This is a genomic window from Mycobacterium sp. IDUB_39 (assembly GCF_055419205.1).
Genome location: NZ_JBVAXF010000010.1, coordinates 55,834 through 112,430, shown reverse-complemented (window position 1 = coordinate 112,430; position 56,597 = coordinate 55,834). Strand labels below are relative to the sequence as shown.

Here is a 56,597-nt window from a genome sequence, read left to right as displayed (position 1 = left end):
GCAGCTTCGGATCTCCTCGCCGATGGTCGACCTGCGGACCACCGTGAAGCGGCCGGTGCTGGCGACCAACGTCGCCTCGGTGGCGGTGGCCTTCGGCATGTTCGGGCTGACGCTGGTGGCGCCCCAGATTCTGGAGATGTCGACCGAGACGGGCTACGGACTGGGCCAGTCGATGCTGGCGACGGGCCTCTGGTTGGCGCCCGGTGGCCTGGCCATGATGGTGACGTCGCCGATCGCGGCGCGAATCGCCGGGGTGCGTGGGCCGCGTTTCACCTTGGTGACCGGAGCGGTGATCATCGCCGTGTCGTACTCCGCCGGGCTGGTGCTTCTTGCGGCACCGTGGCAGATCATGCTGCTCAACATCGCGGTGTCCGTGGGCGTGGGGTTCGCGTACGCGTCCATGCCCGCCCTCATCAACGCGGCGGTGCCGGTGTCGGAGACGGCGGCGGCCAACGGCATCAATGCGCTGGCCCGCTCCCTTGGCACGGCGGTGTCCAGCGCGGTGATCGGCGCGATCCTCGCCGGCATGGTGGTGTCACACGCCGGCACTCAGGTCCCGACCATGGCCGGGTTCCGGACGGCGCTGGTGGTGGCGGCGTGCGTCGCGGCGTTGGCCGCGGTGCTGGCGCTGTTGATCCCGGTGGTGCAACCGCCCGGGGCCACCGCGGACTTCGTCGATGACGACGGTCTCGGTGAACCCGTCGCCGACCCCGTTCCGCCGCATCGGCTGGAGTCCTCACTGTCGCTGTTGAGCAGACATTCGGAGAACGGCCCGTACGCCGACGAGTCGGTGGGCATGGATCGCGATTCGCATCAGGTGATGAGCCACATCGACGCGGCGGGCTCGATGTCACTGGCCGACCTCGCGGCCGCCATCGGAGGGGACGTACCGACGGCGAGCCGACACGTCGCCGCGCTGCTGCGGGATGGGCTGGCCTCGGGCACGGGTCGCGTCGAGAGCGGCCGGTCACCGGTGTTCTACCTGACACCGCGGGGGTGCGAGCGGCTGTACCGACAGCGCGACGTTCGGGAGTCGTACTCGACGGAGCACGCCTGGTCCTCGGCACACGTCGAGGCGCTATCCGAGTACGTCGACCGGCTGGCGCTGAGCATCGTCGTTGACGACGCCGCCGCCGATGTGACCGCGCCGCTCCTGGTGCAGCGCGACTGATGTCCCGTCGCGCTTAGGCCGTCGCGTTTAGAGGCCCGTCGCGTTTAGAGGCCCGTCGCGTCAGAGGCCGAACTGCGCCTTGATCTTCTTGGTCTGAAAGTGCTCGACGATGATGCCGAGCAGCGGGATGGTGCCCGCGAGCAGCACGCCGATGGTCTTGCCGATGGGCCAGCGCACCTTGACCGCGAGGTTCGCGGCGAACAGCAGGTACACGAAGTACACCCAGCCGTGGACGACGGCGATCCAGCTCAACGAGTCGTCGTTGAAGCCGTACTTCATCACCATCTCGTAGCAGAGCGCGATGAGCCAGATACCCGTCGCCCATGCCAGGACGCGGTAGCCGAGCAGCGGCTTGCGGATCGCGTCGGCAGGCGGCGTCGCGGGTGCCGGGTCGGCGGCCTCGGGGCGATCGGCGGGAGCCTCGGGGTCAGGGCTGCTCATGGTGTGGTCCTGTCATCGGTTTCGGACTTCGCGAGTTCGGCAAGGTAGGCGTTGTACTCGCGCAGGGTGGGATCGTCGTCGTCGCGGGGTGTGGCGGCGCTGGGGCGCTCGGGCAACAGCCCGTCCGGGATCGCGGTCAGCTCGCCATGGCTCGCCGCAGGAGGCGGGGCCTCCTCGTAGCGGACGAACTTGTAGTACGCGTAGAAGCAGAAGCCGGCGAACATGGGCCACTGCAGTGCGTAGCCGAGATTCACGAAGCTGCCCGAGTTGGACTCGTAGCGTGTCCACTGCCACCACGCCAGTGCCATGCAGCCGGCGGCGCCGAGGCACACCAGCGCGATGAGCGCCGGTCTCCTACGCCGTGTAGTGGACATGCCCTAACGGTACCGCGCTAGGATTGGCCCGTTCGCGGGCGTGGCGCAATTGGCTGACGCGCCGGCTTTAGGTGCCGGTGTTCGAAAGAACTTGTGGGTTCGAGTCCCACCGCCCGCACAATTGGTAGGAGCATCCCGCCGACTGTGAATCTGGCGACGCAGACCCCTGGTCAGGCGTCGCCAGATTCACAATTGGCGGTCGTCGACCCAATCGCCACGCCGCAATCGCTACGACCTAATCGTCGGACGCGGCCACCAGCGAGTGCAGATGCACGTCGGGGTTGTCGCGTTGGAAGCCCTCAAGCCGCCACTTGGTCGAGAACAGCGCGAGCATGACGCCGTCGGTGCGCGTCAGAACCTCGGCCGACGGCTGGCGCTGGACGAAGTCGGCATCCTCGGGATCCACGATCCGCGCCACCGTGTAGGGCAGCGACTCCAGCGAGATCGGCGCACTCAGTTCGGTCGCCATCCGGTGGGTGGCCACCTCGAACTGCATGGGTCCGACGGCGGCGAGTACCGGCGCCTGCTCACCGCGGCGGTCGGAGCGCAGCACCTGCACCACGCCCTCCTGCTCCAACTGCTCGATGCCGCGGCGGAACTGCTTGTGCTTGCTCGGGTCGGTGCCCCGGGCCACCGAGAAGTACTCAGGGGAGAAGCTCGGGATCGGCGGGTACTGCACGGGGACATCGCGGAAGAGCGTGTCGCCCGGTCGCAGGGCGTTGGCGTTGGCCAACCCGATGACGTCACCCGGCCACGCGGTGTCCAGAGTGGAGCGCTGCTGGCCGAACACCGACTGTGCGTACTTGGTGACGAACGGCTTGCCCGTCGTCGCATGGGTGAGGACATCGCCCCGCTCGAACGTGCCCGAGCAGACCCGCGCGTAGGCGATGCGGTCGCGGTGGGACGAGTCCATACCGGCCTGCACCTTGAAGACGAAGGCGCTGAACGGCGCCACGGTGGCGCGCCGGTTGCCGTCGACATCGACCTGTCCGTCGGGCGCCGGAGCGAGTTGGACCAGCACGTCGAGCAGCTGGTTGACGCCGAAGTTCAACGCCGCGGAGGTGAACAGCACGGGTGTGGACTCGCAGCCCAGGAAGGTCTCCTGGTCGTAGTCGGCACCGTCGGCCTCGAGAAGTTCGGACTCCTCGACCGAGCGGTCCCAGTCGATGCCCGCCGAGGCGTGGGCGTTGTCCGGGGTGATGTGCTCCTCGGGCGCGGCCTTCGCCCCACCGGCCGTGCGGGTGAACCGGATGAAGTTCCCGGTCCGCCGGTCCAGCACGCCCTTGAAGTCACCGGCGATACCGACCGGCCACGTCAATGGCGTTGGGCGCAGGCCGATCCGGGCCGCGATCTCGTCCATCAGCTCGAGTGGGTCACGACCGGGGCGGTCCCACTTGTTGATCACCGTGATGATCGGGATCCGGCGGTGACGGCACACCTGAAACAGCTTGAGGGTCTGCGGCTCGAGGCCCTTGGCGGCGTCGATCAGCATCACCGCGCAGTCGACGGCGGTCAGGACGCGGTAGGTGTCCTCGGAGAAGTCGGCGTGGCCCGGGGTGTCGAGCAGGTTGATGACGCAGTCGCGTCCCGCGGTGGAATAGGGGAACTGCAGTGCCGTCGACGTGATGGAGATGCCTCGGGCCTTCTCCATGTCCATCCAGTCCGACACGGTGGCGCGACGCCCGGCCTTGCCGTGGATGGCACCGGCCTCGGTGATGGCGTTGGCGTGCAGGACGAGCGCTTCGGTGAGCGTCGACTTGCCTGCGTCGGGGTGGCTGATGACGGCGAACGTCCTGCGCCGACGGGCTTCGGTGGCTATGCGTTCTGCCGCGCGTCCCTCGGCGGCTGCCGGGACGACCGGGGCGTTTTCGATCATTGAGTAACGATGATATTGGCGGCGCCCATCAAACCCGTAATCGTGTCGGTCAGGTCACCGCGGTACACGCTGGTCACCGCCGGTGAGTGGCTACCTCCGCAGCCGCGCCAGCACCTGGCGCGCCACCGAGGTCGACGCGATGGGCGGGTGCCGGTCCACATAGGGCCACGGCGTGTTGCGCTCGGGAACCGACGTCGCCCGCGCCTGCTTGAGCTGCATGCGCAGGTGAGCCCGCAGGTCGTGCAGGTCGGGGTCGGGCCACCGGTTGTCGGTCTCGACTGGATCGGACGTCAGGTCGTAGAGCTCCCACTGATCGTCGAGGGGATCGGTCCGGTACGCCTCGCCGCCGATCCCGTTCGCCGCCAGGTGACGCACACCGGGCTGCGTCCACGTGGCCGGGTCGTCGAACGTGCGCACCAGCTTCCACAGGTGCCCGGCGCCGCCGCGGGCGTCGACGTCATCGACTCGGACCACCAGTCCCTCGAAGTTCGCGCCGACGTGCGCGGGCAGCGTGATGCGCAGCGGTGCTGGCGGGTTCTCGGTGACGCCCAGTTGCCTGGCGCCCCCGGACGCCCCGGTGTCTCCCTCGAGCACGTTGTCGCGTGTCATCAGGTACACCGCCCGGCCCTCGTCGGCCGGTGCGCCGTCGACCACCGGCATCAAGTCCGTGCCGGGCAGCGGATGCACCTCGGTGAACGTCTCGGTGAGCGCTGTGGCCGTCGCGTCGATGTCGACACCCGCCGCCGAGAGCAGTGTCGGCACCAGGTCGACATGCGATGTCGGCGCGGAGACGGTGCGTGGCTGCGTCGCGTGCGCGCCGGTGCGGACGATGACGAACGGCACCCGGGTGGCCTCGTCGTACATGTTGAACCACTTCTGGTGCAGCCCGCCGTGCGCACCGAGCAGCTCACCGTGATCGGACGTGCGGACCAGGACCGCATCCTCGGAACCGCCGTCAGTGACGGCGCGTCGCACCCGATCGAGTGGGCCGTCGACCTCGGCGTGGAGGCGGTAGTAGAGGTCGCGGTAGCGCTGCGCGTTGCGCTTGTATGTGCGCCCGACGACGGGTGCCGGTCCGTATCCGGAGTAGTAGGTCTCGCGGAAGGCGATCTGCGCGGCCGGTTTGGTCGACAGGTCCTCCCTCGCGGTCGGCGGTGCGGGCACGCTCGGCGGATCCAGGGGCGAGGGCTCGATCGGGCTGCGGCGCACCCAGGCCGGGAACAGCACGATGTCGTGCGGGTTGACGAAGCTAGCCACCAGTAGGAAGGGGCGTAGCGCCTCCTCGTCACCGGCGCGGCGACGCTCATAGCGATCGCTCAGCCACGCGACGATCCGGTCGGCGAACAGGTTGTCGCGCCGAAAACCGCTGTTGGCCATGGCCGCACCGTGTGGCTCCGGGCCCACCCACCCCGAGAAGCCGTAGGGCCCGAGGGGATCGGCCTCGAGATAGCGGGTGACGGCGACGGGGTCGATCACGCCGTCGTCGTCGTTGGTGGCCAACGGCTCACCGGTCGCCGGATCCTCGAGATCGGCGTGGCTGATGTGCCACTTGCCGTCGTAGTGGGTGTCATATCCCGCGGCGCGGAACCAGTTGCCCAGCGTGGGCACCTCGCCGCGGCGCAACCAGCGCAGTCGCGAATCGTCGTAGCGCTTGCCGATGCCATCGGTTTGGGTGACCCCGTGCAGATCCGGGTACTGGCCGGTGAAGATCGTCGGGCGGCTCGGCACGCAGGCCAGCGACCCGGTGTAGTGCCTGGTGAAGTTCACGCCGTGCTCGTCGAACCAGCGTCGGCCGGTCAGCGTGCGCTGGCGCCAGGACAGCACGTCATCGGACTCATACGGCGGTGTGGCGCGCTCCTCGTCGGTCATGAGGATGACGATGTCGGGCCTATGAGCCATGCGTTTTCTCCAGATGTCGAGCCAGTCCGGCGAGCATCGAGTCGGATTGCTTGGCCATGACGCGGCACACGATTCGCTCGGCTGCGCGTGCCAGCGGGTTGGCTCCCACCTCGACGGTGCTGGTGAGAGTCACCACGGTCGCCGTGCCGGCGGGCCGCAGCGTCCAGCGGTTGGCGACATGGCGCAGTCGGCGTGGCAGTCCCTCGATGTCGTAGGCGAGGGTTTCCGGTGCAGCCGCCTCGGTGATGCGCTCGACCAGGACGTTGCGGCCAACCTGGACGCGGCGGGTCGTGCCCGGTGACACCCCGTCCGCACCGTGGTTCAAGATGCACGAGTGGTCGACGCCGTCCGCCCATGAACTGAGCGCACCGAAATCGGCGAGAACGTCCCAGATCGCCTGAGGCGGGGCAGAAATCGTGGCATCGCGGGTGATGACCGACACGGCACCCATCAAACACCATCGCGGGTGGCAGTGCGTCCGACTCGCGAATGCCCGGCCCGCTTCAGATCATGTCGTTGCGCGTCAACCACCGCATCACCGGCCATCCGATGAACACCGGCAGCCAACAGGTCAGCACGCGGTACAGCAGCACCGACGGAACGGCCACCGCCGCCGGGACCCCGAACGCGGCAAGACCACCGATTAGCGCGGCCTCCACGGCGCCGACGCCGCCCGGGGTGGGCGCGGCGGAGGCCAGCGTCCCGCCGATCATCGTCACCACGGTGACGGTGACGAACGAGACGTCACCGCCGAACGCCTCGACGCTGGCCCACAGTGCCAGTGCCGCACCCAGAGTGGTTGCGCCACAACCCAGCACGATCAACGCCAGGCGTTTGGGCTCACGAACCAGGTCGGCAAGATCCTGGCCGACCTCCTTGAGCCTCGGCCCCACCTCGGTGCCCAGCCAGCGCCGTGCCTTCGGCACCAGCATGAACGTGCCCACCACACCCAACGCCGCGCCGGCGATCAGGTACAGCACCGTGGCCGATGGCACGAAGTGAGACAGGTTCGCCGACGCCCCCGCCACGGCGCTGAAGAAGATCAGCAGCGCCACATGGGTGATCACCTGCACCGACTGCTGCAGCGCCACGGCCGCCGTGGCGCGCACCGCGCCGAGGCCGGACTTCTGCAGGAAGCGGGTGCTGAGCGCAAGGCCGCCAACCCCGGCGGGTGTCGTGGTGGCCGCGAACGTGTTGGCCACCTGCATGATTGTGAGGTTCTTGAAGTTCACCTGTTCCGAGGCGCAGGCCCACAGTGCGGCCGCCGCGCCGACGTAGGTCAACGCGGACACCGCGAGGCCGAGCAGCGCCCACCACCAGTTCGCGGTCCGGAGTTCGGCGAAGAACGCGGGCACTGTGCTGATGAACGGATACGCGACGTAGACCAGGGCCACCAGCAGCACCATCTGGATCAACTGGTTTCGGGTGAACCGGGTGATGGTCTCGGTCTGGATCTGGTCGGCGCCGGTCTGGCGCTTCACCTCGTCTCGCGCGCTCGTGACCGATGTCTTGATATCGATCACGGACTTCCTGATCCGTTGTGGCATAGCCGATTTGGTCAACCGCCGTGATGCGGTCAAAACGGTGTCACGGCCGAAGGAGGTGATCGCAGCGGTCACCGCCGGCTTCGCGCCGTGCAGCGCCGTTGTCGTCACCAACAACTGGGCGATATCGGATTGCAGCTGGGTGTCGGATGCGCCGTACTCGGAGTTGTCGAACCCGCCGAACCGCGCTTTGTCTTCATCGAGGGTGATCTTCGCCGGACGCAGGTCACCGTGGGAGATCTGGTGTTCATGCAACTGCCGCAATGACTCCCACGCCGTCTCCACCGGATCATCGGCCGACAGTGCGTCGCCGCGGGGCCAGGTGTGCGCGTACAGCGTCCAGCCGCGATCCAGGGCCGCCACCGACATCGTGGTGGTGTTCGACAGGCCGAGGTCGTCGATGGCGATCGTCATCAGCGCCCGGTGCTCGACGGCGCGGCGCATCGACGTCTGCAGCGGCCCGGTCTCGCTCTTGCGCAGGCGTAGGTAGCGCCAGATCTGCCGCAACGCGCCGCCGCTGCGCTGATTGGGGCCGTACAACTCGACGATGGCGGGCTCGTCGGAGCCCTCACACGTCGCGGACAGCACCAGGGGTCCCGGCCCGGCCGGGTGTAGTACCTGCAATGCCGTGACGATGAATCGGCGCCGTCCCAACGCCCGGACCGCGTCCACGAGTGGCACTTCCAGCGCCGGAGTGCCGACCAACAGAACCGTCAACGCGCCGACGAACCAACCGACCGAGAGGCCCAACACCGACCTGGCAGGCACGACGGCGCTGACCACCAGGTGGATCGGCACGAATGCCAGCAGCAGAGTCCACCACCAGCGGCGCCAGCGGGCGGGCACCCAGGGACCCGAGACAGTGAGCATCGCGGCCAGCATGGCGATCCACCGCGGATCGTCGAGGAACTGCGACAGCGTGGTGTTGAGCCGGTCGAACAGATCGAAGTGCCAACGAGGTGCTGCGATGCCGTTCGCCGTGATGGACAGCGCGAGGATCGAGACCATCCCGGCCGCCGCGTAGGCCCCGAGCAGTTTGAACTGCCGCGAGATGATCAGCCCGATCAGGATCACGAACGGCAGGGCCAGGATGGTGATGCCGTACGCCAGGTACACCAGGTTGGACTGCGTGGGCGTCAGCACTCCCACGATGTTGGAGATCGACTTCTCCAGCCCGACCCAGTCGTTGCGGGTGATCAGGGAGCTGGTGATCACGACGGCCAGCAGCACCGTCGCGACGACGAGTCGCAGGATGTCGTTGGTTCGCCGGGTCAGCGGTTGCAGCAGCCTGCCTGCAACTGTGATCTCCCGGCCGTCGACTCGCACGCCCTCAGCATCCCTGGCCGGGCGGTGCTATTGGGTGCGAAACGCCGGTCAGGGGGTGAGTGCTGGACGCAGGAAGGCGCCGGAGACCGCGATCGCCGGTGCCGATGAGTCTCCGCCGACCACCAGCGTCGCGAAGGCGATATCACCCGCGATACCGGCGAACCAGCCGTGCGAATGGGTGTTGTCACCGAATTCGGCGGTGCCCGTCTTGCCGCCCAGACCGGTCACGTCCCGCAGTTCGGTGGCCGTGCCGTCGGACACGGTCTGCAGCATCATCGCGCGCAGGCTGTCGCCGATGGCGGGCGGAATCTGCTCGGATGGGGTGTCGGCGGTGGTCTTCTCATCGATGACCAGGGTCGGGGTGATGGTCGACCCATGTCCGAGGCTCGCCTCGGCGACGGCGAGTCCGAACGGGCTGACGGTCACGGTGCCCTGGCCGATCCCGTTCTCCACCTTCAGCGCCGGGGTGTCGGCATTGGGCACGTTGCCCGTGATGGTGGTCAGTCCGGGGATGACGAAGTCGACACCGATCCCGAACATCCTGGCCGTGTTCGGCAGCGCGTCGGCCGGCAGCTTGTCAGACAGCACCGCCATCGTCGTGTTGCAGGAGTGGGAGAACGCCGTCGTCAACGGCACAGTGCCCAAGTCGAATTCATCGTCGTTGGGGATGGTGCGGTTCTCGACCGTGACACGGCCCGGGCACGGTTCCGGGGTGTCCGGCGTGGCAAGGCCCGCCTGCAACGCCGCCGCCGTTGTGATGGTCTTGAACGTCGAACCCGGCGGATAGGAGCCGGTGAAGGCGATCGGCCCCTGCGCGTCGGCGGCTGGGTTCTGCGCCGCGGCCAGAATCCCGCCCGTCGATGGTGAGATCGCCACGACGACCGCGGCCCTGGGCTCAGCGGCCACAGCCTGTTGGGCGAGCATCTGCAACCGGGTGTCGAGGGTGGTGCGGATCGGTTTGGTGTCACCGGGCGGTGTCGACTCCAGCACGTCAACCGGCTCACCCTTGGCGTCGACCAGGTGGACCGACCAACCGGCGGTCGCGTCGATCGTCTTCTGCCAGATCTCCTGCAGCCCGCTGATTGCGGGGGAGGACAACTCGCGGTTGGCGGTGAGCAGGGCGCCCTGCTCGGCCACGCTGACGCCGGGAATCTGGGCGAGCTGGTCGGCCACCGCGTCCAGGTCGGCCTGCCGCAGCCTGATCACGGTGACGACGTCGTCGGAGTTGCCGTCGAACTGGGCGGTGATGGTCTCGGGGGTGATCGTCGGCTCGAACTGCTGCAGCACCGGCGCGAGGGCGGGCGCGGCGGTGAGGTGGTCGCGCGTCAGGTTGATGACGCCGACGGTCTGCCAGGTCAGCAGTGGCTGGCCGTCTCGGTCGACGACCGGGGTGAGGAAGTTCTTGTCGTCGCTGTACTGGAACGACACGCCTGGCGCGAGCTTGGGATGTAGTGCGGTGGGTGACCACTGGACATGCCAGTCATCACCGTCCTTGGTGGCGGTGGCCGTCGCCTCGTAGTGCAGGGTGCGGTCGGGCCCAAACGTCCACGTGTAGCCGAGTTTGGTCGTTGCCTGGTTCTCGGCCGAGTCATCCGGTTCGGTGACGTCGACGGTGACCGACGCGTTCTTGCCCATACCGTCGAACATCGACGTGATGACGGGGGTCGCTGCGTCCGGGTCGTCGGTTGCGGCGGCTGCGGCGCCCGCGTCCTTGCGTTGCAGCGCTTCAGCGAATGCCCGCAATGCGTCGTCCGGGCCGCTGCTGGAGAACAGCGAACATCCCGTCGATCCGAGGAGTATGAGACCAATCAGCAGAACCAGCGCGCAACGTTTCGTCATGACCCCTCGAGGCTAGCCAGCGGCCGCCCGATCATCGAACGTCTGGCGGTGACGGAGTGTCAGACTCGCGCCGACCGGCGCAGGCGAAGGCCAGCACGGCGAGCGTGCTCGCGGAGACCATGACGATCGCCGCGGGGACGGCCGTGGCCTCGCCTGCGATGCTGACCAGGGGAGTGACCGCTGCGGCGAGTCCGAACTGTGTCGCGCCCAGTGCCGCCGACGCCGTGCCCGCGGCGCGGGGCGCCGCGCCCAGTGCCAGCGCGGTGGTGTTGCCGAAGACCAGGCCCATGCTGCCCACCGTCACCAGTAGTGGCAGGGCGAGCCAACCCGCGGCGACACCCGATGTCGCCAACACCAGCAGCGTCACGGTCGCACCCAGGCCCAGGCCCAGACCGATTCCGGCAAGGCGCCGGACGTCGTGCCGGGTGGTCAGGCGCGCCGAGAGCGCACTCATGCTCAGCAGCGCAAGGGCATTCACACCGAACATGGCGCCGTACTGGCCGGCGCTGAGCCCCATCATGGTCTGGTAGATGAACGGCGACGCGGAGATGTAGGCCATCATCGTGGCGAATGCGCAGCAGAATGCCGCGGCGTTGCCGAGGTAGGTCCGGCTCGCCAGATCGCGCAGCGGTGACCCCAGTGCGGCACGTGACGATCGCAGTTCGGCGCGCCGATGCTCCGTGTGCGTCTCGCGAACGATCGACAGCACCGCCAGCAGCATCAGCGTCGACAGGGCGAGGATGACGGCCAGTGCCCCGCGCCAGCCGATGGGCCCGACCAGAAATCCACCCGCCAGGGGTGCGATGACCGGTGCGACCCCGCCGACGATCATCATCAGGCTGAATGCCCGTGCTGCGGCCTTGCCCGTCGCGAGGTCGGCGATGATGGCGCGCCCGATGACCATGCCCGCCGCCCCGGCGAAGCCCTGGACGAACCGCGCTCCGATCAGCACCTCGACGGTGGGTGCGAACACGGTTGCGGCACTGGCGACTACGCACACCGTCGCCCCGACGAGCAGGGGCCGCACCCTGCCGAACCGGTCGGACAACGGGCCGAAGAGAAGTTGACCGAAGGCCAGCCCCAGCAGGAACGCAGTCAGCGTCAGCTGCACCGCCGTCGCGGAGGTGCCCAGGTCGGTCACCATCGTCGGGAACGCGGGCAGATACAGATCCGTGGCGAAGGGCGCGACCGCGGACAGCAGCGCCAGGGTCACCAGCAGGGTCGCGGTGATGGTCCGCTCGCGTTCGGTCCGGGGGGACGTGTCTAGGGCCGCCGTCACGGATCACCTCCAATTAGTTATCAAATGATACTTATTAAAGTACAACAATCGGGGTAGTCTTGGCCAGATGAGCGAGGGCGATGATGGTCACACCGATGACCGCATGGCGGACCTGGCCGACCTGATCCTGGCGCTGGCCCGCACGATCAGCACCGAGGCACATCTGGATGCTCAGGTCGTGGAACTCACGGCAACCGAGATCAACGTCATGCGATTCATCGACCGCCACCCGGGCGCATCGCCCACTGCGGTGGCGGCCGCCACCGGCCTGCAGCGCAGCAATCTCAGCCGCGCCGTGCGCGCCCTGGAGACCAAGGGGCTGGTCTCCAGATCTGTCGGCGGGGATGACGCACGGCAGGCCCAGTTGAACCCGACCCCGCGCGCGCAGGCCAATCTTCGTCGGCTGCGGGCGAACTGGTCGCGGATGTTGGGCAATGCCGGTGCCGATCGGCGTAATCTCGACTCGGCGCTGACGCTGCTCGCCGAACTCGAAGTCGGCCTGGCGGAAGGCTGACAGCCATGGCCACTCTGCTCTCACTGAACGTCGGAGCGCCCAGGGATGTCGAGTGGAGGGGCCGGGTCGTCCGCACCGGCGCGTGGAAACGGCCCGTGGATGGACCTCGGATGGTGCGACGGCTCAACGTCGACGGTGATGGCCAGGGGGACCTGGGTGGGCACGGCGGTGAGAACCGGGCCGTCCTGGTGTATCAGGACGCGTCCTACCGGCACTGGATCGCCGAACTCGGACGTGACGACCTGGCGCCGGGGCACTTCGGCGAGAACTTCACCGTCGACGGTCTACCCGACGACGAGGTATGCATCGGCGACCGTTACCGGATCGGAGACGCTGTCTTCGAGGTCACCCAGCCCCGAGTCACCTGCTACCGCGTCGGCATGCGGCTGGCAGTGCCGAACATGGCCTCGCTGCTGGTATCTCACCGACGCCCGGGCTTCTACCTCCGTGTCGTCACCGAAGGCGAGGTGGCGGCGGGCCAGGAGATCGTGAAGATCGCCGACGGTCCCGAGTCGGTCACGGTCGCAGAGATCGACGCGTTGCTCTACCTGCCCGGTCATCCCCACGATGCCCTCGAGCGTGCCCTGCGGGTACCCGCGCTGAGCCCAGGGTGGAAGGCCTCGCTCGAGAACCTGATCAAACAGGGGCAGGGCTCGGCGACGTCGAATGGGAACACGGGACTCACCGGCGCGGCGGCCAGTCCGCCGCCGGTGTGGTCCGGCTTCCGGCCATTGAGGGTCACCTCGATCAACGATGAGAGCGCCCATGTCCGATCGCTGGTGTTGGCCGATCCCGACGGGGCGCGGTTACCGAATTGGCTTGCCGGTCAGTCCATTGCGTTACGGTTGCGGTCCGAGCCGGATGGCGGCACAGTGCTCCGCAACTACTCGCTGTCCAACGCGCCGGACTCCGGCGCCTACCGCATCGGCGTCAAGCGGGAACTGAACGGGCGCGGCAGCGGATACCTTCACACCCGGGTCGCGGTCGGCGACGTGCTCGACGTCGCCGCGCCGCGGGGCACGTTCTTTCTCGCCGACGGCGACGACCCGGTGCTCCTGTTGTCGGCGGGTGTCGGGATCACGCCGGTGCTGTCGATGCTGCACACCCTCGCGGAGTCGGCCTCCCCGCGGGAGGTCTGGTGGCTGCACGGCGCCAGAGACGGCACGGAGCATCCGTTCGCCGCCGAATGTCGTGATGTTCTGCGCCAGTTGCCCGGTGGCCATCTGCACGTCTTCTACAGTCGCCCCGGTGTATCAGACCGGCTGGGCTCGGACTACACGGCGCTCGGCCGGCTGTCGATCGAGGCGCTCGCGACGCTGGGACCGCCGCGCGACTGCGACGCGTACCTGTGCGGCCCCGCCGACTTCATGGGGGTGCTGAGCGCAGGTCTGGTCGACTACGGCCTCGCGGCCGCGCGCATTCACAGTGAGACCTTCGGTGCTGCAGCAGCACTCACCCCGGGTATCACTGCGACAGCGTCCATCGCACCGCATGCGCCAACAGGTCCTGCAGGCTCGGGTCCCGGCGTTGGCTTCGCCCGCAGCGGCCTCACGGTGCCATGGGGTCCGCAGTACGAGAGCCTGCTCGAGTTCGCCGAGGCGTGCGATGTGCCCACCAGATGGTCGTGCCGAACCGGGGTCTGCCACAACTGTGAGACGGCGCTGCTGTCGGGATCGGTGCGCTACGACCCCGAACCGCTCGAACCACCCGCGCAGGGAAACGTCCTGATCTGCTGCTCGGTTCCCGCCGAAGAGGTCGTCCTCGACCTCTGACCGCATCAGCTCAACTTGAAGCCGGTGTAGCCGCCCGCGGCGATCTCATCGCAGCGACGCCGGTACTCCGGGATGCCTGCGGTGTAGCCCATGTACATCCGCTTCTTGCCGGGCACGTTGCCGCCGTTGTACCAGGAGTTGCACGACGGATCCATGAGCACCGTCGCCTCGACTATCGACGTCGCGTGTTCGATCCACTCGATCTGCGCCTCGGGAAGCGCCTCGATCTCGCGATACCCGTTGGCGCGCAGGTGATCCAGACAATCGGCGATCCACTCCACATGCTGCTCGAGCGCGGTGAGGAAGTTCGTGGCCGCTGACGGGCTGCCCGGCCCCTGCACGACGAACAGGTTCGGGAACCCGGCCACCGCGAGGCCGAGGTAGGACAGTGGACCATCGCTGGCCCAGAAGTCCTTGAGCAGCACGCCATCTCGGCCGCGAACATCGATGCGGGTCAACGCGCCCGTCATGGCGTCGAAGCCGGTGGCGTAGACGATCACGTCGAGGTCGAACGAGCCCTGCTCGGTCGCGATGCCAGTCGGCGTCACCGCTGTGATCGGTCCCCTGCGCAGGTCGACGAGGGTGACGTTGTCGCGGTTGTAGGTCTCGTAATAGCCCTGGTCGATGATCGGGCGCTTGCAGCCGAACGGGTGCGTGGGCACCAGTGCCGCCGCGGTCTCCGGGTCTGCCACGATGCGGGCGATCGCCTCGCCGTACAGTGCGGTGGCCATCCGGTTGGCCTCGATGTCGAAGAAGATGTCACCCCAGTTGAGGGCGCCCATCACGCCATTCGCCTCGATGGCGGCCAGTTGATCCTCGCGTGAGGCCGACTTGATGGGCGGCTGGCTGAGCATGTCGATGAGGACCGAGAACGCCGATAGGCGCGCCGCGCCGACGGCGCTGTTGCGCTGCGCCTCCCGGATCTGGTCGTAGTTCGCCTTCATCTCGTCGAGTTCGGCCGGCGCGATCGGTTGCACTGCCCACGGCAGCGTGAAGGCCGGCGAGCGCTGGAACACCGTGAGTTGGCTAGCCTCCCTCGCCACCACCGGGATGAGTTGGACTCCGGTGGAACCGGTTCCGATGACACCGACACTCATGCCGGTGAAGTCGAAGCCGTCAGCGGGCCAACGGCTGGTGTGCAAGGAGGTACCGGCGAACGTGTCCATGCCATCGATGTCGGGTTCCAGCGGCACCGACAGGATCCCCGATGCGGCGACGACATACGGGGCGACGACAGGTTCACCCTCTGCGGTGTCCAGACACCACTGCGCGGCGTCCTCATCGAATGTCATCGCGACGACCTCGGTGTGCAACCGAATGTCCCTGCGGAGGTCGAGACGGTCGGCGACGAAGTTCAGGTAGCGCTCGATCTCGGGCTGCGCAGGCATCGACTCGGTCCAGACCCACTCCTGCTGGATCTCCTCGGAGAAGCTGTACGAGTACTCAATGCTCTCGATATCGCAGCGCGCGCCTGGGTACCGGTTGAACAGCCACGTGCCGCCGACGGCGCCCGCGCGCTCCAGCACGCACGTGCGCAGGCCGCGGCGACGCAGTTCGTACAGCATGTAGAGGCCCGAGAAGCCCGCGCCGATGATCACGGCGTCGTACCGGGTGTCGTCGTCGACAGCCGCCATCTGGTCCTCCTGGGAACGAGTTCCGCCCCACCTTATCGAAAGCCATACAGTATGCAAGAGAGTTCGGGGTGCGGGCGTAGAGTGCACGGTGTGAGAGCGGCCCTCGGGTGGGGAGTCATCGCGGCCGCCGCGCTCGGTGCGCTGAGCCCGGCGGTGCCCGCGTGGGCCGATGACTGTGCGGACGGTTACCTGGTGCGGTGTACGGAGAACGGGTCGTCTCGCCACATCACGAATCCCGGTGTCAGCCGCCCCGCCGGGCAGGTGCCGACCGTGCAGGGCGTCCCCTGTACGGGCAATCACCTTGGTGTCTGCATTGCGCTGACTCAGGCCAGCGGAGGATCGTTTCCGGGTCTGACGACAGGCCCCGTGCTCGGTCCGGGCGCGGTCATCAGAAACAGGCCCTAGCCGTACCGCGCGGCAAGTCGCCTGCGGTGTTCAGACGGCGACCCGAACAGTGCGCGGTTCAGCGCGGCGCGCTTGAGGTACACGTGCACACCGCTCTCCCAGGTGTAGCCGATTCCACCGTGCAGCTGCATGGCCTTGCCCGCGACGTCAACCGCCATGGAGGTGGCGTACGACTTGGCCATCGCCGTCGTCACAGACGCATCGACTCCCGCGGCCACCTCTGCCACCGCCGCCTCGACCAACTGTCGTGCCACCGCGATGTGCACCAGCATGTCCGCACACGCGTGCTTGACCGCCTGGAACGATCCGATGGCCCGGCCGAACTGGATGCGCACGCTGGTGTAGTCGACGGTGCGTGCCAGCATCGCCTCGGCCAACCCGAGGCTGTCGCACGCGACGGAGACCGCCGCGCGGTGGCCCAGCGCATCGGGATCGACGATCGGGGACCAGGACTGTGACACCGGTGTCCGATCGGTCGTGACGACTGCCAACGAACGCGTCTCGTCCAGCGCCGGCTGCGGCGTGACCGTCGCCGCAGAGGGCGCGACGAGAACGTGGGCACCGTTGGGGTCGCGGGCCAGCAGCAGCAGATGGTCGGCGCCGTCGGCGTCGAGGACGAACTCCGCCCGCCCCGACACGACGAGGCCACCAATGCCGCGCTCGAGGGTGAACCCGGATGCCAACGCGGCGCTCTCGCCTGCGGCCAGCCGTCCCAGCAGTGCGTCCCGGGATTCGTTGGGCGACAGCGCCGTCAGCGCGCCGACGGCCAGAGTGGTGCCGAGGAACCGATTGGCCGCTGCGGCGCGGCCGATCTCCTCCAGCACGATCGCGGTCTCGACGAAGGTCGCACCTGCACCGCCGATCGCGTCCGGAACCTCGAGGCCGGGCCATCCCGCGGCGGTGATCTGCGCCCAGTCGACTGGGGCATGGGCGAGCACGTCGCGTGACACGGCCCGTAGTTCGTCGTGGATCTCGCGGAAGTCCTCGCTCACGGCGTCACCGGCTCTCGCGGCAGTCCGAGTCCGCGCTCACCGATGATGGTGCGCTGAATCTCGCTGGCCCCGCCGGGAATGGTCCACTCCCATGATCCGATGAAGTCGAGCATCCACGCGCCCGACTCCCACCCGCTCGACATCGGCTTGGCCAGCACGGTGTGCGCTTGCAGACCACTGATCTCGGCGCCGAAGTCGGTCATGCGCTGTAGCAACTCGCTGTAGAACAGCTTCACGATCGACGCGTCGGCGGGACCCACGGCGCCGCCGTCGTGTCCCTCGACGACCTTGCGGCACAGCCCGCGCAACCCGCTGATCTCGGTCTCGAACCGGGCCAGGGAATCAGCTACGGCGGAGTCGTCGAGTGGGCGTGTGCCGTCCTCACGTACGCGCGCGCACTCCTGCACCAACCATCGGAAGCCGGCGTGGCCGAGCCTCTCGGCCAGTTCCAGCATCGTGGTGCCGCGTTCGGCGCCCAACGTCGCCTGCGCCACCTGCCATCCGTCGTTCTCCGGCCCGACGAGATTCTCGGCGGGGATCACCACGTCGTTGAGGAACACCTCGCAGAAGTGTGAGTCACCCACGGCGTTGCGGATGGGGCGTACGTCGATGCCGGGGGAGGTCATGTCCATCAGGAAGTACGAGATGCCCTTGCGCTTGGGCGCATCCGGATCGGTGCGGGCCAGAAGCAGGCACCAGTCGGCGTGCATTCCGCCACTGGCCCAGAGCTTCTGGCCGTTGACCACGAAGGTGTCGCCGTCGCGTCGGGCGGTGGTGCGCAGGGCGGCCAGGTCCGAGCCGGCCTCGGGCTCGGAGAAGCCCTGCACCCAGATCTCGCCATCGAGGATTGCGGGCAGGTGCCGGTCTCGTTGCGCGTCAGTGCCTGCGACCAGCAGAGTGGATGCAGCATGGTGAATCCCGACGAACGCCAACACAAGCCGTGGCGCATCGTGCGCTGCGAGTTCTTGGTAGAGCACGATCTGCTCGGCGACGGACATACCGCCACCCCACTCGGTGGGCCAGTGCGGCACGGCGAAGCCCGCCGTGTGCAGCTCGGCGAACCACGACTTCTGGAACGCGACGAACTCCTCGTCGCCGACGCCTGTCTGCCGGGCCCGCCAGTCAGACGGAACGTGCTCGACGCACCACTGCCGCACCCGGTTTCGGAACTCCTCCAGGTCGGTTGTCATCGCGCGACATCCCGCTCGGGTGTGTACAGGCCGGTCAGGCCGCGGCGGTCGACGCGGGTGGTCAGCAGATCGCGGGTCGCCGAGAGGCCGAGCGGCAGGCGCCGCAGCGGTTGGCTGTGGCGCGACAGCCACGACAGCGTGGTCTCGTCGCAGAAGCCGATGGCGCCGTGTAGCTGGTGGGTGACGCGGAAGACCACCTCGGCGGCCTCCAGTGCGGCCATCCGCAGGGCCAGGGCGTCGTCGAGTGCCTCGGGGCGTCCCGTGCCGACACTCCATAGCGTGTACTTGGCCAGCATGTCGAGGCCGGCGCGCTCCGCCTCGGCGTCCGTCAGCTGAAACTGCACGCTCTGGAATGACGACAGCTGCTGGCCGAACTGCTGGCGCATCTGGACGTGGTTGATCGTGAGTTCGATTGCCCGGTCCAGCATTCCGAGAATCGTCCAGCAGGGCAGCGTTAAGGACAGCGGGAGGTCGGCCGCGCCGTCGTCGTCAAGCGCGGCCAACTCCAGCACGCTGGTGAAGGCGGGACCGGGGTGGGTCGTCCCGGTGACGGTGTGCCTGCGGCCATCCAATGTCACTGCGGCCCAGCGTCCGTCGATACCGGTGACGGTCGCACTCGGGCGGGGTTGCGCGATGACGAGTAGGCCGTCGACGTCGAGGTCACGCGGTCGCGCCAGGCGCTCGGCGACGGGGTAGGGGAGCGCCCAGTAGCCCGCGCTGCGGCACAGTGCGGCAGCGGCCTCCAGGGAGTCGGCGTCATCGCGCGGTTCGAGATCCCACGCGCCGAGTTCGGCGAGAACACATCCGACGAGCGCCTCGCGGACGGTGGGATCTGCCTCGGCGCGCTGCACCAGGTCGTCGCCGCCAGCGGCCTCGAAGGCGCGGCGCGCCTGCACGCCGAACTCTTTCGCTTCATCACTCAGGTCGATGATCACTTCGCCGCCAACAGGGTTCGAGCCAACAGGATCCGTTGCATCTCGATGCTGCCCGAGGACACCGTCGAGGCCTGCGAGTAGCGCCAGTGATCCTCGGCCTCGCCGCGGAACACCGCGGCGATACCGGTTGCCTGGGCAGGGATCTCGGCGCTGATCTCCATCAGTACCTCAGCGCTGTCCTGGTCGAGTTTGGTGACGGCGATGCGATAGGACGCCGCATCGGTCGGCTTCACCTGGCCGCTGGCCTGCAGTGCCACGACGCGGTAGGCCAGTAGCCGAGCGCGGCGACAGTGCGTCAGCATGCGCGCCCAGCGCGCCCGCAGTTCGGCGGGTAGCCGATCCCAGTTGTCGCCGAGAGCGTCGGGCGCCATGTGCAGCAGGCGTTCGCACCGGGCGTAGCGGGCGATGCCGACCCGTTCGAAGGCCAGCACGTTCTGCACGATCGACCAGCCGTCGTCCACGGTTCCCAGCACGTCGGCGTCGGTGACGCGAAGGTCGTCGAAGAACACCTCGTTGAGGTGGTGCGGCCCCAACATTGTGCCGATCGGTCGCACGGTGATCGCCGGATCGGACATCGGGACCAGGAAGATCGTCAGACCCTGTTGCTTCTTGGTGACGGCACCTTCACCCACCCGGGTGGTGCGTGCCAGCAGGAAGCACCACTGCGCCATGGTCGCGTACGACGTCCAGATCTTCTGCCCGTTGATGCGCCAGCCGTCGCCGTCACGGGTCGCGGTGGTGCGCAGTGACGCCAGGTCGGAACCGGCCTCGGGCTCGCTGAAGCCCTGGCACCAGATGACCTCACCGTGCGCGATGGGCGGCAGGTGCTGACGCTGTTGCTCGGGTGTGCCGTGCCGCATCAGTGTCGGGCCCACCCAGTTGACGCCCATGTACTGCGCGCCGCGCGGTTCGTGGTGGGCCCACATCTCCTCGCGGACCACGGTCTGCTCCCACGCCGAGGACGCCTTGCCGCCGAACTCCTCCGGCCAGGACATGCACAGCAGTCCGCGCTCGGCGAGCAGTCGGCAGAAGGCCTGCGCCACCTCGAGATCGGCGGGGTCGTCGGTGAAGGCGCCGAGGTAGCCGTCCGGCACGTTGGCGTGCACCAGCGCACGCAGCTCGTGGCGAAGTGCGGTGGCCGCGCCGCTCATGTCGAAGTCCACCAGCCGATCGTAGGGCAATCCTTATAAGGATTGCTAGTATTCTCGATATGGCCTCTCGGCGGACTCCCCAGCAGCGCATCGCTGAGACTGTCGCGGGCGAACTGCGGGATCGGATCCTGGCGGGCGCCGACCGGTTGCCGACCCAGGACCAGCTGGTCACCGAGTTCGGTGTCAGTTATCCGTCTGTGCGCGAGGCGTTGCGGATCCTGGAGACCGAGGGCCTGATCACGGTTCGCCGCGGCAGCGTCGGCGGCGCCGAGGTGCATCGGCCCGACGAATCGTCGGCGGCGTACCACCTGGGCCTGGCCCTGCAGGGATCCGCCGTACCGCTCGGCGACCTGGCGGCCGGCCTGCAGCTGCTGGAACCGCTCTGCGTCGCCGAGGTCGCGCGCCGCGCCGATCGGCTCAAGGTCGTGGTGCCCGTGCTCACCCGTAATGTCGATGCGTCCGCAGCAGTCGTCGCCGATGGTGCGGCCTTCACCCGGATCGCGCGTGAATTCCATGATCTGGTGGTCGAATACACCCCGAATGCCACGGTTCGGCATGTGGTGGGCAGCCTGGTGGCGCTGTGGTCGGCGCAGGAGGAGAAGTGGGCCGACTACGTCGTCAAACGGGGTGAGTACCCCTCACCAGCCGAGGCGCGCGGTGCAGTGCGCACCCACCGTCGCCTCGTCGACGAGATCGCCGCGGGTAACGCCGTCGAGGCCGAACGCATTGCTCGTAAGCACCTGGCCGCCACCCAGTCGCTGCTGCTGGAACGGTTCACCGACGATGTGGTGCGCGCCGCGCGTGGTGCAAAGCCGCATGAGCGGCGCACCTGCTGACCTAGAGGGTCTGAGCGCGCAGGGCGCCTACGCGGGATCCATCCGGAAGATCGGCATCCGCCCCAGTAGCGCCTCGAACTCCTCGGGGCCACCGTCGGTCACCAGTCCGCCCTGGCGTAGAAAGCCGACCCAGCCGGGAATCAGGCTGGGCAGCAGGCGAAGTAGTGGTCTGGCGTCGTCGTCGGAGAGTTCGACCACCCGTACCTGCTCGACTCGACGACCTCGGCTCAGCGTCGCGGCCTGGTTGGCCCGCACGTTTGCGATCCACGCCGCCTCCGGTGCCGCCGCGACGTACTGCTTGCCGTCGACGAACATCGGTGTGACCGGTGTCGCGCGGGGTTGCCCGGATTTGCGTCCGGTGACCGTGAGGATCACGGGACCCTTTGCGCCGAAGCGGAGTCCGAGCCGGGACAGCGCGACGATGGCGTTGTTGCCGGGCTTGATGTACCAGGGCAGCTTCACGATGTCTCCAAATTGAGGATTGGGCTCAAGTTATTCAGACCAGCTTAGCGCTATATTGAGGGTGCGTGTCAACTTAAATCTGGAGGTGCGATGCCTGCACAACGCGCGTTGCGCGCCGATGCGCGCCGCAATCGCGAGAAGCTGCTCGAAGCCGCACAGGCCGAGTTTCAGGAGCGCGGGCTCGGCGCTCCGCTGGAGGCGATCGCGGCGCGCGCCGGGGTCAGCATCGGCACGCTCTACAACCGATTCGCGACTCGCGAGGACCTCATCGACGCAGCGTTGCCTGCCCTGCTTGCGAAGACACTGGAGGACCTGTCCGAGCGCGCGCTATCCGCCGACTCGGCGTGGGATCGCTTCGCCACCTTCATTTTTGGATTGTGTGATCTGCAGGCCGGCGATCATGCCTTCAGTGATGCCATGTGCACCTCGCGGTACGCCTCGCCGGCGATCGAGCAGATCTGCCACGCCAGTCTGGAACTCGGCTCACGGTTGATCGCCGCCGCTCAGGCCGACGGATCGCTGCGTGCTGACGTCACCGTCGACGACCTGTTCACAGCGCTTTGGCTCAATGCCTGCCTGGCCGACCATGGCGGCCCGGATGCCGCTGCGGTCGCCCGCCGCCAGATTGCCTTGCTGCTGGACGGTCTACGCGCCGCCGCGGCGACTCCACTGCCCACCGGCGCGGCCGAGGCCGCGGCCGTTGCCGCGAGTCTGATGCAGTCCTAGCCCGGATGCCGACCTAGTCGCTGGCGGGCAGCGGCTTGGCCTCCTTGATGGCCAGGGGAGTGGATCCGATGCTGAGTGTGCCCTTGCCTGCCTTGGTGACGAGCACCTCGGCGCCCGCCTCGTCGACGTAGCGCTTGCCCATCAGGTTGCCCTCGGCCAGCGACTCGTCGATCGACAGGCCGGCATCAACGTCCGAGCCGACCGGGACCAGGGGTGCACCGCCAGCACGCAGGTCATCGAGGCTGTCGGCGCTGCGCACCACGATCACCTGGGTGTCGCAGACCTGGCTCTGGAGGCGGGTGCCGTTCTTGATCATGCTGACTCCTTCGAGATGCTCTGTTCGGCGTTGAGTTCGGCGACAAGTTCGCGGCGCAGTACCTTGCCGGTCGCATTGGTGGGCAGTTCGGCGCGGAACACGACCCGGTCGGGGGTGCGCGATCCGCGGAGCTGGCCGCGGGCGAAGGACCGTAGGTCCTCGGTGTCGGGCGTGCTGTCGGAGGCGGGAACCACTACGGCGACGATGATTTGGCCCCACTCCGGGTCCTCGACGCCCACGACGGCGCAGTCGTGCACGTGCGGGTGTTCGACGAGGACGTCCTCGATCTCGGCGGGTGCGATGTTCTCTCCGCCGCGGATGATGGTGTCGTCGGAGCGGCCGCCAATGAACAGGTAGCCCTCGTCGTCGAGGTAGGCGACATCGCGGGTGGGGAACCAGCCCTGTTCGTCGAGCACCGAGCCGATGCCGGTGTAGCGGCCCGACACCTGCTCGCCACGGACGAAGAGCTCGCCGGTCTCGCCTGCGCCGAGCACCGTTCCGTCCTCGGCCCGGATCTGCACCTCGATGCTCGGCACCGGTTGGCCCACCGATCCCAGCCGACGAGCGGCGGCCTCGTCGGGCGAGCCCAGCGCGGCGCGGTGATCGTCGGGGGTGAGCACCGCGATCGTGGAACTGGTCTCGGTCAGACCGTAGGCGTTGACGAATCCGACGTCGGGCAGCAGCGACAACGCCTTGCGTACCAGGGGCAGTGCAACTTTGGAGCCGCCGTAGGCGAGCGTGCGCAGCGACGGCAGGGTCGCGCGTTCGGTCTCGAGGACCTTGACGATGCGGTCGAGCATGGTCGGGACGACGGTCGCCGCCGTGACGCCCTCGCCGTCGACCAGCCGCACCCACTTGTCCGCGTCGAAGGCGGTCAGGTACACCATCTTTCGGCCGGCGTAGGGGTTCGACAGAGCCGCTCCGACGCCCGCGATGTGGTACGGCGGGACGCAGATCAGCGCGGCGTCGCCGTCGGCGGCGGAGTCGAACTCGACGGTGCCCATCACGTAGCTGGTGAGATTGTTGTGGGTCAGCTCGACGGCCTTGGGCGCCGAGGTGGTGCCGGAGGTGAACAGCACGACGGCCACCGAGTCGGGATCGGCGAACTCGGCGGCGGGCTCCGCGGTTCGCGCCGCGGCCAGGAAGTCGGCCGAGGAGAGAACCTGCACACCAGCGTCGCCCACCGCATCGCGGTACTCGTCGTCGACGACGACCAACGCATTGGGCAGCCGGCCGATCAGTGCGCGCAACCCGTCAGCGGACAACCGGTAGTTCAGTGGGGTGACCGGCACGGCCGCCCGCGCCGAGGAGAACAGCAGCAGCGGCAGCATCGCACCGCCGGCACCGACGTAGGCGACGTGCTCGGCGCCCGAGGCCGCGATGACACCCGCGCCGCCGTCGGCCAACGCGCTCAACTCATCGACGGTCAGCCGTAACTCACCGGACACCACGGCGGTGCGGTCCGGATTGGCCGTCGTGGCCGCTTCTAGGGCCATTTCCAGCAACAACGAGATGCTCATGAATGCTCGCTCATGGTTTGTCGACGAAGATATCCCACATCGGATCGTCGCCACCGCCGTAGCGCGACAGGTCGGTGACGCCGGCCGCGGTCAGGACATCGGCGTCGATGTAGGTCTGGCCATTGGACTCGGCGGCGGGCCGGGTCAGGATGTCGACCGCGGCGTCGGCCATGATGTCGGTGCTACGTGACCTCTGCACCAGGTCGTCGCCCTCGGCCAGGTTGGTCACGGCTGATGTCGCGATATAGGTCTGGGGCCACAGGCAGCTGAATCCGATGGCCGTTCCGTCTTCCGCGGAGCCGTACTCCGCGGCCCATCCCAGCGACAGCAGGGTCATGCCGTACTTGGACACCGTGTAGGACGGGTGCGCGCCCAGCCAGTACGGGTTCATGTTCAGCGGTGGCGCCAGCGTGATCACATGCGCGTTCTTCGACGCGCGCAGATGCGGGAGCGCTGCCTTGGTGAGCAGGAACGTGCCGCGCACGTTGATGTCCATCATCAGGTCGAACTTCTTGGCCGACAGGTGCTCGGTCGGTTCGGTCGAGATGGCGCTGGCGTTGTTCACGACGATGTCGATGCCACCGAAGTGCTCGACGGCCGCGTCGACCGCGCGTTGCACGTCCTCCTCCTTGCGGACGTCACCGACGACCGCAAGCCCCTTGCCCCCGGCCGCCTCGACGTCGGCGACCGCGGTGTGGACGGTGCCCGGAAGCCTCGGGTGGGGTTCGGAGGTCTTGGCCAGCAGGACGACGTTGGCGCCGCGCTTGGCGGCGCCAAGGGCTATCGCCAGGCCGATGCCACGACTACCGCCGGACACCACAAGCGTCCGATCGGCAAGCGAATCTCGCTGGTCCGTCATGCGCGATCCCGCTCCGCTTCTCGCTGGTCCGTCATGTGACTCCTCGTGACTCAGGTGCCCTCGATGGTAGCCGACCGGCAGTGGCATTCTCTTTTTGGGCAAATGCCATGCTCGCACACGGGCCGTATTGCCTGGCATGCGGGAACGGTACGCGCGCTCACATGCCTGCTGACGTGCCAAGGAATGCCAGGCCCCCGCTGTGTTTCCACTCTGCGGTATTGGCATTCTCATTTTTTGCAAGTACGTTATCAACCGATGAGTGACGTCGTTCAAACCCCGTCGGGCATCCCCCTGGAGCCCACGTACGGACCCGGTGACCGCGTGGGAGATCCCCCGGCACCCGGCGAGTACCCCTTCACCCGTGGCAACTTCGCGTCCGGCTACCGCGGTAAGACGTGGACATTTCGCCAGTATTCGGGATTCGGCACCGCTGAGGAGAGCAACCGCCGCTACCGGTACCTGCTGGACCAGGGCGGCACCGGCCTGTCGGTGGCCCTCGATCTGCCGACTCAGTGCGGATACGACTCCGATGACGAGGAGTACGGCGAGGAGGTGGGTCGGGTAGGTGTTGCGGTGGACACGCTGGCCGACGCCGAGATCCTGTTCGACGGCATTCCGCTGGACAAGATCAGCACCAGCTTCACGATCAACGGCACCGCCGCGATACTGCTGGCGCTCTACGTCGCCGCCGCCGAGAAGTCGGGTGTCCCGCGCGAGAAGCTCACCGGCACGATCCAGAACGACATCCTCAAGGAGTACGCCTCACGCGGTACCTGGATCTGGCCGCCCGAACCGTCGCTGCGCCTGATCGCCGACACTATCGAGTTCTGCGCCGCGGAGGTGCCGCGGTTCAACGCAATCTCGGTGGCGGGTGCGCACTTTCGTGATGCCGGTGCCAACGCCGTGCAGGAGATGGCGTTCACACTGGCCGACGGCGTCACCTACTGCGACACCGTCGTCGAGCGCGGCCGGATGTCCATCGACAAGTTCGCGCCGCAGATCTCGTTCTTCTTCTACACCCACGGTGACTTCTTCGAGGAGATCGCCAAGTACCGGGCCGGACGTCGGCGCTGGGCCACCATCGTGCGCGAGCGATATGGCTCCACCAGCGACAAGGCGTCGATGTTCCGTTTCGGCTGCGTGTCCGGCGGGGCCTCTCTGTACGCGCCGCAGGCGCAGAACAACCTGGTCCGCGTCGCCTATGAGGCGATGGCCTCGGTGCTCGGCGGCGTGCAGTCGATGTTCACCGCCGCCTGGGACGAGCCGTTCGCACTGCCCAGCGAGGAGTCGGCGACGTTGGCCCTGCGCACCCAGCAGATCCTGGCGCTCGAGACCGGCGTCACCAAGGTCGCTGACCCGCTCGGCGGCTCCTATTTCGTCGAGGCGCTCACCGACGCGACCGAGGCCAAGATCATCGAGATCATGGACGATCTCGAGAAGCACGGCGGCATGGTTCGGTGCATCGAGGACGGCTATCTCCAGGGCTTGATCGCCGACGAGGCGTTCAAGATTCACCAGGAGATCGAGTCGGGGGAGCGCCCGGTCGTGGGCGTCAACAGGTTCGTCGCAGATGAGCCGCCACCGGACATCGACACCTACGAACTCGACGCCGAGGGGCGCGATCTTCAACTCAAGCGGCTCGCGAGGGTCAAGGCCGACCGAGACCCGGTCGCGGTCAAGGACGCTCTGGCCGCACTGGCACGTTCGGCGGAGGGCACCGACAATCTCATGCACAAGCTGATCGACTGCGCCAACGCCTACTGCACGGTGGGCGAGATGGTCTCCACGCTCAAGGCCGTGTGGGGCGAGTTCCAGCAACCGGTGGTGTTCTAATGGCGACTCGAGTACTGGTGGCAAAGCCCGGTCTTGATGGACATGACAAGGGCGCCAAGATCGTCGCGCGCACGCTGCGTGATGCGGGCTTCGAGGTCATCTACACCGGAATCCGGCAGCGCATCGAGGACATCGTGTCCATCGCGCTGCAGGAAGACGTTGCTCTGGTGGGACTTTCGATCCTGTCGGGCGCGCACGTCGCGCTGACCACCCGGACGGTCGATGCGCTGCGCGCTGCTGACGCAGGGGACATCGCCGTCGTCGTGGGTGGCACCATCCCCGAGTCCGATGTGCAGAAGCTGCTCGATGCCGGTGCCGCGGCGGTGTTCCCGACCGGCACTCCGCTCGACACGCTCGTCCGTGACGTTCGGGCCTTGACCGACGGAGCTGAACAATGACCCCGGGTGCACCGAACGTGAGCCCACTGCGAGGATTCGACGGTTTTCTCGCAGTGGCTGCACACTCGGCGACTGAGCAACTGGAGTGCGCATGAGACTAGGTGTGATGATCGGGGCCGAGCGCGGCGATATGGCCCGCAAGGTCAAGAAGCTCATCGCCGATATCGAGTGGGCCGACTCGGCGGGCCTGGACACCGCGTGGATGCCACAGGTGCCCGACGACTTCGACCTTCTGACCATGGTGGCGCTGATGGCGGCGCACAGCACCCGGATCGAGCTCGGTACCGCCGTGGTGCCGCTGCAGGCACAGCACCCGATCGCCTTGGCGCGCCAGGCATTGTCGGTGCACGCCATGTCGGGAGGCCGCCTGGCCCTTGGCGTCGGCCCCTCGCATCACTGGATCATTCGCGACATGCTCGGGCTGCCCTATGACAAGCCGGCCGCCTACACCCGCGACTACCTGGAGGTGCTCAACGCCGCGACCGCGGGGCCCGGCCCGGTGGACGTCGAGAACGACAACTTCACGGTGCACAACCCGACAGCTCTCGGCGCCGAGACGCCGATGCCTGTGCTGGTGGCCGCGCTAGGCCCGGTGATGCTGCAGATCGCCGGCGAGCACGCCGACGGGACGTCGCTGTGGATGGCGGACGAGAAGGCCATCGGTGAGCACATCGCGCCGAAGATCAACAAGGCCGCGGCGGAGGCGGGCAAGCCCGCGCCGCGCATTGTCGCCGGCATCCCCGTCACGCTGTGCGCCAACTCCGAGATCGACGCCGCCAAGGACCGGGCCAACCGGATTCTGGCCGAGGCCGAGACATCGCCCAATTACCAGAAGCTGCTCGACCGGGGTGAGGCTCGCAACGTCGGCGACCTGTGCGCCGCGGGGGATGAGGAGTCGATCCTGGCGCGCTTCAAGACATTCGCCGACGCCGGTGTGACGGACCTGTCCGTGCGCCTGTTGCCCATCGGCGATACCCGGGACGAGCTCATCGCGTCGAAGTACCGCACGCGTGAGGTGATCGCGGAGTTGGGGAAGCGCCTGCGATGAGCGCTTGCGCGAAGAGCCAGAACGCAGCGATGAGCGCTTGCGCGACGAGCCGAGGGCACAGGTGACGCCCACCGGCGGACCGCTCGAGGGCATCCGTGTCCTCGAGGTAGGCGTGATGCTCGCAGGCCCGTACGCCACGATGATGCTGGCCGACCTCGGCGCCGAGGTGATCAAGATCGAGCCACCTGGCGGCGAGATATCCCGTCAGGTCAGCGACAGCTACTTCGCCAGCCTCAACCGCAACAAGCGCAGCGTGTGCCTCGACCTGACATCCGATAAGGGGCGACGTCGGCTCGGCGAGTTGGTCGCGAAATCCCATGCGTTGCTGGTGAACATGAAACCGTCGGTGATCCGCAAGCTCGGCCTCACCTATGACGCGCTATCGCAGTTCAATCCGAAGATCGTGTGTGTGGCGTTGACCGGTTACGGCCTCGAGGGCGGTGATGACCCGGCATTCGACTACGTGGTGCAGGCCGCCACCGGGGTCGCGGCGATGACCGGTGACCCCGACGGGCCGCCGACACTTCCCGGGTACTCGTCGGCAGACAACTCGACGGGACTGACCGCTGCGCTGGGACTGCTCGCACAGGTCGTCGCGGGCCGCGGCGGGCAGATCGACGTGTCATTGCGGGATGTGATGCTGTCGCAGTTGAACTACCGTGCGGCCGCCTATCTCAACGACGGCGCGGCACCACAGCGCCACCCGTTCGGCGCACATTCGTACTACGTTCCGGCGCAACTGTTTCCGACCTCGGACGGTTACCTCGCGCTCTTCATCACGCACGACGGCTTCTGGCGTTCGTTTGCGGGGGAGGCGGGTATCGACGGCTTCGAGAAGATGGCTGAGCGCGCCGCGCGCCGCGACGAGGTGCTCAATCTGGTGACCGCGACACTGGCCAAGGACACCGCACGCAACTGGGAGGCGCGGCTAAGCCCGCTCGGTATCCCCGCCGCCGCGGTTCGCTCGCTGCCCGAGGCCCTTGAGGCGACACCGGACGTGATCGTCACCGCGGGCGACAAGCGTCTGGTCCGCGGATCGATCAGGGTCGTTGGCCACGAGGCCGAGTATCGCCCGGCGCCGACGCTGGACGAGTACTCAGCTCAGCCTGACTCGGCTCAGCCTCACTCGGCTCAGCCTCACTCGTCGTAGCTGAACTTGACGCACGAGGTGTCCGGCACGGCCTGGCATGTCAGCACATAGCCGTCAGCGACCTCGTCATCGTCGAGCGCGTCATTCACCCGCATCGTCGCGCTGCCCTCGGTGATCTTGGCCATGCATGTGCCGCAGTTGCCCGCCTCGCAGGAGAACGGTGGGCCCATGCCGGCACGCCTCGCGGACTCGAGGAGCGTCTCGCCCTCGACCATCTTGATGGAGACGGTCTTGCGGTCGAGGACGATCGTCACCTCGTCGGCGTCCACATCGGACGGCGCGGGGTCTGCGCTCATCGCTCTCACTCCTGACATCACGTTCGGCGGCACGTTCAACATCCCAATCGGCATTGAGATTCTGTATCTGCGAGAATACTATTCTCCATAATAGATAGTCTATTCTCAACTGCAATTGAGTACGGGTGCTGAGCCAGGAGGGACCGAGACGTGACTGAGCCGGTCCTCCTTGCGTTCGAGGACCGGGAGTACACCCGATCCGAGCTTGACGCGCTGGTCAGCGGCATGGCGACGCACCTCGAGGAACGTGGTGTGCGTTCCGGTGACCGGGTGGCGCTGATGTCGTCGAACCGACCCGAGTTCGTCGTCGCACTGCAGGCCATCTGGCGTCTCGAGGCCGCCGTCGTGCTGCTCAGCACCGCGTGGCGGCGCGCCGAAGTCGACCACGCGCTGGCGCTCACGACACCGTCGCACGCAGTCGGAGACAACCCGATGCTGGCCGGGGCGATGCCGATGCTCGACCTCGACGAGCCCATCACCCCGAGCCTCCGCCGGTTCGCGCCGCCGAGTCTCGACGCCGACGCGCTGTTCGTGTTCAGCTCCGGCACCACCGGCATGCCCAAGGCCGTTCGGCACACGCATCGGGCGTTCGCGACGGCCGTCGGACACTGGCGCTCAGCCCTGGGGCTCTCGGCAGACGACCGGATGCAGATCATGACGCCGCCGTCGCACATCCTCGGTCTGCTCAACATCGCGACAGCCTTCGAGGCGGGAGCGTGGCTGCGGCTGCACCGCCGATTCGACGTCGACGCGATGCTGCGCCACATCCAGACCGACCGCATCACGATCGAGATGGCCGTCGCGCCCATCGCGTTGGCGCTCGCCGCGCACCCGAGTCTGGAGAGCTACGACCTGTCGTCGCTGCGGTACGTCATGTGGTGCGCGACGCCGGTGACCAAGAGCGTGGCCGAGGAGGTCACCGCCCGCGTCGGTATTAACTGGGTGACCGCCTACGGCGCAAGCGAACTGCCGGTCATCGCCTGCAACTCCCTGGTGGGCGGGCGCCTGGACACCGTCGGCCGCGCGGTGCCGGGCGTGACGATCCGAGTGGTGTCTCTCGAGACCGGCGAGCCGGTTCCCGTGGACGAGACCGGTGAGATCCAGGTGCGTTCCGCATCGGTGATGGCGGGCTACCTGCCCGACGACGAAACTGCCGACGCCTTCGCCGGCCCGGTCGGCGACGGCTGGTACCGCACCGGTGACGTCGGCCATCTGGACGCCGACGGATGGTTGCGGATCACCGACAGGTCCAAGGAGATGATCAAGGTGCGGGGCTTCCAGGTGGCGCCCGCCGAGATCGAGGCCGTCCTGCACGGACATCCCGCGGTCGCCGACTGCGCCGTGTTCGGCATCCCCGACGCCGCCAACGGCGAGGCCGTCGTCGCCGCCGTATCACGGTGCCAGATAGTGGAATCCGATGAGCTGACCGCGTTGGTGGCCGACCGTCTGGCTTCCTACAAGCGACCCAGCCGGGTCGTGTTCGTCGAGGAGATCCCCCGACTTCCATCCGGAAAGGTATTGCGCCGAGTGCTCAAGGAGCGGCTGTGGACGTCCGACTGACATCCGAACAACGACAACTACGCGATGCGGCCGCCAAACTGGCCGACGATCTGGGGCCGGGTTCGGTCGCTGATCTCGATGATGACGGCCGCGTCGCCCGGCTCGAGAAGAACGTCGCGGCCACTGGCTGGCGCGCGCTGCGCACCGACGAGGCGTCAGGTGTCGAGGTGGCCATCGTCGCCGAGGAGTTCGCCCGCGGCCTGGTCGACGTGGCGTTCCTCGGGCCGGTACTGGCCGACGACCTGAGCCGCAGGCTGGGTCGCGAGGTGTCGCCGCCGGCATCCGCACCACGGTCGGTCGACCTGACGAGAAGCCTCGTTGGCGTCGTCGAGTCGCCCGAGGCCCTCGTCGAACTGTCCGATGAGAACGCCGGTCGCTGGTACGCGCTGGCCCTCACGGCGACCACCGCGGACCTGGTGGGTGCCGCGCGCGGCACGCTGGCACTCGCGACCGAGTACGCCAAGGTGCGCGAGCAGTACGGTGCGACGATCGGCTCGTATCAGGCCGTGCGGCACATGCTGGCCGAGGGGCAGGCGCTCATCGAGGGCTCCATCAGCGTGCTGCGCCATGCCGCATGGGCGGTCGACGAACTGCCCGCCGTCGAGGCCATCGAGGCTGCCCGCATCGCCAAGATCTACAGCGCCCGGGCCGCTCTCACCGTGTGCGAGACGTCGATCCAGGTGCACGGCGGAATCGGCAACACCTGGGACTGCCTCGCGCATGTCTACCTGCGTCGAGTTCTGAGCGCCACCGAGCTGTGGCCAGTGAAGTTGGAGGAGTTGACCGTTGGACTTTCGTGACTCTCCGGAGGAGGCCGCGTTCCGGGACAGGTTGCGCGGCTGGCTGAAGGAACAGAAGGGCAAGTTCCCGACGTCCGGGGACGAGTACTGGGCCAAGGCCGGCGAGTGGCACGTGGCGCTGTACGAGGCCGGGTTCTTCGGCACGTCCTGGCCCAAGGCGTATGGCGGGCAGGACCTGCCGCCGGTGTACGACGTCATTGTCGACGAGGAGATCGCGAAGGCGGGCGCCCCCGCCCGGCCGGGCCTCGGCTACCTCGTCGTCGGCCTGAGCCACCATGGCAGTGAGGAACTGCGGCAACGGTTTCTGCCCGGCATGATCAAGGGCACTGAACGCTGGTGCCAGGGCTTCAGCGAGCCCGGCGCGGGCTCGGACCTGGCGTCGCTGACGACCACCGCCACTCGTGACGGCGACGACTACGTGATTCACGGACACAAGGTCTGGACCAGTTACTCCGATGTCGCCGACTGGTGTCTGGTGCTGGCACGCACCGACAAGGACGCGGCCAAGCACAAGGGCATCTCGGCATTCATCGTCTCCATGCATCAACCCGGGATCGAGCAGCGGCCGCTGCAGATGATCAGCGGCGTCACCAAGGAATTCGGTCAGGTTCTCTTCGACGGAGCCCGGGTGTCCGCCGAGAACATGGTGGGCGAGCCGGGCGACGGGTGGAAACTGGCGATGACCGTCGTCGGCCACGAGCGCGAGCCGTCCACCCTGGGATTCTCGGCACGCTACGGAAAGCTGGTGCGTCAGTTGGCCTCCCGTGTCGATGGCAGTGAGGGGCGTGTGTCCGACGAGCTGTCCTGGGCGTGGGTTCAGACCGAGATGCTGCGCCTGCACGTGCGGCGCCGACTGTCCGAACAACTGGACGGCATCACACACGGGCCGAACGGTTCGTTGGACAAGCTCCTGATGACCTGGACCGAGCAGGCCGTGGGCCATGCGACGCTGGCGACCGTCGGAACCACCGACGAGGAGCTGTTCGGCGCCTACCTCTACAGCCGGGCCCAGAGCGTGATGGGCGGCACATCGCAGATTCAGAAGAACATCATCGCGCAGCGAATATTGGGACTGGGCGACCGATGAGCGCTTGCGCGAAGAGAAAGAGAAGCTGAAATGTACGATATGCCAGACGAAATCGACGTCCAAGCCGACGGCGGACTGCGCATCATCACGCTCAACCGGCCCGATGAGCTCAACGCGGTCAACGACCCGCTGCACGTGGGGCTGGCCAAGATCTGGGAAGCGCTCAATGAGGATGCCAGCGCGCGGGCGGCCGTGATCACCGGTGCGGGCCGGGCCTTCTCGGCCGGTGGTGACTTCAACTACCTCGACGAGCTGCGCAATGACGAGGCGCTGCGCCAGAAGACCATCAAGCACGGCCGCGATCTCGTCATCGGTATGGTGCGCTGCCGCATCCCCGTGGTCGCGGCGGTCAACGGGCCTGCCGTGGGCCTGGGCTGCAGCCTGGCCGCCTTGAGCGACATCGTCTACATGGCCGAGACCGCGTTCTTCGCCGACCCGCACGTGTCGATCGGTCTGGTGGCCGCCGACGGTGGGCCACTGGTGTGGCCGTCGCAGATAAGCCTGTTGCAGGCCAAGGAGTTCGCATTCACAGGCGTGCGGATCAAGGCCGCGCGTGCGCTCGAACTGGGTATGGCCAACCACGTGGTGGCCGACCCGCTGACCGAGGCGATCGCCTGCGCGAAGAAGATCATGGAGTTGCCGCAGCAGGCGCTCGAGGCCACCAAGCGGCTGATGAACATACAGCTGGAGAAGTCGGTGATGGCGTCGTTGGACTACGCCAACCTGTCCGAGTACGTGTCCTTCGGGACCGCCGACTTCAACCGGATCGTCGACGGGCTGATCGCCAAGAGCTAGCCCGCCGTACTGCGGCGAGCTAGGGGGTGAGTTCCTCGGAGCGCTGGATGGTGCCCGTGATCCCCGTGGCGTCCTGCCCGGCGAGCCATACTGCGGCAGTACCCATCGCCTCGGGCGGTTCGACCATCTCGGGCGGGATCTCGAAGCCACCGCCGCCGGCCTGCCAGCCCTCGGTCAGCACGACCCGCGACGGGCTGAGGCAGTTGACGGCGATGTTGTCGGGCCGCAGATCCGCAGCCAGTCCGAGGTACAGGCGCTCGGCGGCGGCCTTGGACACCCAGTAGGCGTTGGCACCCTGGTCGATCATGTTGACGCCGGTCGTGGTGACAGCGATCAGCGAGCCACCGCCACGCTCGCGCACGTGTGGGATGACCGCCTTGGTGGCCAGGAAGACACCCGTCAGGTTGACGTCCAGGCACAGCTGCCAGCGCTTGAGCGGTGTCGATTCGACTGGGCCGAGCCACAATACGCCCGCGTTGGCGACCAGGATGTCGATGCCGCCGAACTCGGCGACCGTCGCGGCGACCGCGGCGTTGACGGACTCCTCGCTGGTGACGTCGCACGGAACCGGTATGGCCCGGCCGCCCGCGGCGACGATGTCGTCAGCCACCGAGGAGATGGTCCCCGGCAGCTTGCCCCGCTGCTCGGAACGCGCCGCCACGGCCACCGCAGCGCCCGCCGCGGCAAGCGATTTCGCCACGGTCGCGCCGATACCGCGGCTGGCGCCCGCGACGAACGCGACCTTGGCGGCGAGGGACTGCGTCACTTCGGCGGGAATCGCAGTGCGCCGTCGAGACGGATGATCTCACCGTTGAGGTAGTCGTTCTCGATGATGCTCTGGGCCAGCTGGGCGTACTCGGTCGAGCGACCCATGCGCTTGGGGAACGGAACCTGCGGGCCCCAGTACTGCTCGAGCTGATCGCCGGCCTTGCCGTAGGCCGGGGTGTTGATCGTGCCGGGGGCGATGGTGACGACGCGGATACCGAGCGGCGACAGGTCACGCGCGGCGACGAGCGTCATGCCGAGGACGCCGCCCTTGGCCGCCGAGTAGGGCAGCTGGCCGATCTGGCCCTCGTAGCCGGCGATCGAGGCGGTGTTGACGATGACGCCGCGTGCCCCCTCGTCGAGGGGTTCGGTCTTCGCGATGGCAGCGGCCGACAGGCGCATCACGTTGAACACAGCTGTCAGGTAGAACTCGATGGTCTTCTTGAAACCGTCGAGGGCGAGCGGTGAACCGTCCTTGCCGATGAGCCGGCCGCCACTGGCCGGACCGCCGTGCGTGTCCACCGAGATACGCAGCGGGCCGAGCGCCTCCGCCTCGGCAATTGCCGCGTTCACCGACTCCTCAGACGTCGCGTCGGTGTGGACGTAGCGCACGCCCAGTTCGCTCTCGAGCGCGCTGCCCTTGTCGTCGGCCACGTCGGCGATCACGACCTTGGCACCCGCAGCGTGCAGGCGGCGCACCGTCGCCTCTCCCAAACCGCCCGTGCCTCCGACAACGATCGCTGAGCTACCGGCGATTTGCATGTGGTTCTCCTTGTTGCAACGCTGACTCTCTTGAGGCGAGAATAGCATTTCCATGCAGCGGACAGAGGAGTCAGTCGATGCCCGAGGTCGCCCCCGACAGCGCCGATAGGCTGACTCGCACGATGACCATCGAAGATCTCCTCGAGAAGGCGCGCAACGGGTCCACCCGTGCGGTCGGCAGACTGTTGAGCCTCGTCGAGAGTCCGCGCCGTGATGAGGTGCTTGCCGTCATCGGCACGAACACCGCACGCGTCATCGGTGTGACGGGGCCGCCCGGCGCCGGAAAGTCGACGACTATCGCGGTGCTGGTGGCGGCTTACCGGCAGCGGGACCTACGCGTCGCGGTGCTCGCCGTGGATCCGTCGTCGCCGTACAGCGGGGGAGCGCTGCTGGGTGACCGAATCCGGATGGCCGCCCATATCAACGACGATGACGTGCTGATTCGATCTGTCGCCGCGCGCGGACATCTCGGCGGTCTGGCCGCGGCGGTGCCCGCGGCCATCCGTCTGCTCGCCGAACTTGCCTACGATGTGGTGCTTTTGGAGACGGTCGGGGTCGGGCAGTCCGAGATCGAGATCTCCGCGGTCGCCGATCCCACGGTCGTCATCCTCAACCCCGGTGCGGGAGACGCAGTTCAGGCGGCGAAGGCAGGTCTGCTCGAGGTCGCCGACATCGTCGCCATCAACAAGGCCGACCGCGAGGGCGCCGATCAGACGGTGCGCGACCTGCACGCGGAGACCGATGCGCCCATCCTCAAGATCATCGCAGCGCGCAACGAGGGCATCGAGGAACTCGTCGCGGTGATCGATGCCTATCACCGCGACGACAGTCCGGGGCGCCGTGCGGCGCGCGCCCGTGCGCAGATCCTGTCGCTGGCCCAGAGTGCGCTGCGCGCGCACGGCGGGTTGGACGCGCTCGCTGATTCAGTGGCAACCGGCGACCTCGACATCTACGCGGCCACCGCGGCACTGCTTGATCAGGCTGGTTTCGGCACCGGCTCCGTTGGTCCTGACCAGGCGCGCGGCCCGAATGAGAATGACGTTTCCGCTTTGCAGTAATGATGTTGTACGATTTTGTGAACGTATTCCGGAGTCGCAACATCTTCACCGCGAGGAGCCTCGATGCAGAAGGCGATCGACCCGACGATCTCGACGTGGCCGCAGGAGAATCCGCAGCTGATCGGCAGTTCCTGCGGGGCCTGCTCGGCGACGGTGTTCCCGGTCCAGAGCCACTGCCCCAAGTGCAGCAAGGCTCAGATGAGCGACGTGCTGTTACCGCGTCGCGGCACGGTCATCGCGTGGACGACGCAGGGCTTTCCGCCCGGGGCGCCCTACGCCGGCCCCACGGGCAAGGACTTCGTGCCCTTCGGTGTCGGTCTGGTGCAGCTCGGGGACGTGGTGCGCGTCGAGGGCCGGCTCACCGAGAACGACCCGGAGAAGCTCGAGTTCGGCATGGAGGTCGAGCTGACGTTCCTGCCGTTCGCCACCGACTCCGATGGCAATGAGATCGTCACCTTCGCGTTCCAGCCGACAGGAGCCAACGCATGAGTTATGACGTCGCGATCATCGGTGTCGGGCTGCATCCGTTCGGCCGGTTCGAGAAGTCTGCCGTTCAGATGGGGGCCGAGGCCATCCATCTCGCACTGGCCGATGCCGGATTGAGCTGGCAGGACATCCAATTCGGGTTCGGCGGCAGCTATGAGGTGTCCAATCCCGACTCGGTGACGCGACTCGTCGGGCTCACCGGCATCACGTTCACCAACGTGTTCAACGCATGCGCCACCTCGGCCAGCGCCATCCAGCAGACCGCGGACACCATCCGGCTGGGCAAGTACGACATCGGCATCGCGATAGGGCTGGACAAGCACCCGCGCGGCGCGTTCACCGACGACCCCGCGAAGCTCGCGCTGCCGCAGTGGTACGCCGAGAACGGGCAGTTCGTTACCACCAAGTTCTTCGGGATGAAGGCCAACCACTACATCCACAAGCACAACATCTCGCAGCGCACGCTGGCCAGGGTCGCCGCCAAGAACTTCCGCAACGGTGAGCTCAACCCGAACGCGTTCCGCCGCAAGCCAATCTCCGAGGACGACATCCTCAACTCGCCGGCCCTGAACTACCCGCTGACGCAGTTCATGTTCTGCGCACCCGACGAGGGCGCGGCCGCGGTCATCATGTGCCGCGCCGACCTCGCCCACAAGTACACCAAGACGCCGGTCTACGTGCGGGCCAGCGAGATTCGCACCCGGACCTTCGGTGCCTACGAGGTGCACGCCACCTCAGCGCCACTGGACGAGGACCCCTCGCCGACGGTGTACGCCGCCAAGGCCGCCTACGAGGCAGCTGGCATCGGACCCGAGGACGTCGACATCGCGCAGTTGCAGGACACCGATGCCGGCGCCGAGGTCATCCACATGGCCGAGACCGGGCTGTGCGCCGACGGTGACCAGGAGAAGCTGCTGGCCGACGGTGCCACCGAGATCGGCGGCTCGATTCCGGTCAACACCGACGGCGGTCTGATCGCGAACGGTGAGCCCATCGGTGCGTCGGGTCTGCGGCAGATGCACGAACTGGTCCGCCAGCTGCGCGGCGAGGCAGGCGACCGGCAGGTGCCCGGTAACCCGCGCGTCGGGTTGGCACAGGTTTACGGCGCGCCGGGTACCGCTTCGGCGACCATCCTGTCGCTCTGAATCGGCGCCGCGACCCCGCGCGGTAACGTCATTCTCATAGGAATAGAGTGCGATTCATGGCTGACTACCGCTACGTCACGTACGAGACGCTCGACGAGGGCACCATCGCCCGGATCATGCTGAACCGTCCCGAGCAGCGCAACGCCCAGCAGCGTGGCCTGCTTGTCGAACTCGGTGATGCGTTCCTCAAGGCCGAGGCCGATGACAACGTGCGCGTCGTCATCCTCGGCGGCAACGGGCCGATGTTCTCCTCGGGTCACGACCTGGGCTCCAAGGCGATGATGCAGGAGTACCAGCCGGGTCCGGATCAGCATCCGAGCTTCCGTGAGAACGGGGCGACCCGCGAGGGTGCCGAGAAGTTGATGCTGCAGGAGTGGCATCACTTCTTCGAGAACACCCGCCGGTGGCGCAACCTGCGCAAGATCACCGTGGCGTCGGTGCACGGTGACGTCTACGCGGCGGCCCTGATGCTGATGTGGTCCTGTGATCTGATCGTGGCGGCCGACAACACCACCTTCGCCGACGTCGTCGGTACCCGATTGGGCATGTGCGGCGTCGAGTACTTCGCCCACCCCTGGGAGTTCGGCGCACGAAAGACCAAGGAACTCATGCTCACCGGTGATTCACTGTCGGTGGAGGAGGCCCACGCGCTCGGCATGGTGTCCAAGGTCTTCCCCGCCGACGAGTTGGCCGACAAGACACTGGAGTTCGCGCGACGCATCGCCAAGGTACCCACCATGGCAGCGCTGTTGATCAAGGAGTCGGTCAACCAGACTCAGGACAACCAGGGCTTCTACAACTCGATCAACGCGTGCTTCACGCTGCACCAGCTCAACCACAGTCACTGGTCGCAGGTGCACGGCGGTGGCTTCCCGGTGGCCAACGAGTCGGACGGCCTGCCCAACTGGCGCGAGGCGCCCCCGGTGGTGCCCGCGGTCAAGGACAAGCCCTGATTCCTCTTACGTTGAGATAGCAACCACGTCGCAAGAGTTCGAGTGCGACTGTGCGTGGGCGCTATCTCAACGGAGTGGGCCCGTCAGTCGGTCGTGACGGCCCGCCCCGCGCGGTAGCCGAACACCATTGCGGGGCCGAGTGTTCCACCCGCGCCCCCGTAGGCCTTTCCGGTCACGCCAGCCATTGCGTTACCCGCCGCATATAGGCCGGGGATCGGATCGCCGCTGACGTGCAGCACGCGCGCGTCACCGTCGGTGCGCGGCCCGCCCTTGGTGCCCATCGCGCCGACCGTCACCGGCACGGCGAAGTACGGCGCGGTGTCGATCGGGCCGAGAGTCTGCAGTGCGGGCGTTGCGGCGTTGGTGTCACCCCAGTACCCGTCGTAAGCGCTTGAGCCGCGGCCGAAGTCGGGATCGGTCTCATGAGCGACGTTGCGGTTCCACGCCTCCAACGTGCGCGCCAGCCCATCCGAGTCGATTCCAGTCTTGGCGCCCAACTCGGCCAGGTCGGCTGACTTGCAGTACCAGTCGGGCACCACACCGTCGGGCTCGACACCGAGGAAGCCGTACTTCTTCAGGTGTAGTGAGTCGAACACGATCCACGCCGGGTCGTTCAGGTATCCGAATCGCGGGTCGAGGTGGTGGAAGGGGCCCGCCATTGAGTTGTACTCGCCCGCCTCGTTGAGGAAGCGCCTGCCGGCCCGGTTCACGATGATGCTCCGCGGCCTGGTGCGCTCCAGACGCACACTGCGGCTGCGTTGATGTCCATCGATGGTGTCGCCGGGGATCTGCACGATCGGCACCCACCATGCCTCACCCATGTTGGCGAGGTCGGCGCCGTGCGCCATGGCCATGCGCAAGCCGTCACCGGTGTTGCTGGGCGGGGACACTGGCCCGTGCATCGGGCCGCGCAGATAGGCGTCGACGAGCTTCTCGTCCCACTCGAAGCCGCCCGTGCCGAGCACAACGCCGCGGCGGGCGTGCACCCGAAGATCCTTGCCGCCGTGGTTGATCCGCACGCCGACGATCCGCCCGTCGGCGGCCACTAGCTCGACGGCCCGGGCCTCGGTCACCGGTACGACGCCGTGGTCGAGCAACCCCTTGAGCAGTCCGGCGATCAACGCGGTGCCCGCCACGCAGTAGTTCCCGTCGATGTCGTCGACTGAGGCGTGGATGCGCGCACGTGTCTCGGCGTCGATCCCGACATTGCTGAAGTCGACGGGGAAGGAGGTGATGCGGTCACTCCAGTCGCCGAGGCGGTCGAGGTCGAACGGCTTGGCGTTGTGCGACCGGCCCCCCGATGGCCGCCCGCCGGGCAGTTCGGGTTTGTAGTCGGGGAAGCCCGCGGCGATCTCGAACTGCAATTCGCTGTGGTTCTCGACGAAGTCGAGCATCTCGGGCCCGGTGCGGACGAACGTCTCCACCAGCTCGGTGTCCATCGCGCCGAGCGACTGCGCCTCCAGATAGCGCATGGCGTCGTCGACGGTCAGCTCGCCGTCGGGGGAGCGGTGATGCGCCGGGATCCAGACGATGCCGCCGGACACCGCGGTCGTGCCACCGACCGTCGGTGCCTTCTCGTACACGGCGACCGATGCGCCGCCGGTCGCGGCTGTCAACGCCGCGGTCAGCCCCGCACCGCCGGTGCCGAGCACCACGACGTCGACTTCGTGATCCCATTCGGAACTCAAGTGCCCGGTCCCTTTCAGTCGCCGGCCGACGAGGTCAGCCGAGGATGTCCGACAGCCTGCCGGCTGCCCTGATCACCGCGTCGCGTCCCTCGATCAGAACGTCCTTGCGGTGGGAGATGAGGTTGATGCACGTTGGTGGAGACGGGGGGCGGCGCCGCACGGGGACGGCCAATCCGTAGGTGTCGGGCTCGATCTCGCCGTGCGTGATGACCCAACCCTGTTCGCGGGTGAGCGGCACCAGATCACGCTCATTGGGCCGCGGCGCCATGCTGGCCAGCAGCGCGATACCCGCGGCGCCCCGGTCCAGCGGGTATCGGCTGCCCTCGTGGAACGACAGTTGGTAGAACACCAGCGTCGGCACGATCACCGCCACCGCGACCTGCTGGTCACCCTCGGCGACCAGCAGTGACACCGATGCGCCGAGGTCGTCGGCCAGGGTGCGCAACGTCGGCACGCTGAGCTGTCGCAGGTTGTTGTCGAACGCCGCTCCGAGCACCGCCAGTGCGGCGGCCGGCCGGTACTTGCCGTCCTCGCCCTTCACCACGAATCGCTGCTGGGCAAGGGTGCTCAGCAGCCGGTAGGCAATGGTCCGGTGCACCCCGACATGGTCGGCGACCTGTTGCGCCGTCACGCCCGTGGGGGAGTTGGCCACCGCCTGCAGTGCCGTCAGCCCGCGCGCCAGTGTCTGCGAACCGGCTGTGAGCCGCTCCGCGGGGCCGCCGTCGTTGGCAGACGCGTCCTTGACAGACGTCATCGTGAGAAGGATGCTCTATAGATAGTGCACATTGATGTGCGATATTAGCACATATCGCTCGCTCTACAAGAGAATGTGATTTCCAAAATGGATCTGGAAGGGCGCCGAAATGGCTGAGTCCCCAGTCTTCGAGAGCGTATGGAGCGACCTCCAGGGCGTCGCGTTCTCGCAGGGTTATCTCGACGCGGGTGGCGTTCGTACGCGGTATCTGCACGCCGGCGACGAGACCAAGCCGACCCTGGTGCTGTTGCACGGGTCCGGCGGTCACGCTGAGGCCTACGTCCGCAACCTGGCGTCCCACGCCGAGCACTTCTCGACGTGGTCGATCGACATGCTGGGGCACGGTTACACCGACAAGCCCGGCCATCCGCTGGAGGTCGCGCATTACGTGGACCACCTGCTCGCGGTGTTCGACGCGATCGGTGCCAAGCGCGTGCACCTGTCGGGCGAGTCGCTGGGTGGCTGGGTGGCAGCCCGCGCCGCATCGGACCATCCCGACCGCATCGACCGCCTGGTGCTCAACACCGCGGGCGGGTCACAGGCCGACCCCGAGGTGATGAAGCGCATCATCACCCTGTCGATGGCCGCCGCGGAGAACCCGTCGTGGGAGACCGTCCAGGCACGCATCAAGTGGCTGATGGCGGATAAGACCAAGGAGTACGACGATATCGTCGCGAGCAGGCAGCGCGTGTACCGCCAGCCTGGTTTCGTCTCGGCGATGAGCGACATCATGGCGCTGCAGGATCCCGTGATCCGGGCGCGAAATCTGCTCGGTCCCAAGGAGTACGGCGCAATCACCGCACCGACGATGGTGCTGTGGACCAGTGACGATCCCACCGCCGACATCAGCGAGGGTCATCGCATTGCCACCATGATTCCGGGTGCTCGGTTCGAGGTGATGCCCGACTGCGGTCACTGGCCGCAGTACGAGGACGCCAAGACGTTCAACCGCCTGCACATCGACTTCCTGCTGGGCACGCCGCAGTGAGCGGGACCGCGGACCGGGTGGACGTGCTCATCGTTGGGGCCGGGCCGGTGGGCCTGACGCTGGCGAACATCCTTGGCCAGCAGGGGGTTGCCACCCGTGTCGTCGACGAGCGGGACAGTCTCATCGACTACCCGCGTGGTGTCGGTCTGGACGACGAGGCGCTGCGGACGTTCCAGTCGATCGGTCTGGTCGAGCGCATTCTGCCCCACACAGTGCCGAACCAGATCCTGCGCTTCTTCGACGGCAATCGCAGGCTGCTCGCCGAGATGGCGCCTCCCGATGCACGTTTCGGGTGGCCCAAGCGCAATGGCTTCGTTCAGCCGATGGTCGACGCCGAACTGCTGCGCGGTCTTGAGCGCTTCGACTGCGTCGAGGTGTCGTGGGACGCGCGCATGGAGTCACTCACAGAGACCGCCGACGGCGTGACCGTCGAGCTAGCCGGCGCTCCCGCGGTGACTGCCCGCTACGTGATCGGCTGCGACGGCGGACGAAGTGCGACCCGAAGCTTGATGGGTGTCTCGTTCGAGGGCACCACCTCGCCGACGCGCTGGTTGGTCATCGACCTGGCGACCGACCCCCTGGGACACCCCAACAGCGAGGTCGGCGCGGATCCGGCGCGACCCTACGCCTCGATATCGATCGCCCATGGAATCCGGCGCTTCGAGTTCATGATTCACGCGAACGAGACCGACGAACAGGTGGAGGAGCCGGAGTTCATCGAGCGGATGCTGGCGCCGTTCGTGCCGCACCCGGACCGGGTCGATGTGATCCGCCACCGGGTCTACACCCACCACTCGCGCATCGCAGGTGCCTTCCGGCGTGGCCGGACGTTCCTGGCAGGCGACGCCGCGCACTTGATGCCGGTGTGGCAGGGGCAGGGCTACAACAGCGGCATCCGCGACGCGACGAACCTGGGCTGGAAGCTCGCCGCGGTGGTCACGGGGCAGGCCGACGACGCGCTGCTGGACACCTACGACGCGGAACGTCGCAAACACGCGCGTGCGATGATCGATCTGTCGACGCTGGTGGGCCGCGTCATCTCGCCGACGAACGCACGGGTTGCGTCCTTGCGCGACGGCGTCATCCGGGCCGCTTCCGTGGTGCCGACGTTGAAGCGCTACATCCTGGAGATGCGGTTCAAGCCGATGCCGCGTTATGAGCAGGGCGCCATCGCGCATGTTGGTCCGCGCTCGAAGACGTCGCCCACCGGCACGTTGTTCATCCAGCCGAGAGTCGACACCCGCGACGCACAGAATCTGTTGCTCGACGACGCGATCGGTTCCGGCTTCACGGTTCTCAGCTGGAACAACGACCCGCGCAAACTGCTCGGTGACCTCGCCTTTGCGCGCTGGAAGGCCTTGGGCGCGAGGTTCGTCGAGGTGCGCCCGCTGACCCAGCTGCATTGGACCGGCCAGGACCACCCCGACGTCGTCATCGTCGGTGACCGCACCGGTGCCCTCAAGTCCTGGTTCGACGCACACGCCGAATCGGTGTTGTTCCTGCGCCCCGACCGGTGCATCGCAGGCGCCTGTATCGCTCAACTCGCTCCCGAGCTGAGCGCGTCATTGTTCGAAGTCCTCTGTCTGAGCAAGGGAGGCAATGAAACCCATGATTCCCATGAGCGCGATCGCGCTGTGCTGCATGTCGCACAGCCCGCTGCTGAATCTTCCGGGACCGTCACCGGAGCTCCTTGAGGACGTCGCCTCCGCGTTGGCGGGTGCGCGGGACTTCGTGCGCGACTTCGATCCGGAACTCGTCGTGATCTTCTCGCCGGATCACTACAACGGCTTCTTCTACCGACTGATGCCACCGTTCTGCATCGGCACCGCGGCCAGCGGTGTGGGTGACTACGGCACGCACGCCGGTCCGCTGAGTGTGCCCGCCGATATCGCGACCGCCTGCGCGGAGGCGTTGTGGGAGGCGGGCGTCGATGTGGCGATCTCGTCGAGCATGGACGTCGACCACGGCACGGTCCAGCCGCTTGAGACATTGTTCGGTGACGCGGCGTCTGTGCCCGTGGTCCCGATCTTCATCAACTCTGTGGCCACGCCGCTGGGCCCCGTCAAGCGGGCGCGGGCACTCGGTGCCGCCGTCGGGGACTTTCTGGGCACTCTCGGCAAGCGGGTCCTGGTGGTGGGATCCGGTGGCCTGTCACATGATCCGCCCGTGCCCACACTCGCGACCGCGCCACCGGCCGCGCTCGGACGCATTGTGCACGGCGAGCCGATGTCGCCCGAACAGCGGGCAGCCAGACAGAGCGCGGTGGTATCCGCGGCACACGACTTCGCCCATGGAGAGAGCCCGTTGCAACCGCTGAACCCCGATTGGGACCACGCGCTTCTCGAACTCCTGGACACCAACCGGGTCGCGGACGTCGACCGGTGGTCCAACGCGCAGATCGCCGCCGAGGCCGGTAACTCCGCCCACGAGGTGCGCACATGGATCGCGGCGTACGCGGCCATGGCAGCGCAGGGGGACTACGACACGGTGCTGCGCTACTACCGGGCCGCGCCCGAGCTGATCGCCGGCTTCGCCGTCCGCACGGCGGTGGCACGATGACGGGTACCGAGGTCCCGTTCGACCACGAGGTCGACGTCCTGGTGGTGGGCTCCGGTGGCGGCGGCATGACAGCTGCACTGGCCGCCGACGAGGCGGGCCTGAGCACGCTTGTCGTCGAGAAGTCACCCCAGTTCGGCGGTTCCACCGCACTGTCCGGCGGCGGCATCTGGGTGCCCGGCGCACCGTCGCAGCGGCGTGCGGGTTATCGCCCCGATCCGGACGCCACCTTCGACTACCTCAAGCGCATCACCGACGGATTGGTCAGCGACGCCCGCCTGCGGACGTACGTCGACGCCGCGCCGGAGATGATGGAGTTCCTCGAGAGGTCCAGTTCGTGGTTCGAGTTCGTCTGGAAGCCGGGCTACGCCGACTACTACCCTGAGCTGCCCGGCGGCTCGGAGCGCGGCAGCACGATCAACGTCCCCGAGATCGACCTGCGCAAACTGGGGCCCGAGGAAGCCGACCTGCTGACCCCGTTGGCCCTGGCGCCCAGGGGAATCTGGTTCGCGCCGAAGGATCTGCGGCTCTTCTACCAGGTGCGGCAGAACTGGCGCGGCAAGGCCGTTCTGGTCAAGCTCATCTGGCGGATGGTCCGCGCGCACGTGTTCGGGGACCGGATGGCCGCCATCGGGCAGTCGCTGATGGCCCGCATGCGGCTCGCGCTCAAGGACCACGGCATTCCGCTGTGGCTGAGTGCGCCGATGACCGAGCTGATCACCGATGTCGAAGGCCACGTGACCGGCGCCGTCGTGGAACGCGACGGAAAGTCCCTGCGGGTCCGGGCGCGGCGCGGCGTGATCGTGGCGGCCGGCGGCTTCGACCACGATATGGAGTGGCGCAGGGAGCACCTCCCTGAGTTGAAGAAGGACTGGAGCTTCGGTAATCCAGCGGCGATGGGGGAGGGCATCCGCGCTGCCGAGAAGGTGGGCGCCGCAACCGACCTGCTCGACGAGGCGTGGTGGTTCCCGGCGATGTGCTGGCCCGACGGGCGGCTGCAGTTCATGCTCAACGAGCGCATGATGCCCTCGCAGTTCGTCGTCAACGGCAACGGCAAGCGGTTCATCAATGAGGCCGCGCCGTACATGGACTTCGCGCACGCCATGCTGGACGGTGAGCGCTCCGGTGTCACCCACATACCGTGTTGGCTGATCACCGACATCCGTTCCTTCCACCGCTACGTGGTCGGCGGGCATCTCCCGCTCCCGAAGATCCCCTTCGCGCCCGTCCCGACGGGATGGAAGGTCCCGCAGGCCTGGCTGGACTCCGGGATCGTCAAGGAGGGCGCCAGCTTCGAGGAGCTTGCCGTCCAGATCGGTGTTCCCGCAGCGAACCTGCGCCAGACCGCCGAACGGTTCAACGAGCTGGCTCGAAAGGGCCACGACGACGACTTCAATCGCGGCGACAGCGCCTATGACAACTACTACGGTGACCCGACGCTGCCCAACCCCAATCTGCACCCGCTCGGCAAGCCGCCGTATTACGCGTTTCAGATCATCCTGGGTGATCTCGGTACGTCCGGGGGCCTGCGCACCGACGAGTTCGCCCGCGTGCTGCGCGAGGACGACTCGGTGATCGACGGGTTGTATGCGACCGGAAATGCAACCGCGGCCGTGATGGGTCGCAGCTACGCCGGTGCCGGTGCCACCATCGGCCCGGCCATGACGTTCGGCTACGTGGCGGCCAGACACATCGCCGCCGTGGCAGAAGACGACACCTCAAGCCCCACAACGGATACCCACCCCGCAACCGACACCAACCCGACACCTATCGGAGGTACTAAATGAAGATCTCACTGTTCTACGAGTTCCCGCTGCCTCGCCCGTGGTCGGAGGACGACGAGCACCAGCTGTTCCAGCACGGTCTGGACGAGGTCGAGGCCGCCGACAAGGCCGGCTTCTCGACGGTGTGGCTCACCGAGCACCACTTCCTCGAGGAGTACTGTCACTCGACTGCTCCGGAGATGTTCCTGGCCGCGGCGAGCCAGCGCACCAAGGACATTCGGCTGGGCTTCGGCGTGATGCACCTGCCGCCCACGATCAATCACCCGGCCCGCATCGCCGAGCGCGTCGCCACCCTCGATCACCTGTCCAACGGACGTGTCGAGTTCGGCACCGGTGAGGGCTCATCGGTCGCCGAACTCGAGGGCTTCAACATCGATCCCGCCGACAAGCGGGCACAGTGGGAGGAGGCCCTCGAGGTCGCGATCCGCTGCATGGTCGAGGAGCCCTTCAGCGGATTCAAGGGCGAACACGTCGAGATGCCCGCCCGAAACGTGATCCCCAAGCCGTTGCAGAAGCCGCACCCCCCGGTCTGGGTCGCCTGCACCCGCCCCTCCTCGGTGCAGATGGCAGCGCAGAAGGCCATCGGCGCACTGAGCTTCGCCTACACCGGTCCAGAAGCCCTCAAGGAACGTGTTGACGGCTACTACCGTGAGTTCGAGGAGAAGGGTGCCCCCATCACACCCGCCATCAACCCGAACGTGCTCGCCATCGGCGGTGACCTGTCGATGATGGTCGCCAAGAGTGACGACGAGGCGCTCAAGAGGCTGGGCATCGGCGGCGGCTTCTTCTCGTTCGGCATCATGCACTACTACCTGACCGGCATGCACACACCCGGCCGCACCAAGGTGTGGGAGCGCTACGAGGAGGCCGTGAAGGAGGATCCGACGTTGGCGTACGGTCCCGGCCGCGGTGCGATCGGATCGCCGGACACGGTTCGGGAGTTCCTTCGCGGCTACGAGGCCAGCGGCGTCGACGAGATCATCCTGCTGCTCAACCCGCGCAGCCATGAGGGCACGATGGAGTCCATCGAGATCATGGGCAAGGAGATCCTGCCCGAGTTCATCGAGCGCGACGCGAAGGCGGTTGCGGCCAAGGCCAAGCGGCTGGCGCCGGTGATCGATAAGGTCGAAGCGCGTCGGGAAGGTTCCGATGCGCCGCTGTTCGACGAGACCTATGCGTTCGGCGGGTTGCCCACCGGTCGCGGTGGAAAGTTCACCGCGGGCGAGATTCCCGAGGCCATGGCCGAGATCAACGAGGGCCGCGTGCATGCCGCACAGTTGGCCAAGGAACAAGAGGCAGCTCGCGAGGCGGCCGGCTGAGCGGAACGGGGACGACGGTGTCTGAGTATCACGACCTGACGAGCTACGCGGCGCAGCGCGTCGTGGTGACGGGCTGCGCATCGGGTATCGGCGCGGCGCTGGTGAGCCAGTTGGCCGACCTGGGCGCATACGTCGTGGGCCTCGATGTGTGCCCGCCGTCGTTAGCGGTCAACGAGTTCCACTCGGTGGACCTGTCGGATCCGGACTCAATCGACGCCGCTGTCGAGGCCGTCAACGGCCCGGTGGACCGCCTGTTCAACGTCGCCGGGGTGTCCTCGGGGATCAAGGACCCGCTACGGGTGGTGACGATCAACTTTCTCGGCACCCGACGCCTCACCGAGGGTTTGATCCCGGCGATGCCAGCGGGATCGGCGATCGCCAGCGTCTCCTCGCTCGCGGCATCGGGGTACCGGGAGAACGCGGATGTCACCGCGGGCCTGCTGGACACACCTGACATGGCTGCGGGCATCGAGTGGTGTGAGCGCAATCCGGAGGCGCTGGCCGACGGCGGCTACCGGCTGTCCAAGGAGGCGCTCATTCTCTACGGCATGGCCAACGTCGCCTCTCTGGGAGCCAAGGGCATCCGGATCAATGCCACCGCGCCGGGCGTCACCGACACCCCGATCCTGGACCAGTTGCGCGGTGCCTACGGGGAGCTGTTCCTGAAGGCGTTCCGCACACCGCTGGGACGCGTCGCAGAACCCGCCGAGCAGGCCAGTGTGCTGGTGTTCCTCAACAGTGACGCGGCGAGCTACATCACCGGGCAGGTCATCTGGGTGGACGGTGGCACGGTGGCGGAGAACATGTTCGGTGACCTGGCAGACGCCAGAGAGGTCGAGAGACGAAGGGCGCAGCATGGCCAGCATGGCTGACTTCCGGCGGGTCGCCGACGACGTCCGCAACTGGGGACGCTGGGGTGATGACGACGAACTCGGCACGCTGAACCTGATCACCGCGGACAAGGTGGCGCAGGCTGCGGCGACCGTCCGCAAGGGCAAGGTCATCTCGCTCGGTGGTGACTTCGGCTCCTCGGGTCCCCAAGGTGCCTTCGGTTTCCGGCAGAACCCCGTGCACGTCATGACCGTCGACGGCGGTGATGCGAACACGCTGTGCCAGTACGCGCCTGGCTGGCTGCGCAACTCGGTGGCCAAGGAACTCAGCGGGTTCTTCGTGGACAATCCATTCCGGTTCAACGACGACATGATCGTCATGCCGCTGCAGGCGGCGACGCAGTGGGACGCGCTGTCACACGTGTACTACGAGGACAAGCTGTACAACGGTTTTCCCGCGGACTCGGTGACGAGTTTCGGTGCGTTTCACCTTGGGATCGAGAAGGTCGACGTCAAGGGCATCACATCGCGCGGCGTGTTGCTCGATGTCGTCGCGCACCGCGGCGCAGACGTGTTCTGCGAGCCCGGAAACCCCATCACACCCGCCGAACTCGACGATATCGCCAAGGCCCAGGGCGTCAGCATCCAACCCGGTGACGTCGTGGTGGTGCACACCGGATGGTGGACCAGATTCCTGTCCACCGGTGACGGCGCCGAAGCGGGATCCGGGCTGGACTGGACGTGCGCATCGTGGCTGCACGACCACGACGTCGCGGCCGTCGCCGCGGACAATCTGATGGTCGAGGACCCCGATCCGGCCAACGGCGTCGACGGCACGTTCCTCCCGATGCACATGCTGTGCCTGCGCGATATGGGCCTGATGCTCGGTGAGTACTGGGACCTCGGTGGCCTGGCTGCCGACTGCGCCGCCGATGGCGTCTACGAGTTTCAACTGATCGCGCCACCGCTGAAGGTGGTCGGCGCCGTCGGTTCCCCCGTCAGCCCGATCGCGATCAAGTAGGGCGGGGCTCGACATGCGGTACGAACTAAGCACTTCGGCTAATTGGTGACCAGTACGTTGGCTCCCGTGGAGTTCGAACGGAAGTCCGTTGTCGTCGACGGGCTCGTCACCGGCTATCTGGAGGCCGGCAGTGGCGACACCGTCATCCTGCTGCACGGCGGCGAGTTCGGCGCCAGTGCGGACCTCGGATGGGAACGCACCATCGGAGCGCTGGCCGCGAGGTACCGGGTGCTGGCACCGGACATGCTGGGCTACGGCGAGTCCGCGAAGGTCCTCGACTTCGTCGACGGGCGCGGTATGCGCATCCGGCATGTGGCGCGGTTCTGTGACGTTCTGGGCGTCGCGTCCGCGCATTTCGTCGGAAACTCGATGGGCGCGATCAACCTGCTGACCGACACGACGTCGGAGTCGCCGGTGCTGCCGGTGCGCAGCCTGGCGTTGATCTGTGGCGGCGGACAGATTCAGCGCAACGAGCACGCCGACGCCCTGTACGACTACGACGCGACGGTTGAGGGCATGCGGCGCATCGTCATTGCCTTGTTCGCCGATCCCGCCTATCCGGCCGACGACGCCTACGTCCGGCGCCGCTACGACTCGAGTACCGCACCCGGCGCGTGGGAGGCCATCGCGGCGGCGCGATTCCGCAGGCCCGGCGCGGCTCCGCCACCGACACCGTCTACCGAACGCGCCTACGAGCGGATTGTGGTCCCGACGCTGATCATCGAGGGAGGTGGCGACAAGCTGCTGCCCCCGGGGTGGGCGGCCGAGATCGCCGCGCATATCGCAGGCGCCCGCTCGGCCGTCGTCGACGGGGCGGGACACTGTCCCCAATTGGAACGGCCCGACGAGGTCAATGGCCTGTTGCTCGACTTCCTGAGCAAGGCGTGAAAGGGATTCTGCACCATGGTCAATGAGCTCTCAGGCAAGGTCGCCATCGTGACGGGCGGTGCGTCCGGAATCGGCCGCGGGATCGTGGAGCGGTTCCACGGTGAGGGCGCCAAGGTGGTGATCGCCGACATTCAAGACGAGCTCGGCGAGACGCTGGCCTCAGAACTCGGTGGTATGGCGATCTACCACCACACCGACGTCTCCGATCAGGCACACATCGCCGACCTCATCGCGGCGACGGTGCGCAAGTTCGGCGCCCTGGACGTCATGGTCAACAACGCGGGACGATCCAGCCCGTTGAAGAAGGGGCTCTTCAACGAGGACTTCGAGGAGTTCGACAGCGTCATGCGGATCAACGTGCTCGGCGTGATGGCGGGTACCCGGGACGCGGCGCGGTATATGGCCGAGAACGGTGGCGGCTCGATCATCAACATGTCATCGATCGGCGGCATCCTGGCAGGCGGGGGAGTGACGAGCTACCGCGCCTCCAAGGCGGCCGTCATCCAGTTCACCAAGTCTGCGGCGATCGAGTTGGCCCAGTGGGAGATCCGGGTGAACTGCATTGCCCCCGGAAACATCCCGACGCCACTGTTGCAGACCGCGGCCAGCGACGAGGATCGCGAGCGGCTCGAGAAGTTCGAGGCCCGGATACGCCAGCAGATGCGCGACGACCGTCCGCTGAAACGTGAGGGCACACCCGACGACGTCGCCGAGGCAACGCTGTACTTCGCCACCGACCGGTCGCGGTACGTCACCGGCACGGTGTTGCCCGTGGACGGCGGCACCGTGGCGGGAAAGGTGCTGCCACCTCGTAAGCCCAAGCACGACGGCTGACGGCCGAACGTCGAACACCGCCACGCGGAACTGCCCGGACGCGTGTCTCAAGCTCACACTCGGCATTGATTGGCCGCTGATTTAAATCAGTCGCTTGACTTAATTGGAGGGACGGCGTTGACTGGGGACGTGACCGCAGCACGGCCATTACGCACCGAACGCGCCAGCACCACGCGTGACGCGATTCTCGCCGCCGCCGAACGGCTCTACGCCGAGCACGGCGTCTATGCCATATCCAACCGTCAGGTGAGTGAGGCTGCGGGGCAAGGGAACAACGCCGCCGTCGGCTATCACTTCGGCACCAAGACCGACCTGGTCCGAGCCATCGAGGAGCGTCACCGCGCGCCCATCGAGGCACACCGGGAGCGGATGGTCGAGCAGACCGACGAGACCACCGACATGCGCGGTTGGGTGTCATGCCTGGTCCGCCCGCTGACCGACCACCTCGCCGATCTCGGCAACCCGACCTGGTACGCACGGTTCGCCGCGCAGGCAATGACTGATCCGGCCTACCACGGCTTTGTCGTCAAGGACGCGCTGAGTTCACCGTCGCTGGTCCAGGTCGTCGACGGCATCAATCGATGCCTTCCCGACCTCCCGCTCGACGTCCGGTTCGAGCGCAACATCATGGCCCGAAACCTGTTGATGCACAGCTGTGCCGATCGCGAGCGCGCGCTGGCCAAGGGCGCCACCGTCGCGCGGGCTAGCTGGCGGGAGGCCGGATCCGGGCTCATCGACGCCATCGTCGGTATGTGGCTCGCACCGGTCTCGCCGGAGGGCCATCCGTCGTGAGGGTCACGGTCGACCAGGACAAGTGTGTCTCGTCCGGAATGTGCGTGATGAACTCCCCGGACGTCTTCGACCAGCGTGACGACGACGGTGTCGTCGTACTCCTCGTCGAGAGTCCCAGCCCCGACCAGGCCGACAGCACCCGCGATGCGGCAGCGGCATGTCCGGCCCTAGCCATCCACATCGAGGAGTGAGTACATGACAGAAACGCTCGCGACAGACGAGGTCTCCGCCGACATTCCCGAGTACCCGATGGAGCGTGAGGCGCGCTGCCCGTTCGCACCACCCCGTCAGATGCTGGAGATGGGCGAGGTCAAACCGCTGTCGCGGGTGCGGATCTGGAACGGCAGCACACCGTGGCTCATCACCGGGTATGAGGTGGCACGGGAGCTGTTCGCCGACGCCCGTGTGAGCGTCGACGACCGCATCGAGGGATTCCCGCACTGGAACGAGCACATGCTCTCCACCGTCAACAAGCGACCGCGTTCGGTGTTCACCGCCGACGCCGAGGAGCACACCCGGTTTCGGCGGATGCTGTCCAAGCCGTTCACGTTCAAGCGCGTCGAGGGCCTGCGTCCGGCGATCCAGAAGATCACCGACGAGTGCATCGACGAGATCCTTGCCGGGCCGCAGCCCGCCGACATCATCGCCAAGCTCGCGCTGCCGGTCCCCACCGTGGTGATCAGCGAGATGCTGGGCGTCCCCTACGAGGACCACGAGTTCTTCCAGGAGCACGCCAACGCCGGCCTGGCCCGCTACGCAGCCGCGGACGCCATGCAGAAGGGCGCGATGAGCCTGCACCAGTATCTGATCAATCTCGTCGAGGAGAAGCAGGCGAACCCGTCCGAGGACGCGGTGTCTGACCTTGCCGAACGCGTGACGGCAGGCGAGATCAGCGTGAAGGAGGCCGCCCAGTTGGGCACCGGCCTGCTGATCGCCGGCCACGAGACCACCGCCAACATGATCGGCATCGGTGTGCTCGCACTGCTGGAGAACCCCGAACAGGCTGCGCTGCTTCGTGATTCCGATGATCCGAAGTTCATCGCAAATGCCGCCGAGGAACTGATGCGGTATCTGTCGATCATCCAGAACGGTCAGCGACGTGTGGCCATCGAGGATATCGAGATCGCAGGGGAGACCATCCGCGCCGGCGAGGGAATCATCATCGACCTCGCGCCGGCGAACTGGGATGCCGCCGCCTACCCACGGCCCGACCAGCTTGACTTCACGCGCAGTGCCGGGCAACAACTCGGCTTCGGCTACGGGCGTCACCAGTGCGTCGGTCAGCAGCTGGCGCGCGCCGAGCTGCAGATCGTGTTCCACACGCTTCTTCGCCGCATCCCCACGCTGCGTCTGGCGATCCCGTTCGACGAGATCCCCTTCAAGCACGATCGCCTCGCCTACGGCGTCTATGAGCTTCCGGTGACCTGGTAGCCCGCCAGCCCAACACCAGCCCGCCCGCAGTCCGATTGGAGTACCAACGATGACTACCCCGACCTCATCACGGCCGACCCCAGCCCCAACCTCACCGCCGGCGTCCCTCTATCCCCCCGAGGGCTGGGGTGCACCCAAGTACCGCCACGGTCACTCAACCGGCGGAGTCGTCGGCCTGCCCGCCGACACCGAGATCTTCTCCGCCGACAACCACATCTCGGTGGCCGACGACATCTTCTTCGACCGGTTCCCCGAGGAGCTGAAGGGTGCCGCGCCGCGCATCTGGTACGAGGACGGTGCCTACATGGTGGGCATGAAGGGCAAGGCCTGGACCGGCGGGGACTTCGGCCGGGTGCTCATGCAGTACGACGACCTCGCCGGTGCCGCGTCCAACAACATCGAGGCGCGCGTCCGGGAACTCAAAGAGGACGGCATCGACAGGGAGCTGGCCTTCCCCAACGCCGTGCTCGCGCTCTTCCACTACCCGGACAAAGCGCTGCGCGAGCGCGTGTTCCGGATCTACAACGAGCACATCGCAGAGCTGCAGGAGCGCTCGGGAGGCCACTTCTACGGCGTTGGTCTGATCAACTGGTGGGACCCGAAGGGCACCCGCAGCACGCTTGAGGAGCTGAAGGGGTTGGGGCTCAAGACGTTCCTGCTGCCAATGAACCCCGGCAAGGACGACGACGGCAACATCTACGACTATGGCAGCACCGACATGGACGCGGTCTGGGACGAGATCGAGGCCGCCGGCCTGCCGGTCAGCCACCACATCGGCGAGACACCGCCGAAGACGCCGTGCCAGAACAACAGTGTCGTGGTCGGCATGATGGTGAACGTCGACTCCTTCCGTGAGCAGTTCGCCAAGTACGTCTTCTCCGGCATCCTGGACCGGCACCCGTCGTTGAATATCGGCTGGTTCGAGGGCGGTATCGCCTGGGTTCCCACGGCCTTGCAGGACGCCGAGCACATGCTCGCCTCCTACCGGCACATGTTCAACCATCAGCTCTCCCACGACGTCCGCCACTACTGGGACAACCACATGAGCGCCTCGTTCATGGTGGATCCGCTGGGGCTGCGGCTGATCGATCAGATCGGCGTCGACAACGTGATGTGGTCCAGCGACTACCCGCACAACGAGAGCACCTTCGGGTACTCGGAGAAGTCGCTGGCCGCCGTCGTCGAGGCCGTCGGTCCGGACAACGCCGTGAAGATTGTCAGCGGCAACATCAAGCGATTCCTCGGGATCTGAGGGAGCGGCGATATGACGACATTTCTGCAGCCGAACGCTGCCCTGCTCGACATCCCCGACCTGCCCGACCGCGGCCGCATGTACCGCGAGATCGGCGAGCGCCTCCGCACCGTGATGGGGGAGAAGGGCGTCGACGCGCTCGTCCTGCTGGGCAACGGCAACGTCGTGTACGCGACCGGTGCGAGCTGGCCGCTGCTCGACGCTGGCCTGTCCCACGTCGAGCGCCCGGTCGCAATCGTGCTGGCCGACGATCCGCACCCGCACCTCTACATGCCGTTTCGCGAGGGCTCCGCGTGGGAGTCCGAGCTTCCCGCCGACCACGTCCACGGTCCGCTGTACCTCGAGTTCGACGAGGGCGTCGAACGTTTCGCCAAGGTGCTGGCCGAGCTGGTCCCGCCCGGGGCGAGCATCGCGGTCGACGAACTCACTGGTGCGATGCGACACGCGTCGAGCCGACTCTTCCCTGCGGGGCCGCCATCGGATGCGGCCCTGGTGGTGGGTCCCGCGAAGCTGTCGAAGACACCCGATCAGATCTCCTGCATTCGCAAGGCCTGCCGGATCACCGAGGAGGCCGTCGTCGACGTGCAGAGGGCGCTGGCTCCCGGCGTCCGTCAGATCGACCTCTCGGCCCAGTTCGTCCGGCGTGCATTCGAACTCGGCGCCACCGCGAACATGCTCGAGGCCATCTGGCAGGTGATGCCCACCACCAGGGACAGCGGCAACGTGTGGACCACCACCGGCGATCTCGCCCTTCCGCTGCTCACCACCGAGAAGGAACTGGTCAAGGGGGACGTGCTGTGGACCGATGTCAGCATCACCTACGAGGGGTACTGCTCGGACTTCGGCCGCACCTGGATCGTGGGTGAGGAGCCGACGGTCCGCCAGCAGGAGCAGTACCTCAAGTGGCGCGAGATCCTCGGCGCCGTACTCGCGGTCACCAAGGCGGGTGCGACATCGGGTGATCTGGCGCGAGCTGCGGTCGCGGCCAACGGTGGCCGCAAACCATGGCTGCCGCACTTCTACCTCGGACACAGCATCGGCACCAATGCTGCCGAAATGCCAATGATCGGAACCGATCTCGGGCAGGAGTTCGACGACAACTTCGTCTTCCCGGCCGGGATGGTGCTCGTGCTGGAGCCGGTGGTCTGGGAGGACGGTACCGGTGGATATCGAAGCGAGGAGATTGTGGTCATCACCGAGGACGGCTTCACACCGATCACCGACTACCCCTACACGCCGTACGGCGACGAGCTGATCGGTCTT

General features: G+C 67.2%; 54 protein-coding genes and 1 tRNA gene (2 of these 55 only partly in view). 33 read left to right on the top strand and 22 right to left on the bottom strand.

Annotated features, from left to right (window positions below; genetic code table 11):
• A protein-coding gene (locus ACZY0X_RS28650) for an MFS transporter (protein ID WP_463775229.1) crosses the window boundary here: on the top strand, positions 1–1,171 show its 3' portion. Its footprint begins 761 nt before the window's first position; 1,171 of the gene's 1,932 nt are visible here — the last part of the coding sequence; the start codon falls outside the window, past its left edge; it ends in the stop codon at positions 1,169–1,171.
• A 60-nt stretch (positions 1,172–1,231) separates the two neighbouring features.
• On the opposite strand, the gene ACZY0X_RS28645 is transcribed toward ACZY0X_RS28650, so the two are convergent.
• Both ACZY0X_RS28645 and ACZY0X_RS28640 read right to left on the bottom strand, forming a co-directional pair.
• Positions 1,232–1,612, bottom strand: coding sequence for a DUF3817 domain-containing protein (locus tag ACZY0X_RS28645; RefSeq protein ID WP_463775228.1), 381 nt, complete (start codon positions 1,610–1,612; stop codon positions 1,232–1,234).
• On the bottom strand, positions 1,609–1,986 hold the full coding sequence (locus ACZY0X_RS28640) for a hypothetical protein (RefSeq protein WP_463775227.1): 378 nt from the start codon (positions 1,984–1,986) through the stop codon (positions 1,609–1,611). Before ACZY0X_RS28640 ends, ACZY0X_RS28645 begins: the two co-directional genes overlap by 4 nt.
• A 34-nt stretch (positions 1,987–2,020) precedes the next feature.
• Between ACZY0X_RS28640 and ACZY0X_RS28635 the strand changes: the two genes are divergently transcribed.
• A tRNA-Leu gene (locus tag ACZY0X_RS28635) sits at positions 2,021–2,104 on the top strand.
• Between the two features lie 117 nt (positions 2,105–2,221).
• On the opposite strand, the gene ACZY0X_RS28630 is transcribed toward ACZY0X_RS28635, so the two are convergent.
• The 6 genes from ACZY0X_RS28630 to ACZY0X_RS28605 all read right to left on the bottom strand — a co-directional run bounded on the left by ACZY0X_RS28630 (position 2,222) and on the right by ACZY0X_RS28605 (position 11,749).
• On the bottom strand, positions 2,222–3,862 hold the full coding sequence (locus ACZY0X_RS28630) for a peptide chain release factor 3 (RefSeq protein WP_463775225.1): 1,641 nt from the start codon (positions 3,860–3,862) through the stop codon (positions 2,222–2,224).
• Between the two features lie 90 nt (positions 3,863–3,952).
• Positions 3,953–5,761, bottom strand: coding sequence for a sulfatase-like hydrolase/transferase (locus tag ACZY0X_RS28625; protein WP_463775224.1), 1,809 nt, complete (start codon positions 5,759–5,761; stop codon positions 3,953–3,955).
• Complete coding sequence (locus tag ACZY0X_RS28620) at positions 5,751–6,212, bottom strand: SRPBCC family protein (protein ID WP_463775222.1); 462 nt, start codon at positions 6,210–6,212, stop codon at positions 5,751–5,753. Before ACZY0X_RS28620 ends, ACZY0X_RS28625 begins: the two co-directional genes overlap by 11 nt.
• Positions 6,213–6,264: 52 nt before the next feature.
• Complete coding sequence (locus tag ACZY0X_RS28615) at positions 6,265–8,631, bottom strand: lysylphosphatidylglycerol synthase domain-containing protein (protein ID WP_463775221.1); 2,367 nt, start codon at positions 8,629–8,631, stop codon at positions 6,265–6,267.
• Between the two features lie 48 nt (positions 8,632–8,679).
• Entirely contained in the window at positions 8,680–10,470 is a 1,791-nt protein-coding gene (locus ACZY0X_RS28610; RefSeq protein ID WP_463775219.1) for a penicillin-binding transpeptidase domain-containing protein, read from the bottom strand.
• A 31-nt stretch (positions 10,471–10,501) separates the two neighbouring features.
• The gene (locus ACZY0X_RS28605; RefSeq protein ID WP_463775218.1) at positions 10,502–11,749 is read right to left on the bottom strand and encodes a multidrug effflux MFS transporter; all 1,248 of its coding nucleotides are present in this window, start codon (positions 11,747–11,749) and stop codon (positions 10,502–10,504) included.
• Positions 11,750–11,816: 67 nt separating this feature from the next.
• Between ACZY0X_RS28605 and ACZY0X_RS28600 the strand changes: the two genes are divergently transcribed.
• Together ACZY0X_RS28600 and ACZY0X_RS28595 are read left to right on the top strand one after the other, a co-directional pair.
• Positions 11,817–12,263 carry a MarR family winged helix-turn-helix transcriptional regulator gene (locus tag ACZY0X_RS28600; protein ID WP_463775217.1) on the top strand — a complete coding sequence of 149 codons (447 nt, stop codon included), beginning with the start codon at positions 11,817–11,819 and terminating at the stop codon, positions 12,261–12,263.
• 5 nt (positions 12,264–12,268) lie between these two features.
• On the top strand, positions 12,269–14,035 hold the full coding sequence (locus ACZY0X_RS28595; RefSeq protein WP_463775216.1) for an MOSC domain-containing protein: 1,767 nt from the start codon (positions 12,269–12,271) through the stop codon (positions 14,033–14,035).
• Positions 14,036–14,040: 5 nt separating this feature from the next.
• Here ACZY0X_RS28595 and ACZY0X_RS28590 read toward each other — a convergent pair whose 3' ends face one another.
• Positions 14,041–15,669, bottom strand: coding sequence for a flavin-containing monooxygenase (locus tag ACZY0X_RS28590; protein ID WP_463775215.1), 1,629 nt, complete (start codon positions 15,667–15,669; stop codon positions 14,041–14,043).
• 90 nt (positions 15,670–15,759) lie between these two features.
• On the opposite strand from ACZY0X_RS28590, the gene ACZY0X_RS28585 reads away from it, so the two are divergent.
• The gene (locus ACZY0X_RS28585) at positions 15,760–16,074 is read left to right on the top strand and encodes a hypothetical protein (protein ID WP_463775213.1); all 315 of its coding nucleotides are present in this window, start codon (positions 15,760–15,762) and stop codon (positions 16,072–16,074) included.
• On the opposite strand, the gene ACZY0X_RS28580 is transcribed toward ACZY0X_RS28585, so the two are convergent.
• From ACZY0X_RS28580 to ACZY0X_RS28565, 4 genes are read right to left on the bottom strand one after another with little or no spacing between them, the layout of a single operon-like run.
• Complete coding sequence (locus ACZY0X_RS28580) at positions 16,071–17,066, bottom strand: acyl-CoA dehydrogenase family protein (protein ID WP_463775212.1); 996 nt, start codon at positions 17,064–17,066, stop codon at positions 16,071–16,073. The genes ACZY0X_RS28585 and ACZY0X_RS28580 overlap by 4 nt on opposite strands.
• Entirely contained in the window at positions 17,063–18,256 is a 1,194-nt protein-coding gene (locus ACZY0X_RS28575) for an acyl-CoA dehydrogenase family protein (RefSeq protein ID WP_463775210.1), read from the bottom strand. The genes ACZY0X_RS28580 and ACZY0X_RS28575 overlap by 4 nt, the downstream gene beginning before the upstream one ends.
• Positions 18,253–19,191, bottom strand: coding sequence for an acyl-CoA dehydrogenase family protein (locus tag ACZY0X_RS28570; protein WP_463775209.1), 939 nt, complete (start codon positions 19,189–19,191; stop codon positions 18,253–18,255). Before ACZY0X_RS28570 ends, ACZY0X_RS28575 begins: the two co-directional genes overlap by 4 nt.
• A complete protein-coding gene (locus tag ACZY0X_RS28565; RefSeq protein WP_463775208.1) occupies positions 19,188–20,354 on the bottom strand; it encodes an acyl-CoA dehydrogenase family protein in 1,167 nt (388 codons plus the stop codon). Before ACZY0X_RS28565 ends, ACZY0X_RS28570 begins: the two co-directional genes overlap by 4 nt.
• A 47-nt stretch (positions 20,355–20,401) precedes the next feature.
• Between ACZY0X_RS28565 and ACZY0X_RS28560 the strand changes: the two genes are divergently transcribed.
• Positions 20,402–21,178 carry a FadR/GntR family transcriptional regulator gene (locus tag ACZY0X_RS28560; protein ID WP_463775206.1) on the top strand — a complete coding sequence of 259 codons (777 nt, stop codon included), beginning with the start codon at positions 20,402–20,404 and terminating at the stop codon, positions 21,176–21,178.
• A gap of 27 nt (positions 21,179–21,205) precedes the next feature.
• On the opposite strand, the gene ACZY0X_RS28555 is transcribed toward ACZY0X_RS28560, so the two are convergent.
• Positions 21,206–21,640, bottom strand: coding sequence for a nitroreductase family deazaflavin-dependent oxidoreductase (locus ACZY0X_RS28555; protein ID WP_463775205.1), 435 nt, complete (start codon positions 21,638–21,640; stop codon positions 21,206–21,208).
• 90 nt (positions 21,641–21,730) lie between these two features.
• Here ACZY0X_RS28555 and ACZY0X_RS28550 point away from each other — a divergent pair, with 90 nt between their 5' ends.
• Entirely contained in the window at positions 21,731–22,366 is a 636-nt protein-coding gene (locus ACZY0X_RS28550; RefSeq protein ID WP_463775204.1) for a TetR/AcrR family transcriptional regulator, read from the top strand.
• A 13-nt stretch (positions 22,367–22,379) separates the two neighbouring features.
• Here the strand turns inward: ACZY0X_RS28550 and ACZY0X_RS28545 are convergent, their stop codons facing one another.
• From ACZY0X_RS28545 to ACZY0X_RS28535, 3 genes are read right to left on the bottom strand one after another with little or no spacing between them, the layout of a single operon-like run.
• Complete coding sequence (locus ACZY0X_RS28545) at positions 22,380–22,682, bottom strand: hypothetical protein (protein WP_463775203.1); 303 nt, start codon at positions 22,680–22,682, stop codon at positions 22,380–22,382.
• Positions 22,679–24,202: a class I adenylate-forming enzyme family protein gene (locus ACZY0X_RS28540; protein ID WP_463775201.1), complete on the bottom strand. Its 1,524-nt coding sequence runs from the start codon at positions 24,200–24,202 to the stop codon at positions 22,679–22,681. Before ACZY0X_RS28540 ends, ACZY0X_RS28545 begins: the two co-directional genes overlap by 4 nt.
• Before the next feature lie 10 nt (positions 24,203–24,212).
• The gene (locus ACZY0X_RS28535; protein ID WP_463775200.1) at positions 24,213–25,061 is read right to left on the bottom strand and encodes an SDR family oxidoreductase; all 849 of its coding nucleotides are present in this window, start codon (positions 25,059–25,061) and stop codon (positions 24,213–24,215) included.
• A 255-nt stretch (positions 25,062–25,316) separates the two neighbouring features.
• Between ACZY0X_RS28535 and ACZY0X_RS28530 the strand changes: the two genes are divergently transcribed.
• The 4 genes from ACZY0X_RS28530 (at position 25,317) to ACZY0X_RS28515 (ending at position 29,490) form a co-directional block, all read left to right on the top strand.
• Entirely contained in the window at positions 25,317–26,894 is a 1,578-nt protein-coding gene (locus ACZY0X_RS28530) for a methylmalonyl-CoA mutase family protein (RefSeq protein ID WP_463775198.1), read from the top strand.
• Positions 26,894–27,292 carry a cobalamin B12-binding domain-containing protein gene (locus tag ACZY0X_RS28525; RefSeq protein WP_463775197.1) on the top strand — a complete coding sequence of 133 codons (399 nt, stop codon included), beginning with the start codon at positions 26,894–26,896 and terminating at the stop codon, positions 27,290–27,292. Before ACZY0X_RS28530 ends, ACZY0X_RS28525 begins: the two co-directional genes overlap by 1 nt.
• Before the next feature lie 91 nt (positions 27,293–27,383).
• Positions 27,384–28,340, top strand: coding sequence for an LLM class F420-dependent oxidoreductase (locus tag ACZY0X_RS28520; protein WP_463775196.1), 957 nt, complete (start codon positions 27,384–27,386; stop codon positions 28,338–28,340).
• A 37-nt stretch (positions 28,341–28,377) separates the two neighbouring features.
• Positions 28,378–29,490, top strand: coding sequence for a CaiB/BaiF CoA transferase family protein (locus ACZY0X_RS28515; RefSeq protein ID WP_463775288.1), 1,113 nt, complete (start codon positions 28,378–28,380; stop codon positions 29,488–29,490).
• On the opposite strand, the gene ACZY0X_RS28510 is transcribed toward ACZY0X_RS28515, so the two are convergent.
• Positions 29,478–29,786, bottom strand: coding sequence for a 2Fe-2S iron-sulfur cluster-binding protein (locus ACZY0X_RS28510; protein ID WP_354525920.1), 309 nt, complete (start codon positions 29,784–29,786; stop codon positions 29,478–29,480). The two genes, ACZY0X_RS28515 and ACZY0X_RS28510, sit on opposite strands and share 13 nt — an antisense overlap.
• Before the next feature lie 150 nt (positions 29,787–29,936).
• Here ACZY0X_RS28510 and ACZY0X_RS28505 point away from each other — a divergent pair, with 150 nt between their 5' ends.
• The 4 genes from ACZY0X_RS28505 to ACZY0X_RS28490 are packed head-to-tail and all read left to right on the top strand — an operon-like array spanning position 29,937 to position 34,028.
• On the top strand, positions 29,937–31,346 hold the full coding sequence (locus ACZY0X_RS28505) for a class I adenylate-forming enzyme family protein (protein ID WP_463775194.1): 1,410 nt from the start codon (positions 29,937–29,939) through the stop codon (positions 31,344–31,346).
• Complete coding sequence (locus ACZY0X_RS28500; RefSeq protein WP_463775192.1) at positions 31,331–32,146, top strand: acyl-CoA dehydrogenase family protein; 816 nt, start codon at positions 31,331–31,333, stop codon at positions 32,144–32,146. Before ACZY0X_RS28505 ends, ACZY0X_RS28500 begins: the two co-directional genes overlap by 16 nt.
• The gene (locus tag ACZY0X_RS28495; protein WP_463775191.1) at positions 32,133–33,233 is read left to right on the top strand and encodes an acyl-CoA dehydrogenase family protein; all 1,101 of its coding nucleotides are present in this window, start codon (positions 32,133–32,135) and stop codon (positions 33,231–33,233) included. Before ACZY0X_RS28500 ends, ACZY0X_RS28495 begins: the two co-directional genes overlap by 14 nt.
• 30 nt (positions 33,234–33,263) lie before the next feature.
• Positions 33,264–34,028 carry an enoyl-CoA hydratase/isomerase family protein gene (locus ACZY0X_RS28490; RefSeq protein ID WP_463775190.1) on the top strand — a complete coding sequence of 255 codons (765 nt, stop codon included), beginning with the start codon at positions 33,264–33,266 and terminating at the stop codon, positions 34,026–34,028.
• A gap of 19 nt (positions 34,029–34,047) precedes the next feature.
• On the opposite strand, the gene ACZY0X_RS28485 is transcribed toward ACZY0X_RS28490, so the two are convergent.
• Both ACZY0X_RS28485 and ACZY0X_RS28480 read right to left on the bottom strand, forming a co-directional pair.
• Positions 34,048–34,794 (bottom strand): SDR family NAD(P)-dependent oxidoreductase, encoded by a 747-nt coding sequence (locus tag ACZY0X_RS28485; RefSeq protein WP_463775188.1) that lies wholly within the window; start codon positions 34,792–34,794, stop codon positions 34,048–34,050.
• Positions 34,791–35,555 (bottom strand): SDR family NAD(P)-dependent oxidoreductase, encoded by a 765-nt coding sequence (locus tag ACZY0X_RS28480; RefSeq protein WP_463775187.1) that lies wholly within the window; start codon positions 35,553–35,555, stop codon positions 34,791–34,793. Before ACZY0X_RS28480 ends, ACZY0X_RS28485 begins: the two co-directional genes overlap by 4 nt.
• Positions 35,556–35,677: 122 nt before the next feature.
• Here ACZY0X_RS28480 and ACZY0X_RS28475 point away from each other — a divergent pair, with 122 nt between their 5' ends.
• From ACZY0X_RS28475 to ACZY0X_RS28460, 4 genes are all read left to right on the top strand, one after another.
• Positions 35,678–36,613 (top strand): ArgK/MeaB family GTPase, encoded by a 936-nt coding sequence (locus tag ACZY0X_RS28475; protein WP_463775287.1) that lies wholly within the window; start codon positions 35,678–35,680, stop codon positions 36,611–36,613.
• 63 nt (positions 36,614–36,676) lie between these two features.
• Positions 36,677–37,102: a Zn-ribbon domain-containing OB-fold protein gene (locus ACZY0X_RS28470; RefSeq protein ID WP_463775185.1), complete on the top strand. Its 426-nt coding sequence runs from the start codon at positions 36,677–36,679 to the stop codon at positions 37,100–37,102.
• Complete coding sequence (locus ACZY0X_RS28465) at positions 37,099–38,244, top strand: thiolase family protein (RefSeq protein ID WP_463775184.1); 1,146 nt, start codon at positions 37,099–37,101, stop codon at positions 38,242–38,244. The genes ACZY0X_RS28470 and ACZY0X_RS28465 overlap by 4 nt, the downstream gene beginning before the upstream one ends.
• Before the next feature lie 56 nt (positions 38,245–38,300).
• Positions 38,301–39,197 (top strand): enoyl-CoA hydratase, encoded by an 897-nt coding sequence (locus ACZY0X_RS28460; protein ID WP_463775183.1) that lies wholly within the window; start codon positions 38,301–38,303, stop codon positions 39,195–39,197.
• Between the two features lie 83 nt (positions 39,198–39,280).
• On the opposite strand, the gene ACZY0X_RS28455 is transcribed toward ACZY0X_RS28460, so the two are convergent.
• Both ACZY0X_RS28455 and ACZY0X_RS28450 read right to left on the bottom strand, forming a co-directional pair.
• Positions 39,281–40,885, bottom strand: coding sequence for an FAD-dependent oxidoreductase (locus ACZY0X_RS28455; protein ID WP_463775181.1), 1,605 nt, complete (start codon positions 40,883–40,885; stop codon positions 39,281–39,283).
• Between the two features lie 34 nt (positions 40,886–40,919).
• Positions 40,920–41,639: an IclR family transcriptional regulator gene (locus ACZY0X_RS28450; RefSeq protein ID WP_463775180.1), complete on the bottom strand. Its 720-nt coding sequence runs from the start codon at positions 41,637–41,639 to the stop codon at positions 40,920–40,922.
• A gap of 109 nt (positions 41,640–41,748) precedes the next feature.
• On the opposite strand from ACZY0X_RS28450, the gene ACZY0X_RS28445 reads away from it, so the two are divergent.
• From ACZY0X_RS28445 to ACZY0X_RS28380, 14 genes are all read left to right on the top strand, one after another.
• Positions 41,749–42,627 carry an alpha/beta fold hydrolase gene (locus ACZY0X_RS28445; protein ID WP_463775179.1) on the top strand — a complete coding sequence of 293 codons (879 nt, stop codon included), beginning with the start codon at positions 41,749–41,751 and terminating at the stop codon, positions 42,625–42,627.
• A complete protein-coding gene (locus ACZY0X_RS28440) occupies positions 42,624–44,321 on the top strand; it encodes a bifunctional 3-(3-hydroxy-phenyl)propionate/3-hydroxycinnamic acid hydroxylase (RefSeq protein ID WP_463775178.1) in 1,698 nt (565 codons plus the stop codon). Before ACZY0X_RS28445 ends, ACZY0X_RS28440 begins: the two co-directional genes overlap by 4 nt.
• Positions 44,245–45,186, top strand: a complete 942-nt coding sequence (locus tag ACZY0X_RS28435; RefSeq protein WP_463775176.1) for a 3-carboxyethylcatechol 2,3-dioxygenase — start codon at positions 44,245–44,247, stop codon at positions 45,184–45,186. The genes ACZY0X_RS28440 and ACZY0X_RS28435 overlap by 77 nt, the downstream gene beginning before the upstream one ends.
• The gene (locus ACZY0X_RS28430) at positions 45,183–46,970 is read left to right on the top strand and encodes an FAD-binding protein (protein WP_463775174.1); all 1,788 of its coding nucleotides are present in this window, start codon (positions 45,183–45,185) and stop codon (positions 46,968–46,970) included. The genes ACZY0X_RS28435 and ACZY0X_RS28430 overlap by 4 nt, the downstream gene beginning before the upstream one ends.
• Positions 46,967–48,286, top strand: a complete 1,320-nt coding sequence (locus ACZY0X_RS28425) for an LLM class flavin-dependent oxidoreductase (protein ID WP_463775173.1) — start codon at positions 46,967–46,969, stop codon at positions 48,284–48,286. Before ACZY0X_RS28430 ends, ACZY0X_RS28425 begins: the two co-directional genes overlap by 4 nt.
• 17 nt (positions 48,287–48,303) lie before the next feature.
• The gene (locus ACZY0X_RS28420) at positions 48,304–49,158 is read left to right on the top strand and encodes a coniferyl-alcohol dehydrogenase (protein ID WP_463775171.1); all 855 of its coding nucleotides are present in this window, start codon (positions 48,304–48,306) and stop codon (positions 49,156–49,158) included.
• Positions 49,142–50,137 (top strand): cyclase family protein, encoded by a 996-nt coding sequence (locus tag ACZY0X_RS28415; protein ID WP_463775170.1) that lies wholly within the window; start codon positions 49,142–49,144, stop codon positions 50,135–50,137. Before ACZY0X_RS28420 ends, ACZY0X_RS28415 begins: the two co-directional genes overlap by 17 nt.
• A 66-nt stretch (positions 50,138–50,203) precedes the next feature.
• Entirely contained in the window at positions 50,204–51,025 is an 822-nt protein-coding gene (locus ACZY0X_RS28410) for an alpha/beta fold hydrolase (RefSeq protein ID WP_463775169.1), read from the top strand.
• A gap of 15 nt (positions 51,026–51,040) precedes the next feature.
• On the top strand, positions 51,041–51,859 hold the full coding sequence (locus ACZY0X_RS28405; protein WP_463775168.1) for an SDR family NAD(P)-dependent oxidoreductase: 819 nt from the start codon (positions 51,041–51,043) through the stop codon (positions 51,857–51,859).
• A 129-nt stretch (positions 51,860–51,988) separates the two neighbouring features.
• On the top strand, positions 51,989–52,651 hold the full coding sequence (locus ACZY0X_RS28400) for a TetR/AcrR family transcriptional regulator (RefSeq protein ID WP_463775166.1): 663 nt from the start codon (positions 51,989–51,991) through the stop codon (positions 52,649–52,651).
• The gene (locus ACZY0X_RS28395) at positions 52,648–52,842 is read left to right on the top strand and encodes a ferredoxin (RefSeq protein WP_463775165.1); all 195 of its coding nucleotides are present in this window, start codon (positions 52,648–52,650) and stop codon (positions 52,840–52,842) included. Before ACZY0X_RS28400 ends, ACZY0X_RS28395 begins: the two co-directional genes overlap by 4 nt.
• Positions 52,843–52,846: 4 nt before the next feature.
• Complete coding sequence (locus ACZY0X_RS28390) at positions 52,847–54,082, top strand: cytochrome P450 (protein WP_241404177.1); 1,236 nt, start codon at positions 52,847–52,849, stop codon at positions 54,080–54,082.
• A gap of 49 nt (positions 54,083–54,131) precedes the next feature.
• The gene (locus tag ACZY0X_RS28385; RefSeq protein WP_463775164.1) at positions 54,132–55,334 is read left to right on the top strand and encodes an amidohydrolase family protein; all 1,203 of its coding nucleotides are present in this window, start codon (positions 54,132–54,134) and stop codon (positions 55,332–55,334) included.
• A gap of 12 nt (positions 55,335–55,346) precedes the next feature.
• Positions 55,347–56,597, top strand: the 5' portion of a protein-coding gene (locus tag ACZY0X_RS28380) for a M24 family metallopeptidase (protein WP_463775163.1). It continues 9 nt past the right edge of the window; the window shows 1,251 of its 1,260 coding nt (coding positions 1–1,251); it begins with the start codon at positions 55,347–55,349; its stop codon lies off the right edge, out of view.

Excerpts from the sequence above, each read along its gene's own strand:
- ACZY0X_RS28490 (WP_463775190.1), top strand. The coding sequence starts at position 33,264 with ATGTACGATATGCCAGACGAAATCGACGTCCAAGCCGACGGCGGACTG.
- ACZY0X_RS28590 (WP_463775215.1), bottom strand. The coding sequence starts at position 15,669 with ATGGCGGCTGTCGACGACGACACCCGGTACGACGCCGTGATCATCGGC.
- ACZY0X_RS28595 (WP_463775216.1), top strand. The coding sequence starts at position 12,269 with ATGGCCACTCTGCTCTCACTGAACGTCGGAGCGCCCAGGGATGTCGAG.
- ACZY0X_RS28435 (WP_463775176.1), top strand. The coding sequence starts at position 44,245 with ATGAGCGCGATCGCGCTGTGCTGCATGTCGCACAGCCCGCTGCTGAAT.
- ACZY0X_RS28475 (WP_463775287.1), top strand. The coding sequence starts at position 35,678 with ATGACCATCGAAGATCTCCTCGAGAAGGCGCGCAACGGGTCCACCCGT.
- ACZY0X_RS28460 (WP_463775183.1), top strand. The coding sequence starts at position 38,301 with ATGGCTGACTACCGCTACGTCACGTACGAGACGCTCGACGAGGGCACC.
- ACZY0X_RS28530 (WP_463775198.1), top strand. The coding sequence starts at position 25,317 with ATGAGTGACGTCGTTCAAACCCCGTCGGGCATCCCCCTGGAGCCCACG.
- ACZY0X_RS28625 (WP_463775224.1), bottom strand. The coding sequence starts at position 5,761 with ATGGCTCATAGGCCCGACATCGTCATCCTCATGACCGACGAGGAGCGC.
- ACZY0X_RS28560 (WP_463775206.1), top strand. The coding sequence starts at position 20,402 with ATGGCCTCTCGGCGGACTCCCCAGCAGCGCATCGCTGAGACTGTCGCG.
- ACZY0X_RS28640 (WP_463775227.1), bottom strand. The coding sequence starts at position 1,986 with ATGTCCACTACACGGCGTAGGAGACCGGCGCTCATCGCGCTGGTGTGC.
- ACZY0X_RS28610 (WP_463775219.1), bottom strand. The coding sequence starts at position 10,470 with ATGACGAAACGTTGCGCGCTGGTTCTGCTGATTGGTCTCATACTCCTC.
- ACZY0X_RS28600 (WP_463775217.1), top strand. The coding sequence starts at position 11,817 with ATGAGCGAGGGCGATGATGGTCACACCGATGACCGCATGGCGGACCTG.
- ACZY0X_RS28480 (WP_463775187.1), bottom strand. The coding sequence starts at position 35,555 with ATGCAAATCGCCGGTAGCTCAGCGATCGTTGTCGGAGGCACGGGCGGT.
- ACZY0X_RS28525 (WP_463775197.1), top strand. The coding sequence starts at position 26,894 with ATGGCGACTCGAGTACTGGTGGCAAAGCCCGGTCTTGATGGACATGAC.
- ACZY0X_RS28390 (WP_241404177.1), top strand. The coding sequence starts at position 52,847 with ATGACAGAAACGCTCGCGACAGACGAGGTCTCCGCCGACATTCCCGAG.
- ACZY0X_RS28465 (WP_463775184.1), top strand. The coding sequence starts at position 37,099 with ATGAGTTATGACGTCGCGATCATCGGTGTCGGGCTGCATCCGTTCGGC.
- ACZY0X_RS28425 (WP_463775173.1), top strand. The coding sequence starts at position 46,967 with ATGAAGATCTCACTGTTCTACGAGTTCCCGCTGCCTCGCCCGTGGTCG.
- ACZY0X_RS28445 (WP_463775179.1), top strand. The coding sequence starts at position 41,749 with ATGGCTGAGTCCCCAGTCTTCGAGAGCGTATGGAGCGACCTCCAGGGC.
- ACZY0X_RS28620 (WP_463775222.1), bottom strand. The coding sequence starts at position 6,212 with ATGGGTGCCGTGTCGGTCATCACCCGCGATGCCACGATTTCTGCCCCG.
- ACZY0X_RS28405 (WP_463775168.1), top strand. The coding sequence starts at position 51,041 with ATGGTCAATGAGCTCTCAGGCAAGGTCGCCATCGTGACGGGCGGTGCG.
- ACZY0X_RS28385 (WP_463775164.1), top strand. The coding sequence starts at position 54,132 with ATGACTACCCCGACCTCATCACGGCCGACCCCAGCCCCAACCTCACCG.
- ACZY0X_RS28540 (WP_463775201.1), bottom strand. The coding sequence starts at position 24,202 with ATGAGCATCTCGTTGTTGCTGGAAATGGCCCTAGAAGCGGCCACGACG.
- ACZY0X_RS28535 (WP_463775200.1), bottom strand. The coding sequence starts at position 25,061 with ATGACGGACCAGCGAGATTCGCTTGCCGATCGGACGCTTGTGGTGTCC.
- ACZY0X_RS28545 (WP_463775203.1), bottom strand. The coding sequence starts at position 22,682 with ATGATCAAGAACGGCACCCGCCTCCAGAGCCAGGTCTGCGACACCCAG.
- ACZY0X_RS28575 (WP_463775210.1), bottom strand. The coding sequence starts at position 18,256 with ATGACAACCGACCTGGAGGAGTTCCGAAACCGGGTGCGGCAGTGGTGC.
- ACZY0X_RS28470 (WP_463775185.1), top strand. The coding sequence starts at position 36,677 with ATGCAGAAGGCGATCGACCCGACGATCTCGACGTGGCCGCAGGAGAAT.
- ACZY0X_RS28510 (WP_354525920.1), bottom strand. The coding sequence starts at position 29,786 with ATGAGCGCAGACCCCGCGCCGTCCGATGTGGACGCCGACGAGGTGACG.
- ACZY0X_RS28415 (WP_463775170.1), top strand. The coding sequence starts at position 49,142 with ATGGCCAGCATGGCTGACTTCCGGCGGGTCGCCGACGACGTCCGCAAC.
- ACZY0X_RS28550 (WP_463775204.1), top strand. The coding sequence starts at position 21,731 with ATGCCTGCACAACGCGCGTTGCGCGCCGATGCGCGCCGCAATCGCGAG.
- ACZY0X_RS28645 (WP_463775228.1), bottom strand. The coding sequence starts at position 1,612 with ATGAGCAGCCCTGACCCCGAGGCTCCCGCCGATCGCCCCGAGGCCGCC.
- ACZY0X_RS28520 (WP_463775196.1), top strand. The coding sequence starts at position 27,384 with ATGAGACTAGGTGTGATGATCGGGGCCGAGCGCGGCGATATGGCCCGC.
- ACZY0X_RS28450 (WP_463775180.1), bottom strand. The coding sequence starts at position 41,639 with ATGACGTCTGTCAAGGACGCGTCTGCCAACGACGGCGGCCCCGCGGAG.
- ACZY0X_RS28630 (WP_463775225.1), bottom strand. The coding sequence starts at position 3,862 with ATGATCGAAAACGCCCCGGTCGTCCCGGCAGCCGCCGAGGGACGCGCG.
- ACZY0X_RS28430 (WP_463775174.1), top strand. The coding sequence starts at position 45,183 with ATGACGGGTACCGAGGTCCCGTTCGACCACGAGGTCGACGTCCTGGTG.